The following is a 56,547-nucleotide window of genomic DNA, read 5'->3' as shown; positions in this document are numbered from 1 at the left end:
GATGCCACGCAGCTTCATCGCCGCCGCATAGACCCCGGCGCCGGAGCTGTTGGCACCCCAGGAGCCGCCGGAACCCGAGGCCTGCGGGAAGCGGGTATCGCCCAGCTTCACCGTCACCGCGCCGACCTCGAGGCCCAGCATCTCCGCCGCCACCTGCGCCAGGATGGTGTAGCTGCCGGTGCCGATATCGGTCATCTGCGTCTCCACCGTCAACCGGCCCTGGCCATCCAGGTGCAGCCGCGCGCCGGAATCCATCACCGGGTTGGGCCGTACCGCGGCGGCGACGCCGAGGCCGACCAGCCAGCGCCCATCCCGCACCTGGGCCGGGCGCGGGTTGCGGGCGTCCCAGCCGAAGCGGCGAGCGCCCTCACGCAGGCATTCCACCAGCTTGCGGGTGGAGTAGGGCTTGGAGGGCCCTTCCTCCGGATTATAGGCGACGTCGTTGCGGATGCGCAGTTCCACCGGGTCCATGCCCAGTTTCTCCGCCAGCTCGTCCATGGCGCATTCCAGCGCCAGCAGGCCCACCGCCTCGCCCGGGGCACGCATGGCGCCGGCGAAGGGCAGGTCCAGCGTCGCCAGGCGGTGCCGGGTCAGCCGGTCCTTGCCGGCATAGAGCAGGCGGGTCTGGCTGGCGGCGCCTTCCGCAGTGCCGCCGCTCTCCTGGTCCCCGGACCAGCTTTCATGCGCGATGGCGGCGATGCGCCCCTCAGCATCGGCGCCGATGCGCAGGCGCTGGATGGTCGCCGGGCGATGGGTGGTGTGGTTGAAGATCTGCTGCCGCGTCAGGGCCACCTTCACCGGGCGGCGCAGTTGCCTGGCCGCCAGCGCGCTGAGCACCGCATCGCCATACACCACCAGCTTGGAGCCGAAGCCGCCGCCGATATAGCGGCTGACGACGCGCAGCTTCTCCGGCGGCATCTGCAACGTCGCCGCCACGCCCTCCGCCGCCCAGTGCAGGATCTGGTGGGAGGTGTAGAGCGTCAGCTCGTCACCCTCCCACACCGCCGTGCTGGCGTGCGGCTCCATCATCGCGTGGGACTGGTCGGGCGTGGTGTAGGTCACGTCCAACTGCACCGGCGCGGCGGCGAAGCCGGCGTCGAAGTCGCCGGCCCTGGTCTCGGGCTTCACCATGCCAGGCTCCGGCGCCACGGCGCGGCTGCGCTCCTGCGCCAGGTCGTAACGGCCCGGCTCGGCGGCGTAGTCCACCTTTACCAGCCGGGCGGCGGCGCGCGCCTGTTCCAGGCTTTCGGCCACCACGAAGGCCACGGCCTGGCCGTGGTGCAGCACCTCGGTCCCCTGCAGTTGTGGCGCGGCATAGTCGCTGTCCTTGCCCTGGGCCGGGGCGTTGCGGTGCGTCAGCACCAGCAGCACGCCGGGCGCGGCCTCCGCCGCCGCGGTGTCGATGCCGGCGATCTTGCCTTTGCCGATCTCGGCGCCGACCAGCCAGCCATAGGCGGCGTTGGGCGCCTCCTCGTGATACTCGTAGGAATAGTGGGCGCGGCCACTGACCTTCAGCGGGCCGTCCACCCGGTCCAGCGGCTGGCCGATGACGCGCATGCGGTCGGAGGGATTGGCGGTGGCGGGTGCGTTGAAATCCATCGTCCGGTCCCCTTAGCCCTGCATCGCCTGCGCCAGCGTGCCAGCCAGCACCCGGCGCGTCAGCGGCAGCTTGAAAGCGTTCTGCTCGGTTGGGCGGGCGCCCTGCAGCACGGCATCCGCCACGGCGTTGGCGGCATCGGCGCCCTGGCCGCGCAGGCGGTCCTCCGCCTCCGTCACCCGCCAGGGCTGGTGCGCCAGGCCGCCGAAGGCCAGGCGCGCCTGCGCCACCTTGCCGCCTTCCGGCACCAGCACGGCAGCGACCGAGATGGTGGCGAAGGCGTAGGAAGCCCGGTCCCGCACCTTGCGGTACAGGTGCACGCCGCCCACCGGCGGCGGCAGCGTCACGGCGGTGACGAACTCGCCATGGCGCAGCGCCGTCTCCACCTCCGGCGTATCGCCGGGCAGGCGGTGGAATTCAGCGATGGGGATCTGCCGGGTGGCGCCATCCGCATGCACCGTCTCCACCACCGCATCCAGCGCCCGCATGGCCACCGCCATGTCGGACGGGTGCGTGGCGATGCAGTGCTCGCTGGTGCCCAGCACGGCCAGGTTGCGGCTGAAGCCGCCCAGCGCGGCGCAGCCGGACCCCGGATTGCGTTTGTTGCAGGCCTGCGCGGGGTCATAGAAATACGGGCAGCGCGTCCGCTGCAACAGGTTGCCAGCGGTGGTGGCCTTGTTGCGCAGCTGGCCTGAGGCACCGGCCAGCAGGGCGCGGGAGAGCACGGCGTAATCCCGCTTCACCCGCGCATCGGCGGCGAGGTCGGTATTCCGCACCAGCGCGCCGATGCGCAGGCCGCCTTCCGCCGTTGGCTCGATCCGGTCCAGGCCCAGGCGGTTCACATCTACCAGATGCGTCGGCACCTCGATCTGTAGCTTCATCAGGTCGAGGAGATTGGTGCCGCCGGCGAGAAACTTGGCGCCCGGGTTGGCGGCGACGGCGGCGGCGGCCTCGGCGGGGGTCGAGACCCGCTGGTAGGTGAAGGACTTCATGCGCCGCGCTCCTGCACTTCGCGAATGGCTTCGACGATGTTGGGGTAGGCGGCGCAACGGCAGAGATTGCCGCTCATCCGCTCCCGCACCTCGTCCTCGCTGAAGGAGACGGCGTTCAGGTCGGCGGTGACGTGGCTGGGGATACCGGCCTTGATCTCTTCCAGCACTGCGACGGAGGAGCAGATCTGCCCGGGCGTGCAGTAGCCGCACTGGAAGCCGTCATGCTTGACGAAGGCGGCCTGCATCGGGTGCAGCGCATCCGGCTGGCCCAGGCCCTCAATGGTGACGACCTCGTCGCCATCATGCATCACGGCCAGCGTCAGGCAGGCATTGATGCGGCGGCCGTTCACCAACACGGTGCAGGCGCCGCACTGGCCGTGGTCGCACCCCTTCTTGCTGCCGGTCAGGTGCAGATGCTCACGCAGCGCGTCCAGCAACGTCACGCGCGGGTCCAGCGCCAGGCTGCGCTCCTGCCCGTTCACGCGCAGAACAACGGCTTCCGTGCCACCCGGCGTCGTGGCGCCCGGTGTCGCGCCGGGCGTGGCGTTCGGGCCGGCACTCTGCGCTTCCGCCTTGCCGTTCAGGGCGGCGAGGCCGGCGCCACCGGCCGCCAGGACCGTCCGGCGGCAGACGCCCGGGGGTGCGTCATCGTTCATCAATCTGTTCCTGACAAGCGTTGTGGCCGGCTGTCCCGGCCCATTTCCTTGGCGCCGCTGCGGGCACCGCCCGGGCAGGGGCGTGTGTCAGCAAGGTGCGGCATGCCATATCGTCTGGCGGAAGCGGTGCGGGCTTTCCGCCCCGCTTCCGCCCTGCCCGCTATAATCGAGCCAGGGCGGCCCCGGTTGCAGCGCGCCGCTGAAGGTTCCGCGGACGAATCGCCAAAAGCCCTGCTCCAGCTTGGAACGTTGCAGGGCCATTGCGTCGGGATCGGGCCATGCGGAACGGCACCGCTCGTGGTCGCCGCCGCATAACGTGAAGCCTGTGCCGCAACGAACGGCCAAGCCAGACATTCTTCCCATTCATGGAAAAAATTCCCGGAGAGCAGGCATGGCCAGCTTGAGTGCAAGCGTCGCCTCCCTGCCGCGTCCCCTGCGGTCCGCGGCGCTGCTGGGTCGCCTGCGCGCGATCGCGCCCGAGATCGAGGCCCGTGCCGCTGAGCTGGACAGCCAGGCTGGCGCCCTCCCCGCCGAGGACATCGCCCGCCTGGGCGATGAAGGCCTGCTCATGGCCCCCCTGCCGACATCCTTCGGCGGCTGCGGCTGGGGTGTGGAGCCCGGCACGGCCCGGCCGCTGTTCCAGGCCCTGCGCCTGGTGGGTCGCGCCAGCCTGCCGCTGGGCCGGTTGTTCGAAGGCCACGTGAACGCGCTGCGGCTGGCCTTCCACCATGGCACCGCCACCCAGCAGGCCAGCGCCGCCGCCGCCGCGCGGGCCGGGCAGCTCTTCGGCGTCTGGAACGCCGAGGACCCGCAGCACGGCCTGTGGCTGGAGCCGGATGCCAGCGGCGGCGGCATCCTGCATGAGGGCAAGATCCTCTGCTCCGGCGCCGGCCTCGTCGGCCAGGCGCTGGTGACGGCGCGTAGCGGGGCCGATGGACCTTCTCTGATGCTGATCCTGCCGCTGGAAGGCCAGCAGCAGCGCGCCGACCTCTCCCGCTGGACACCGAGCGGCATGCGCGCCTCCGCCACCGGCAGCTTCGATTTCGAGGGGATGCAGGTCGCGCGGGACGAGATCCATGGCGGGGCGGATGCGTACTTCACCCAGCCGGGCTTCTCCGGCGGCGCCTGGCGCTTCCTGGCCGTGCAGCTGGGCGGCATGGAGGCCCTGGCCGAGGCGTTGCGGCAACACTTCCTGCGCACCGGCCGGGGTGCCGACCCGCACCAGGCCGCGCGCTTCGGCCAAGTGGCCACGGCGGTGGAGACGGCGCGGCTGTGGGTGCAGCGCGCCGCCGTGATGGCCGAGGATACCGAAAGCCCGCCGGAGCAACTGCTACCCTATGTCGACCTTGCCCGTGGCGCGGTGGAGAGCGCGGCGCTGGAGGTGCTGGAACATACCCAGCGCTCCGTCGGCCTGCAGGCCTTCATGCGCCCGGCGCCGGTGGAACGCATCGCGCGCGACCTGATGACCTATCTGCGCCAGCCGGGCCCGGACCGGGCGCTGGCCTCCGGCGCGGCGGCGTGGCTGCACGCGCCACTGCCGATGGGCGATGCCTGGGACGAAACCCTGCCGTGAAGGCTGATGCGTATCTACGGGCGGTAGAGGCGTTGCCCCTGGGTGGGCTGGATGCCCTGCTGCCGGATGGCAGCGGCATCACCGTGTTGGCGCCGCATCCGGACGACGAATCCCTCGGCTGCGGCGGGCTGCTGGCACTCGCGGCGGCGGCGGGGCGGCCGGCGCGCATCCTGGTGCTGTCGGATGGCGCCGGGTCGCATCCCCATTCCCGCCTGTTCCCGGCGCCGCGCCTGCGGGACCTTCGCCGGCAGGAAGCATTGGATGCGGCCGCCGCGCTGGGCGTGGCCCCCGATGATGTCGGTTTCCTGGACTGGCCCGATGGCGACGTGCCCGCCGGGGGTCAACGGCTGGAGGACGCCTCCCGTGCCGTGCTGGATGCCGCCGGGCAGACCACGCTGGTGGCCACGCTGGGGCTGGACCCGCACAAGGACCATGAGGCCTGCTGGGCCATCGGCCGCCGCGCGGCGGCACTGGGCGGCCTGCGGCTGCTGGGCTACCCGGTCTGGAGCTGGCGCTACCTGTACCCGGAGATGAACGAGGGGCTGGGGCCGCTGCCCGCCGCCGAATGGGCCGGCCCGCCCCAGGGCATGCGGCTGGACGTCGCCGCCATGCTGCCGCGCAAGCAGCGCGCCGTCGCGTCCCACCGCAGCCAGCTGGGGCAGGTGATCGGCGACGCCCCGTCCGCCTTCGCCCTCTCCCCCGCCGTGCTGGCGGTGCTGCAACGGCCCTTCGAGGCCTATGTGGAAGCCGCCGCATGACCTCCCTCCCCAGCGCCCATTTCGATGCGATCTATGCGGAGGACCCGGACCCGTGGCGCTTCCGCAGCAGCGCGTATGAGCAGGGCAAGTACGCCGCCACCCTGGCCGCCCTGCCCCGAGACCGCTACCGGCGTGGTTTCGAAGCTGCATGCTCGGTCGGCGTACTGACGCAGATGCTGGCGGGGCGGTGCGACAACCTGCTGGCCACCGATGCCGCCGCCGCACCCTTGCAGACGGCGCAAGAGCTATGTGGGCATGCCCCGCATGTCCGCTTCCGCCAGGGGCGCATTCCGGAGGACTGGCCGGACGGGCCGCACGACCTGATCGTGCTGTCGGAAGTGCTGTACTACCTGGATGCCGCCGACGTGCAGCGCGTGGCTCGGCAGGCGGCGGCTTGCCTGGAACCGGGTGGGCATGTGGTGCTGGTGCACTGGCTGGCCGCGGCGGAGCCCCCCTTCCCGTTGCGCGGCGATGCGGCTTCCACGCTGTTCATCACCGCCGCCGCGCCGCAGCTGCGCGTGCTGGCCGGGCACCGCACGCCGCAATACCGCTTGGATCTCCTGCAAAGAATCGAAGACAGCGTATTGCCGCGGTAACGAATCACCCATCTCCGCCGTTATCCATGGCGGCCCGAGATCGCCGCGCTTCGCATCTTCCCTGGAAGGACCACGCGGCATGCGGATCGCTGTACTGGCACATCTGAAGTACCCGATTGCCGAGCCCTTTTCGGGGGGGCTGGAAATGCACACCCACATGCTGGTGCGCAAGCTGCGCGCCATGGGCCACGACGTGCGGCTCTATGCAGCCGAGGGCACGGACCCGGCGCTGGAGCCCGTCATCATCTGCCCACCGACCGGCACGCCGACCGAGCCGCGCGAGATCGAGGCCGTGGCATTGCGCGAGCACGAGGCCTACACCCGTATCATCGGCATGCTGGCGGCGGAACGCTTCGATATCATCCACAACAACGCGCTGCATTACCTGCCGCTGACCCTGGCCCATACCCTGCCGGTGCCGATGGTGACGGTGCTGCACACGCCGCCTTTCCCCGACTTGGCCAACGCGGTGGCGGAGATGGCGGCGCCGGGCCCGTTCATCGCGGTGTCCGAGACGGTGCGGCAGGCCTGGGCCGCGCTGGTGCCCGCCCGCGTCGTGCCCAACGGCATCGACCTGCTGCAATTCCGCGATGGCGCCTCTGCCGTGCCGCCGCATGCCTTGTGGTCCGGCCGCATCGTGCCGGAGAAGGGGCTGCACCTGGCGATGGATGCCGCAAGGCTGGCCGGCATGCCGCTCCGCATCGCCGGCCCGCGCAGCAATGCCGCGTACTGGGAGGAGATGATCGTGCCGCGCCTGCATGACGGTGCCACCTATCTCGGCCACCTGACGCATGATGCGCTGGCGGCGGCGATGGGCGAGGCGACGGTGGCGCTGTGCACGCCGCGCTGGGAGGAACCCTACGGGCTGGTTGTGGCCGAGGCTTTGGCCTGCGGCACCCCGGTTGCCGGTTTCGCTCGCGGTGCCTTGCCGCAGTTGCTGGATGCCACGTGCGGCCGGCTGGCCGCCGCGGACGACATTGTCGGCCTCGCCGGCTGCATCGCCGCTGCTGCCCGCCTCTCCCGCCACGATTGCCGCGCCCGGGCGGAAGCGCTCGGCGATGCGACCGGCATGGTGCGCGCCTATGAAGCGATCTACCGCGCACAGGTTGCCGCCCCCGCGCCCCGGATACTCGACATCACGCCGGAAGCCGGATGAGCCGCGACGCCGTCATCTGCGTACCGGCCCGCGACGAGCGCGACTGCCTGCCTGCCCTGCTGCGTTCGGTGGCGGCGCTTGAGGGACCGGTGCGGCCGCGCTTGCTGATCCTGGCCAATAACTGCGCCGACGATACCGCCGCGCTGGCCCGCGCCGGCCAGGGCGGGCGCATCGACCTACGCGTGCTGGAGGCCCGCTTCGCCCCCGCCGAGGCCCATGCCGGCAGCGCCCGCCGCGCCGCCATGGCGGCCGGCGCCGATTGGCTGCGGGAACTGGGTGCCATGGACGGCGTCCTGCTGAGCACCGACGCGGACGCGACGCCGCCGCCTTGCTGGCTGCAGGCGAACCTCGCGGCGATCGAAGCCGGGGCCGATGCCGTCGGCGGCCGCATCCTGCCGGAGGATACCGACCACCACCCGCTGCCGCCCACCCTGCGCTGGCGCTACCAGCAGGTGGAACGCTACTGGGCCGCTGTCCGCGCCGTCGCTGACCGGATCGACCCGCTGCCGCACGACCCACCGCCCCGGCATGGCAGTCACACCGGCGGCAGCCTGGCCGTGACGCTGGCGGCCTTCCTGGCTGTGGGAGGCATCCCCGCCCTGCGCAGCGGGGAGGATAACGCCTTCATCGCGGCGCTGGAGCAACAGGGCCTGCGGCTGCGCCACGACCCCGCTGTCTGGAACACCGTCTCCGCTCGCCGCGAAGGCCGGGCCGAGGGCGGCATGGCCGCCGAGATGCAGCGTTGGGACCAGGCCGGGGAAGCGCCGATGCTGCTGCCCTCCGCCGCCTTCTGGTGGCGGCAGGCGCAACGCCGGCGGCAGATCCGCCAGGCCTGGCGTGGCGATACGCGTGCGCTGGCCACCCTGCTGGGCGGCACGGCGGCGGAACTGGCCGCCCTGGCCGCGGCCAGCCCCAACGACATCGCCTTCCTCGCCCGGGCCGAAGCGCTATTGCCCGCCAGCCCCGCCGCCCCGTGCCAGGAGATCGAGGCCGCGACACGGGAGATGGAAACCATGGCCGCACGGGATATCCTGGCCGCATGAGGCCGATCGGATACTACGTGCATCACCACGGCATCGGGCATTGGCAACGCGCACGCGCCATCGCCGCGAAGCTGCACCATCCGTGCACTCTGATCGGCACCTTCGATGCCGCGCAGCAGTCACAGGCCGGCATCCCGCTGCTGCCCCTGCCGGACGACAAGCTGGACGCACCGCCCGCCCGCCCCGGCGCGCACCCCGCCACCGCCGCGCTGCATTACGCACCGCCCGGCGCCGATGTGCTGCGGCAACGCGCCGCGCTGCTCTCTGGCTGGATCCGCGACCATCGGCCAGCGCTGATGGTGGTCGATGTCTCGGTGGAGATCGTGCTGCTGGCCCGGTTGTGCGGCACGCCCGTCGTCTCCTTCCGCCTCGCCGGCCGGCGGGACGACCCACCCCACCTCGCCGCCTTCGAGGCCAGCGAGGCGCTGATCGCCCCCTTCCCGGCCGAGCTGGACGAGCGCGATCTGCCCGCCTGGATTCGCGAGCGCACGGTCCATGCCGGATTGCTAGCCCCTGCTTCCCCTAACCAGGCACCGGGCAAGCCGCGGCGCATCGCCGTCGTCCTCGGCCGCGGCGGCAGCGCGTTGGACCCGGCCGCCCTGCTGGCCGCCGCCGCAGCCACCCCGGGCTACCATTGGCAGGTCGCCGGCCTGGCCCGGCCCGCCGGGCCAATCCCCGCCAATATCGAGATGCTGGGCTGGGTGGATGACCCCGCCCCGCTACTGCGGCAGGCCAGCCTCGTCATCGGCGGCTGTGGCGACGGGCTGCTGGCCGAAGTGGCCGCGCTGGGCCGGCGCTTCATCTGCATCCCCGAGCCACGCCCCTTCGCCGAGCAAGCCGTCAAAGCTGACCGCCTGGCCGCCCTGGGCTGCGCCATCACCCTGCCCACCTGGCCCGATGCCCCCGCCTGGCCCAGCCTGTTGCAGGAAGCCGAGGCGCTGGACCCGGCCCGCATCGCCGCCCTGCACGACGCCAGTGCCATCACCCGCACGGCCGGCTTCATCGATGGTTGCGCGGAGGCGGTGACGGTACGCTACGGGTGATCGGGTCTTAGCAAGCCAGCTTCACTTTGCTGTTCAGGACTCGAGGTTTGCGAAATGAAGGCTGGGGACGGAATTCCCCAGACCCCTTCTTTTACGTTTTCAAGCTTCTCCGGGCGTGGCCGCTGAGAGCGCGGTCTTGGAAAACGGCTGGGTGCGCCAGAGGTCCTGGGCCTCCCGTGACTGAAGGTTCAGCCAGCGTGGCCCATGATTAAAATCATCAAAAAGCGTCCGCTCTCAGTCCCGAAGCGCCACGCTAAACTCGCGGAAAAAAGAAGGGGTCTGGGGAATTCTTTCCCCAGCCTTCCCCCACTTCCCCAAACGCGCAGCCCACTCAAAAAGCGCGCCCTGGCGGGCAGGCAGCCGCCGCGACTTCTTCCGCGCTTGGCTGGCGCAACAGCCGAAGGTCCCCCTCGGGTGACCAGTCGATCAGTCCCATCCGGGCGAAGTCCCGCAGCCATCCATCCATGGGCCACAGGCCGTGGCGTTCGCGAAAGCGCCTTGCGTTGAGCAGGATGTCGTCGAAATGCTGCAGGGGCGGGTCGAAGACCGGGTGGTATTGGTGGAAGGCGCGGGTGTCGGCGGTCAGGAGCAGGGGCAGGCCATGGTCACGGGCGCGGAAGCCGAAATCGGTGTCTTCGGCGCCGTAGCCGGTGAAGCCGGTGTCGAAGCCGCCCAGCGCCGCGAAGCTGCTGGCGCGGATGCCGAAGGCCAGGGACCAGAACAGCCCGGCATTCGGCTCCGCCCGGCTGCCCTGCTCGGGGAAGGGCCGGTGCGGGTGGCGATGGCCGAGGCGGGCAAGCTCGTCCGCACTGGCAGGCGCGGCGGAGGCAGCGGCGTCGAGATAGAGGATCTCGCAGCAGACCAGCGCATCCTGCCGACCGAGCGCGGCGCCGAGCGTGCCGACCATGTCAGGCGCGGGAATGCAGTCCACGTCGAGGAAGACCAGCTTCGGCGCCTCCGCCAGCCTGGCGGCGGCGTTGCGCGCGGCGGCCAGCGGCAGGCCGGTGGCGGGGGCGTGGTGGTGCAGCAGGGGAAAGGGCATCGGCGGCAGGCTGGCCGGCTGCGCGTTCAGGTCCACCACCACGCAGCGGGAAGGCGCCACCAGGCTGCGGGAGAGGCCGTCCAGCAGGCGCAGCAGGTGCTCCTGCCGGCCTTTGGCGATGGTCAGTACCGCGACATCCGCCTGGCCATCCGTCACGCCGCATTCCTTGTCTTCACACGGGCTTCCTCTTTACGCAGGTTTGGTGCGTGGCCGGTTTGAAACGGGCGCGGGCGTGATAAGTTCCCTTTCCATGGGGCAGGAACGGTTCTCCGGTTGGGCGCAGGCGCTGCACTGGATCACGGCGGCGGCGCTGTGCTTTTTGCTACCCTTTGTCTGGGTGGCGGAGAACTTCCCGCCCGGGCCGGTCCGTACCTTCTGGTACATGGCCCATGAGTCGATGGGCATCTCGGTCTTCCTGCTGGTGCTGATGCGGCTGACGTGGCGCTGGCGGCACCGGGCGCCGTCCTATCCGCCCGGCATCGCGGCGGTGCAGCGTGCGGCGGCCTGGGCGAACCATGCGCTGCTCTACGCCGTGCTGCTGGTCATGCCGGTCACCGGCTACATGATGGCGGGGAATGGCCAGGGCGTTCCGTATTTCCGGCTGTTGACCCTGCCGGGCTTCGCGCAGAACCAGGCGCTCGGCGTGGCGGCGAACACCGTGCATGTATGGGGGCAGTTCGCCCTCTACGCCCTGGTGGCGATGCACGTGGCGGCCACGGTCTACCACGTCGCCATCCGGCGGGACGGGTTGCTGGAGCGGATGCTGCCGCCCCAGCGCGGCCCCTGATCAGGCACGCTTGCGCTTGGCGGCGGGCTTGGCCTCCTCCTTCTTGCTGCCGGACTTGCTCTTGGATTTTCCGCCGGCGGATTTCGGGCTGTCATCCGCCTTCTTGCCGGACGCGCGGCCACCCTGCTTCAGGCTGTCCCGCAGCGCCGCCATCAGGTCGATGACGTTGCCGCGCGGCGCGGGGTCTTCCTCCGGCTCCGCGGAGATGGTCTTGCCCTGGCGGCGTTCCTCGATCACCTCGCGCAGCCGGGCCTCGTAGCGGTCCTCGGTATCCGTGGGGTCGTAGGTGCCGGTCTGGCGGGAGATGAGTTGCTGCGCCAGCTTCACCATCTCTGGCTCCGGCGCCGTGCCTGGCACTTCGGCGAAGACATCGCCGGCATCGCGGAGGTCGCCTTCCTCGTGCAGGGTGTGCAGCACCAGCCCCTGGCCCAGCGGCAGGATGCCCACCGGCCGTTCCCGCCGGAACAGCACGAGGCGGGAGAGCGCCATCATGCCGCTCTTGCGCAGGGCATCGCGCAGCACGGCATAGACGTCGATCGCCTCGTCCTCCTGCGGCACGACATAGTAAGCGTTCTCGAAATACAGCGGGCTGATGGAGCCGAGCTTGACGAACTTGGCGATGGAGAGGGTGCTGCTGCTCTCCACCCGCGCGCTGTCGAAATCCTCGTCGGTCAGCAGGACGTACTCGCCCTTCTCCACCTCGTAGCCACGCACCAGCTTGCCGCGCTCCACCTCCCGCCCCGTCTCGGCATCGACGGTGCGGTTGCGGATGCGGTTGCCGGTCTTGGGGTTGATCATGTTGAAGTGCAGGTTGTTGCGGTCCTGCCGCGCCGGCACCAGGGAGATGCGGCAGGACACCAGGGCCAGGCGCAGGGTGCCGCGCCAGATGGGGCGTTCGCTCATCGGGATGTCTCCTGGGCCTTGGCCCGCTTGCGGGAGGTGGCGCGCTTTTGGGCGCCGAGGGCCGGCAGTTCCCGCGCCGCCTTGGCATAGCCTTCCCACGGGTCCGGCTGCGCCAGGCGGTCCGGCACGGTGGCGATGGTGAAGGCCTTCGGGTCCAGCCCTTCCGCCACTTCCTCCCATGCCAGGGGGACGGAGACGGTAGCACCCGGCCGCGCGCGGGGCGACCAGGCGGAGACCGCGGTGGCGGTACGGTCGTTGCGCAGATAGTCCAGGAAGATGCGGCCCTTGCGGGCCTTCTTGGCGAGCGTGGTGGTGTACCGGGCGGGTTCTTCCTGCGCCATCAGCGCGCACAGCGCCTGGCAGAAATCCTTGGCTTCCGGCCATTCGGCGCGCGGGCGCAGCGGCACCACCACATGCAGCCCCTTGCCCCCCGTGGTCTTGACGAAGGCGCCGAGGCCGAGGCCTTCCAACCGTTCCCGCAGCGCCCGGGCGGCGTGGAGGACGGCGGCGAAATCCAGCCCCTCATCCGGGTCGATATCGAAGACCAGCCGGTCCGGCCGCTCGGCATCCTTGGCAAGGGCGCCGCCGGGGTGCACTTCCAGCACGCCGGCCTGGGCCAGGGCCACCAGCGCCTGCGGGCTTTCCACCGCCAGGAACGGGTCATCCTCCCCCGCCAGCATCACCCGGCGCAGCAGGGCGGAGGTGCCGGTGCCGGGATGGCGTTGCAGGAAGCGCTGGCCCTTGATGCCGTCCGGCGCCCGCAGCAGCGCCACCATGCGACCGCCGGCGTAATCCAGCAGGCGCGGCGCCACGGTGGCGTAATAGCGGGCCAGGTCCCGCTTGGTGACGCCTTCCTCCGGCCACAGCAGTTTGTCCGGGTGACTGAGTCGGATGCCGCCGATGGTGTTCTGCGTATCCGTGCCGGCCTTGGCGGGGGTGGGTTTTCCGGCGCCCGCGCCAGGGTCCTTAGTGGCAGAATGTCCGCTGGCCGCCTTCCCGGTATCCGCCTTCCCGGCGTCGCTCGTGCCGGAAGCCGCCTTGCCGCGTGCGGCCTTGGGCGCCTCCGGGATCGGCGGCGGGTCCTGCCCGGCGATCGGGCCGGGCGGGGTCACGCTCTCCGCCGGCTTGTCCTCCCGCACGCCTTTGAAGGAGGCCTGGCGGATGCGGCCGTCGCCGGTCCAGCCAGCATAGTCCACCTCGGCCACCAGTTGCGGCTCCACCCAATGGGCGCGGCGGCGGTCCGCCGCGTCCAGGGCCGTGGCGAAGGGGGAAGTCTTGCGCGCCAGCTTCTTCAATTGCCTGGTCAGCGAAGCCGCCCGGCTGCCCGAAATGCCCGAGCCGACGCGGCCGAGATAGACCAGCGCCCCATCCCGCCACGCGCCCAGCAGCAGCGTCATGCTGCCCTTGGGGCCAGTGCCATGGCCGCCGACGATGAACTCGTCATTGCCCCGGCACTTCGTCTTCACCCAGCTCTCGCCCCGGCCGGACTGGTACGGCGCGTCGATCCGCTTGGAGACGACGCCCTCCAGCCCCATGCGGCAGGCCGAGAGCAGGATGGCATCGCCGGCCGCCTCGAAATGCTCGACATAGCCGATGGCATCGGGCGCCTTGGCCAGCCATTCGCGCAACGCCGCCTTCCGTTCCCCCAAGGGCTGCGGGCGCCAGTCCTGCCCACCGGCGGCCAGCAGGTCGAAGGCCATGAAGCGCAGCTCCCCGGTGCGCTTGCGCTCCAGCGACGCCTGCAGCGCGGCGAAATCCGGGTGGCCTTCCGCATCGGTGGCGATCACCTCGCCATCCAGGATGCTGTCCTGCAACTGGCCGAGAGCGGCGGCGGTCTCGGGGAAGCGGGCGGTCCAGTCCAGGCCACTGCGGGTCAGCAGCCGGGCCTCGCCCCCGCTGATATGCGCCTGCAACCGGTAGCCATCCAGCTTCACCTCATGCACCCAGCCGGGTCCCATCGGCGCCTCGGCGGCCGAGGCGCAGAGCTGGGGCGGGACGAACTGCCCCGGTGCCAGGCTGGCGCCACGTGCCTTGCGGCTGCCCTTCGTGGCCTTGGCGGCAGACTTCCCGGCTTTCTCAGCCGCCTTCGGGGCTGTCTTTGGGGCTGTCTTCTGGGCCGGCGCCGGGCGTGCCGCGCCGCCACGCTTCGCCTTACCCGTCGTCCAGACCTCCCCCTGCTCCCCAGCGGAAGCGGCGATCTCCTCCATCGAGCGGCCGGAGGCAACCGAGCTGGTCTCGGCCTGCAGCAGGCTCTCGCCCTCGCCTGGACGAGCCTCGTCGTCATGCTCCTTGATCAGCAGCCATTGGGGCGTCTTCTCGCCACGCCTCGGGCGCATCCGCACCAGCGTCCAGCCACCCTGCATCCGCGCGCCATCCAGGTGGAACTTCATCTTGCCGGCGGCCAACGCGGCTACCGGGTCCGCATCGTCGCTGTGCCAGGTGCCACGGTCCCACAGCATCACCGTGCCGCCGCCATATTGGCCGGGCGGGATCGTGCCTTCGAAGCCGCCATATTCCAGCGGGTGATCCTCGACCTGCACGGCCAGTCGCTTGTCCGCCGGGTCCAGGCTGGGGCCGCGGGTTACCGCCCAGCTCTTCAGCGTGCCCTCCAACTCCAACCGGAAGTCGTAATGCAGGCGGGTGGCATCGTGTTTCTGCACGACAAAGGACAGCGCCTTCGCCGCCCGGCGGCGGGCGGGCTGGCCCGCCGGTTCCCGCGTGCGCGTGAAATCGCGGCGGGCCCGGTAGGGCCGCAGGGATTCATCGGCGGCTTTGGCGGGCATGGCGACCAACCCCCTTCGGCAGGATGCATGAACGAACGTCGCAACGATAAAAAACCCCGGGTCGTCCGGGGTTGCCGCGCCATGTGCCGCCCCGCGAGAAGCCGCCTGGAAATACCGGTTGGCACGGAGGCGGGCAGCCTGCACGGACGGGTCCACAGCCCTCGGAAGAACGGCGAGGGCGGCCTGCCCTGCCGGGCCGCATGGCTCCCACCGTTGCTGTCGGCCTGTCCGGCCTGCCGCCAGCACCGGGCCGACGGAGGCATGCGCATCGTGGCTGAAGCGGATGCCGGCAGGCGCCTCGCCATTCCGTCAGCGGCGCGTATCGCCCTGTCCACCCGCCGCAGCCGATCCGGGTTTTGGAGCAGGCGAGTCGCTGGAAGCCGCGTCCTTGGTTTGGGGGCACTGTTCTGCCACGACGGGATGCGCAAGCTACGGGAGGAAGGCCGGGGAAAGAATTCCCCGGACCCCATCTTCTTTCTTCGAGTTTTGCCGGGGGAAGGTTGGTTCGAGACAGGGCCGGTTTGCGACGGCAGGGCAAATGACCGTTTTGACGCTCTAGCTACTGAGGCGTGCGGCTGGGGCTTTCTGTGCGGCCAACAAAGCAGGCGCAGGAAATACCTGCTCTTAACACAGGAATTTTCAAATGGATTGTCGGAAGCCAGCTTTGAGTGGATAGCAGCCAGTTGTTTCTAATGTGCCGGCTGTCTGTGGCCACTGGCGTCCTGGCCACGCCGCTCACTCCTGCACCCACAGCATCATCTGCCGGCGCGCCCAGACAGCCATTCGGATGCATGGCAACCAAGCACTCAGCCCACCTGTCCCTCAGAGCCGCACCACCCGGCCCCGCAGCCTCAACGCCAAACTCGCAGAAAAAAAGAAGGGGTCCGGGGAATTCCTTCCCCGGCCTTCCTCCCCCTCATCAGGCTCCCGGCGGATGCACCCGACGCCAGTGCAGGGCGATCTCCTCCCGCGTGGCGACCCACACATCCGGGCAGGATGCCACGTGGTCCAGGAAGCGCTTCAGCGCGGCGGCGCGGGCGGGGCGGCCGACCAGGCGGCAGTGCAGGCCGATGCTCATCATCTTCGGCGCGGTCTGGCCTTCTTCCCGCAGCAGGTCGAACGCATCGCGCAGGTGCTGCTCGAACCCATCGTTCGAGGCGAAGCCGGGCGGCACGGCGAACTTCATGTCGTTGTTGTCGAGCGTGTAGGGAATGATCAGCAGGGGCCGGCCGGCGACGGTGACGTAATAGGGCAGGTCGTCGTCATAGGCGTCGCTGTCGTAGAGGAAGCCACCGTGTTCGGCGACCAGGCGGCGCGTCTGCTCGCTGATGCGACCGGTGTACCAGCCGACGGGCGGCTTGCCGACGGTGCGGGTGATGGTCTCCACCGTCTGCGCGATGTGCTGCCGCTCGGTCGCTTCATCGACGTTCTGGTAGTTGATCCAACGCCAGCCATGGCTGGCGACCTCGTGCCCCGCGCTGGCGAAGGCGGCGCCGATGGCGGGGTTCAGTTCCAGCGCCCGGCCGACGCCATAGACGGTCAGCTTCATGTCGCGCTCGGCGAACAGCCGCAGCACGCGCCAGACGCCGGCGCGGGCGCCGTAGTCGAACTGGCTTTCCTTGCCGATGTCGCGCTGGCCCAGCACCGGGTTCCCGCCCGGCGTCTCGTTCAGATAGATCTCGCCGCCGGCATCGCCGTTCAGCACGGTGTTCTCGCCGCCTTCCTCGTAGTTGAGCACGAAGGAGACGGCGAGCTTCGCCCCGCCCGGCCATTGCGGGTCCGGCGGATTGGGGCCGTAGCCAACGAAGTCGCGGGGGTAGCAGCTGTCGGGGGCGAGGATCGTCATGGAATGAAGAGTGCTGGGGACGGGCGGGCGGCGTCAACGGTCCGGGCATGGCGGCAGCGTGTGGCGTGGCCAGGGAAAGATCGAGGGGTGAGCGTCGTCGGGCCTCCTCCCAAGCTGCGGTGCGTGATGAGGCGATGACGTGGGCCTCAGGCACCGGCCGGCATGCGGGCGGATAGCTGATGCCGCCAGGATGGGACTGGTATCTTCGCCCGCCCTGTGCCATCCGCCGCACATGCAACAGGCCCCCGCACACCCGGCCCCCGCAGACCCGGCCGCCGAACACTGGCAGCGCTACGAGGCCGTGGCGCAGACGCGCCCCTGGGCCGCCACCGCCCCCATCCGCATGCCGGATGGGCGCTGGCTGTGGCTGCCGCTGCGCGACTATGGCGAGGTCGCCGTCACCGGCTTCGTTGCCAACCAGGCATCCTTCGCCGTGCTGCGGCCGATCGTCGGCTGGATGGCCGAGGCGGTGCGGGATTGGGGGGCGGACATCGTGGTCGGGCTGCCGACTCTGGGCCATGTCTTTGGCGGCCCGGTGGCCGAGGCGCTGGGGCATGCCAACTGGGTGGCCCCCGGCTATTCCCGCAAGAACTGGTACGAGGAAACCTGGTCGGTCCCGACCTCCTCCTCCACCGCGCCAGACGCGCGGCGCATGTGGCTGGACCCGCGCCTGCTGGCCCGGCTGCGTGGCAAGCGCGTGCTGCTGGTGGATGACGTGATCAGCACCGGCAGCTCCGCGCTGGCCGGGCTAGCGCTGCTAGGAACGGCAGGGGTACGCCCGGTGGGTCTGTGCGTCGGTATGGCGCAGGGCGACCGCTGGCTGCCCACTTGGCCTACCGACGTGCCCGTGGCTGCCGCCTTCGCCACGCCGCTGTTCCGCCGCGCGGCAGATGGCTGGGCGCCCGATGAGGCAACCCGCCCCGAAGTGCGGCTTCCCGTGCAGGAGAGTGTGTGATGGCCCGCCTCTGGCTTGTTCTCGGCGCGCTGTCCGGCTGCGTCGCGGTGGGGCTGTCCGCCTGGGCAGCGCATGGGCTGGACGCGGCCCAGGCCGCACTGGCCGCCAGTGCCCTGACCATGCAGGGCTGGCACGCCCTGGCGCTGCTGGCCACCGGCCTGCTGGCCGAACGCCGCCGCGGCGCGTTGCCGCACATCGCCGGGGCCGGCTTCGCCCTGGGCTCCCTGGCCTTCTGCGGCGCGGTGTGGTGGCGGGCGCTGGCCGGCACCTCGCTCGGCAGCGTCGCGCCGCTGGGCGGCACCGTGCTGATGCTGGCCTGGCTGGTGCTGGCCCTCGCCGCCGCCCGCCGCCCTGCCCCGCCGGCCCTTAACCCCCCCTCCGCGGAGCGGCACCCATGAGTATCCGCAGCGCCTACCTGGCCGCCGAGGGCTTCGAGCCCGAACTGGAAGAGGAACTGCGCCGGGCCGGCGTGGCCATCGACCGCTGGCATGGCCGCCTGGCCCTTTCCGCCGCGCCGCCCGCCACCGCCGCCTGGGCGCTGGAAACCTGGACCGACGTGCGGGAGATCCCCGTCGCTTCCATCAAGAGCGCGGCCTCCGCCCTGCGCGGCATCCAGCGCAACTGGGCACTCTACGCCGCCGTGCACCACCGCCGCGCCGCGCTGATCGAGGCCGCGCTGCCGCCAGTAAAGGCCCGTGCCCTTACCTTCCCCGAAGCGGCGCCGACCGGCCATCTCGGCGCCTGGACGCTGCTGGCGCCGGATCTGATGCTGGCCAGCCCGACCAAGACCAGCCCCTTCGTCAACGGCGCCGTGCGCTTCGAGGAAGACCGCGAGGGCCCGCCTTCCCGCGCCTATCTGAAGCTGTGGGAAGCCCTCACCCGCCTCGGCCGCTGGCCTGGCCCGGGCGAGACGGCGCTCGACCTCGGCGCCGCGCCTGGGGGCTGGACCTGGGCGCTGGCGCAACTCGGCTGCGACGTCGTGGCGGTGGACAAGGCCCAGATGGACCCCGCCGTCGCCGCGCTGCCCAACGTGACCATCCGCACCGAAAGCGCCTTCGGGCTGGAGCCGGAGAAGCAGGACGCGGTCGACTGGCTGTTCAGCGACATCATCTGCTACCCGTCCCGCCTGCTGGGGCTGGTGCAACGCTGGCAGGCCGCCGGGCGCGCCCGGAACTTCGTCTGCACCCTGAAGTTCCAGGGCGAGACGGACCACGACACCGCCGCCGCCTTCGCCGCCATTCCGGGGGCGGTGGTGTTCCATGGCGCGCACAACAAGCATGAGTTGATGTTCTGCCTGTTGGGGGAGTGAGGAAGACTGGGGGAAGGAATGCCCCCAGGCCCCATCTTTTTTCTGCGGTGTTTTTACTGGCGGGCTTTTGTGAGGTCTGGCTGTTTGAGGGTTCCCTCGGGGGCCGCGCCGGTAGTCTATGACCTCTGGCGACTGACGGTTCAGCCCTTGTGAGCATTTTAAAATTCTAGAGATTTTTACTGCCTCATCCCGGCGCATCGGATAAGGCAAGCCTCCCGAATGCAGGCGGAGTTCTGTTCCACCCTTGCTTCCGCCGTAGCGCCGACAGGCGCTTACTAAGCCCTCCCCGCCACACAAAAAAGGCCAGGGCCCCAACAGCCCCAGCCCCTTTAAACTCACAGAAAAAAGATGGAGGTCTGGGGGAATTCCTTCCCCCAGACCTCCCCCCGCGATCAGTCCCGCTTCACCGCGCCATGGGCCGCGAAGCAGGCCATGTCGAGGATCTGGTTCACGCTGGCGTCCATGCTGACGATCTGCACCGGGTGTTCCAGCCCGACCAGCACGGGGCCCAGCGTGGTCGCGCTGGTCAGGTTCGGCACGGCCTTGGTCAGAATGTGCGCGGCGTGCAGGCCGGGCATCACCAGCACGTTGGCGGGCCCGGTCAGGCGGCAGAAGGGGTAGAGGGCGCGCAGGCGGGGGTCGAGCGCCACGTCCGCCGTCATCTCCCCATCGTATTCGAAGTCCACGCCGCGGCCGTCCAGCAGCTTCACCGCGTCCTGCACGGGCCCGGTGATGGTGCCGCCGGGTGCGCCGAAATTGGAGAAGGAGAGGAAGGCCACGCGCGGCTCCAGTCCCATCCGGCGGGCGGCGGCGGCGGCACCGATGGCGATTTCCGCCAGGGTGGTGGCGTCGGGGCGCTCATGGATGGCGGTATCGGCGATCAGGGTGCTGCCGGAGGAGCGGCCGAGCAGCATGGTCAGGCCGAAGAGCACGGTGCCGGGAGCGGTGTCGATCGCCTTGGTGACGCCTTCCAGCGTGACGCCGGTGGAGCGGGTGACGCCGCTGACCATGGCGTCCGCATCGCCCAGCGCCACCATGCAGGCGGCGAAGACGTTGCGGTCCAGGTTCACCAGCCGCTGGCAGTCGCGGAACAGCAGGCCGTTGCGCTGCTGGCGCTCGTACAGCCACTCGGCATAGCGCAGGTTGCTGCCGGAGAGGCGGGCGTTGTGGATCTCCACCCCGTCCGGCAGCGGGATGCCGAGCGCGGCCACGGTGGCCTTGATGCGCTCTTCCCGCCCGATCAGCACGGGGGTGCCGTAGCCGGCGTTGCGGAAGGCGATGGCGGCGCGGATGACCTTCTCTTCCTCGCCCTCGGCGAAGACCACCTTCTGCGGGTTGGCGCGCACCCGTTCGGTAATGGCTTCCAGGGCCGAGATGCCGGCATCCAGGCGGCCCGCCAGCTCACGCGCGTAGCGCTGCAGGTCCATCAACGGCTTGCGGGCCACGCCGCTCTCCATCGCCGCCTTGGCAACGGCGGGGGAGACGCGGGCGATCAGCCGGGGGTCGAACGCATGCGGGATGATGTATTGCGGGCCGAAGCGCAGGCCCTTGCCACCGCCGGCACCAGCCACTTCCTCCGGCACATCCTCCCGCGCCAGCATGGCCAGCGCCTCGGCGGCGGCGACCTTCATGGCGTCGTTGATGGTGCTGGCGCGCACGTCCAGCGCACCGCGGAAGATGTAGGGGAAGCCGAGGACGTTGTTGACCTGGTTCGGGTAGTCGCTGCGGCCGGTGGCGATGATGACGTCCGGGCGCACCGCGTGGGCGTCATCCGGCGTGATCTCGGGGTCCGGGTTGGCCATGGCGAAGATGATCGGGTTGGGCGCCATGGAGCGCACCATATCCGCCGTGACCGCACCCTTTACGGAGAGGCCGAAGAACGCATCCGCGCCATCCAGCGCCTGGGAGAGGGTGCGGCGGTCCGTGGTGACGGTGTGGGCGGACTTCCACTGGTTCATCCCTTCCGTGCGGCCGCGCCAGAGCACGCCCTTGGTATCGCACATCAGGATGTTTTCGGGCCGGATACCCATGGCCTTTACCAGCTCGGCGCAGGCGATGGCGGCGGAGCCGGCGCCGTTGATGACCAGCTTGGTCTCCGCCAGCTCACGCCCCGTCAGGTGGCAGGCATTGATCAGGCCGGCGGCGGCGACGATGGCGGTGCCATGCTGGTCGTCATGGAAGACCGGGATATCCATCAGCTCGCGCAGCCGCTGCTCGATGACGAAGCACTCGGGCGCCTTGATGTCTTCCAGGTTGATGCCGCCGAAGGACGGGCTGAGGTAGCGCACCGCGTTGACGAAGGCGTCCGCGTCTTCGGTATCGATGCAGAGGTCGATGGAGTCGACGTCGGCGAAGCGCTTGAACAGCGCCGCTTTGCCTTCCATCACCGGCTTGGAGGCCAGGGCGCCGAGATTACCCAGCCCCAGCACCGCCGTGCCGTTGGAGATGACGGCGACCATGTTGCCCTTGGCCGTGTAATCGTAGGCCAGCGACGGGTCCCGGTGGATATGCAGGCAGGGCTCCGCCACGCCGGGGGAGTAGGCCAGGCTCAGGTCACGCGCGGTGGTCAGCGGCTTGGTGAGCCGGATTTCCAGCTTGCCGGGCTTGCCTTCGGCGTGGAGGGCGAGGGCCTCCTCGGCGGTAATGCGAGTGGTGCGGGTATCAGCCGCCTTAACGTCATCCATGGAGATCGTACTTCCGGCAGAAAGGAAAAACGGAACGTGATGCAACCTCCATCATGACGGCCCAACCCCGACCCGACTAGGGAGCCGCTTCGCACCTGCGGGATGCCGTGTTTGACGCGTTCGCAAAGGGTGATGTCGAACCGCTGCGGTCCCATAGCGAGACGCGGCACTGAAGGGGCCGAGGGACCCTTCCGCCACGGTCTGCTTGCCTGCTCAGGCGCTGAGCCCAGCGACTCAGGCAGCATGCATGCGACCGCTGTTCAGTCTGGCAGCCTGCGCCGAAGTTCGGGTGAGGGCTTTTCCCTGATCCGCCACTGGCGGCTGGGCCAACCACAGTCAGGCTGAAGCCGGAAGGCAAGGTCAGGGGAATGATTTCCCCCGAAACCCCATCTTTTTCCTGCGAGTTTGGCGTGGGGCTTTAGGACTGCGAAGAGGATGAAGCCACCCGACTGAGCTGTAAGCTGCCGCAGGTCATGGACCGCCGACATCCCCCGCCCGGTCGTAAATAGCTGACGCCTCCGCACCAGCACCCGAAGACTCCCGGAAAAATAAGGGGTCTGGGGAATTCCTTCCCCAGCCTTCTCCTCACCCCCACGGCAAAAATGGAAACGGGGTTGAGGAGCTTCCTCCCCAACCCCGCAGAAGCTTCAGCGACGCCAGAAATCAGGGCAGCAGCAGGTTATCGATGCCCTGGACGATGCCGTTGCTGGCCATCAAGTCCGCCAGGACAATGCGCGCCGGCGGCTGGATGTTCTGGCCGCCCGCGCCCGTGCCGAAGTTGCTGGACGGGCCGCCGGAGGGGCGGGCCACGGCTACCGTCGGCACCGCGCCGGTGCCATCGATCCGCACCAGGCCACCGTTCAGGGACGGCACGTCGCGGATCGCACCGCGCATGCTGGTCGTGGTCGCCACGCCAGCAATGAAGTGGTGCGTCACCAGCGCCGTCAGGCGGAACTGGTCGGGAGAGCCGCTCTGGCTGCCGCCGGTCTGGCCCAGCAGGTCCTGCAACAGACCCACGGGCGCGCGATCGAACGCCGCGTTGGTGGGGGCGAACACCGTCAGGGCCTGCGTGCCCTGCAGCCGGCCGATCTCGCCCGAACGCTGTGCCAGCTCAACGAAGCGGGAGAATTCGGAGGTGCCGGCGAGGATCCGGGCGATATCGCCGCTGACGGCGACCTGCGCGCGGAGGATGGCGGGGGCCGCCAGGGCGGAACTCAGGGTAGCGCCGAACAGGATGCGGCGGGTGAGCATGATCGATGGCTCCTTGTCTGGATGCGGGAAAACCGTAAGCGCAGGCGAATTGGGTGTTCCGGCCCGGTCAGCGTCCGCCCTTCACTCAGCCGGCCATTCTGGCGCTGCGGGACAGGGACGTTCGCGGATAGCCGTTGCGAGGCTGGAACGCGGCTTCTGACGCAACGGTTGCGCGGCGACGCTGGCGTTTCCGCGATGGGCCCGCACGCCGCGAATTTCCCCACGAAGTAAATTGGAACCGAAAGCCGGGCAGGACGTTCTCGGCCTGTGACGGTCTGAAACAGGCCGATTTTAACGGGAGCTATCCAGCATGCTGCGCCAGCGCGAGATCTTGTCCGCCATTGCCGTGTCCGCCCTGATGCTGGGCCTCGCGGCCTGCGACAACACCAACACTGCCGCAACCCGCGCGGCGGACCGTGCGGCCGGTACCAATACCTCCGGCGCCTACCCCGCCCAGTCGGACGGCACCCGCGCCAACCCGGCCGGCACCGAAGCCACCCGCGCCCTGGACCGTGCCGCCGGCACCAACACCTCCGGCGCCTACCCGATGCAGTCCAACGGCATGCCGGGCAACCCGCCGGGCACCGAGGCGACCCGCGCCCTGGACCGTGCCGCCGGCACCAACACCTCCGGCGCCTACCCCACCCAGGCGGACGGCACGCCCGGCAACCCGCCCGGCACCGCCGCCGACCGCGCGGTCAACCGCGCGCGCTGATCACGGAGGGGGGGCACCCCCTTCGATGGGAAAGGGCTGCCCGCCAACGCGGGCGGCCCTTTTCTTTTGAGGTGCCCTCCGTGGCAGGAAGCAAGGATAGGGAAAGAATTCCCCAGGCCCCTTCTTTTTTCTTCGCGTTTTGGGTTTGGCTGCTGAGCGGTCGGGCATGAACATCGATTGGGTCTGCCAGAGGCCCTGGATCTCCGGCGACCGGCGTTCAGCCTGTGTGGCCGATTATAATATCATCAAGCAGCGCTCACTCTGTGCCCTGAAGCGCCAAGCCAAACTTGCAGAAAAAAGAAGGGGCCTGGGGAATTCTTTCCCCAGCCTTCTTCTTCCCCTGCTCCTTCATCCAAAAGAATGGCCATCTCCCTCCTCCCCCGGTAAGCCGCCCGGCGAGGCCTGCGGATGGAGCTCCCCCAATGACCGATACCATTTTCGCTCTCGCATCCGGCTCCGGCCGTGCGGCCATTGCGGTGCTGCGGCTTTCGGGCGGGCCCTGTGGGGAGGTGGTGCGGCGCCTGGCGGGGGGCTTGCCGCAGCCGCGGATGGCCAGCCTGCGCCGCTTGCGCGACCCGGGGACGGACGAGGTGCTGGATGATGCGCTGGTGCTATGGTTCCCCGGCCCGCGCAGCTACACCGGCGAGGATTCGGCCGAGTTGCACCTGCATGGCGGCAGGGCGGTGCGGGAGGGTGTCAGCGCCGCCCTGGTGGCCTGCGGCGCCCGCCCAGCCGAGCCTGGGGAGTTCACCCGCCGCGCCTTCCTGAACGGCCGCCTGGACTTGACGGCGGCGGAAGGCATCGCGGACCTGATTGATGCGGAGACGGCAGCCCAACGCCGCCAGGCGCTGCGGCAAGCGGGTGGCGCCCTGGCCATACGCTACGCCGGCTGGGCGGGTCGGCTGACCCGCCTGCTGGCGCACCAAGAGGCCGCGATCGAGTTCGCCGAGGACGGCCTACCGAACGACCTGGAAGCGCAGATGCGAGCCGGCGCCGCCAGCTTGGCCGCCGAGATCCGCGCACATCTGGACGATGGCGGACGGGGAGAACGGCTGCGGCAGGGGCTGTGGGTCGCCATCCTCGGCGCACCGAATGCCGGCAAGAGCTCGCTGCTGAATGCCCTGGCGGGGCGGGAGGCGGCCATCGTCTCCGCCCAGGCGGGTACGACGCGGGACGTGGTGGAAGTGCGGTTGGAGCTGGGCGGCATTCCGGTGCTGCTAGCCGACACCGCCGGGCTACGGGACGCACCGGACGAGATCGAGGCCGAGGGCGTGCGCCGCGCCCGCAGGCGGGCGGAAGAGGCGGACATCGTCCTGGCCGTCTTCGCCGCCGACAACCCGCCGGATGCGGAGACTTTGGCGCTGATCGCACCCGGGGTGCTGCCGGTCGTCAACAAGACGGATCTGGCACCGCCGCCGGCGCTGATAGGCAGCCAGGCGCCGCTGGCGATCTCGGCCCGGACCGGTGTGGGACTGGAAGGCTTGCAGGCGGCGCTGACCGAGGCCGCCGTCGCCCGCGCCGGCCTCTCCGAGGAAGCGAGCCTGACGCGCCCGCGACACCGCGCGGCGCTGCAGGAGGCAGCATCCTGGTTGGATGAGGCCGTGACGGCGCCCTTGCCAGAGCTTGCCGCCGAATCCCTGCGCGCGGCCGTGCGTGCACTGGGGCGGCTGACAGGGCATGTCGGCGTCGAGGATGTGCTGGACGTCGTATTCGGGGATTTCTGCATCGGAAAATGACGCGCGGGGCGGTATACCCGCCGGCATGCGCGACATGAATTTCGATGTGGTGGTGGTGGGCGGTGGCCATGCCGGCACCGAGGCCGCCGCCGCTGCCGCCCGCTGCGGGGCCCGGACCCTGCTGCTGACACACAAGCTAGAGACCCTGGGCGAGATGTCCTGCAACCCCGCCATCGGCGGCGTGGGCAAAGGGCATCTGGTGCGGGAGATCGACGCACTGGACGGGCTGATGGGGCGCGCCGCCGACGCGGCGGGCATCCACTTCAAGCTGCTGAACCGCAGCAAGGGCCCGGCCGTGCGTGGCCCCCGCGCCCAGGCGGACCGCAAGCTGTACCGCCAGGCCGTGCAGGCGCTGCTGGCGGCGCAGAAGAACCTGACCATCCTGGCCGTGGCGGCGGAAGGGATCGAACGCGATGCCGCCGGCCGCATCGCTGCTGTGCTGACGGCGGAGGGCACGCGCATCAGTTGCGGCGCGCTGGTCATCACCACCGGCACCTTCCTACGCGGCGAGATCCATATCGGCGAGACGCGCCGCCCGGCGGGCCGGGTGGGCGATGCGCCCGCCATCGGCCTGGCCCTGGCCATTGAGGCGATGGGCCTACCGATGCGGCGGCTGAAGACCGGCACGCCGCCCCGGCTGGATGGCCGTACCATCGACTGGGCCAGCCTGGAGATGCAGCCGGGCGACGCGGTGCCGGAACCGCTGTCCTGGATGACCGACCGCATCACCAACCCGCAGGTGGAATGCGGCATCACCGCCACCACCCCGGCCGGGCACGCGCTGATCCGCGCGAATCTGCACCGCGCGCCCATCCATTCTGGCCAGATCCAGGGCGTGGGCCCGCGCTACTGCCCATCGATCGAGGACAAGGTGGTGCGCTTCGCGGAGCGGGAACGGCACCAGATCTTCCTGGAGCCGGAGGGGCTGGACGATCCGACCATCTACCCGAACGGCATTTCCACCAGCCTGCCGGAGGACGTGCAGGCCGCCTTCATCGCCTCCATTCCCGGGCTGGAGAAGGCGGCGATCCTCCGCCCCGGCTATGCCATCGAGTACGATCACGTTGACCCGCGAGCCCTGTGGCCGACGCTGGAAGTGCGCGAGGTGCCGGGGCTGTTCCTGGCCGGGCAGATCAATGGCACCACAGGGTACGAGGAAGCCGGCGCCCAGGGGCTGCTGGCCGGGCTGAACGCCGCAGCCTTGGCTGGTGGCGGTGAGGCGCGCACCCTGCCCCGCACCGCCGCCTATCTGGGTGTCATGGTGGACGACCTGACTCTGCAAGGCGTCAGTGAGCCCTACCGCATGTTGACCGCCCGGGCTGAGCATCGCCTGGCCCTGCGCGCTGATAATGCTGGCATGCGGCTGACCGAGACCGGGATCGCCTGGGGCTGCGTCGGCACGGAGCGCGCCGCGAAGCACCGCAGCTTCGCCGCCGCCGTGTCGGAGGCGCTGGAGCGGGCCCGGGCGGAAGGCGGCACCCCGGCGGCCCTGAATGCCGCCGGCATCCCCATCAACCAGGATGGCCGCTGGCGGAACCTGCTGGAGGTCCTGGCACTGCCGGAGACCGACGCCCAGGTGGTGCAGCGCGCCTTCCCCTGGCTGGCCGAACTCCCTACCGGCGTCCGCACTCAACTGGAAGCCGAGGCGCTCTACGCCCCGTATCTGCACCGCCAGGCCGCGGAGCTTCGGATGATCGAGCGGGAGGAGCGCACCCCCATCCCCAACGAGATCGACTTCGCCGCCATTGCCGGCCTTTCCAACGAGATGCGACAGAGACTGTCTACCGCCCGCCCCGCCACGCTGGGCAGCGCCGGCCGCATCCCCGGCATAACCCCCGCCGCCCTGGCCGCCCTGGCCGTCCACCTGCGCAAGACGGAGCGTTTCACGTGAAACACCCACCGGCCCTCGACCTCCCCTCGGCCGATGTTTCACGTGAAACAGCCGCGCGGATTGATGCCTTCATACCGCTGCTGCTGCGCTGGAACGCCAGCATCAATCTGATCGGCCCCACGACGGAGCAGGCGCTGCGGCAACGCCACATTGTCGATTCGATCCAGCTGCTGGGTCTGGTACCGCCCGGCGATGCGCCGATGGGCGATATCGGCACCGGGGGCGGTTTTCCAGGCCTGATCCTGGCCATGGCACTGGACCGGCCCATGCATCTGGTGGAATCCGACCGTCGCAAGGCCGCCTTCCTGCAGACAGTGGTCGGCGAACTCGGCCTCACCCATGTCCGTGTCCATGCGGAGCGGATCGACGCCGCGGCGCTACCGCCGCTCGCCGTGCTGACCGCACGCGCCCTCGGTCCGCTGGAGAAGATGCTGCCCTGGGCCGAACGCCTGCTGGCGCCCGACGGTGTCGCCATCTTCCCCAAGGGCCGCACGGCGCTGGAGGAGCTGGAGGCCACCGCCGCAGGCTGGACTTTGTCGGCCGAGCGGTTCAAGAGCACCACCGAACCCGACGCTTCCATCTTCCGCCTTTCGAGGATTCGCCGTGCCGGGGCCTGACCGCACAACCCGCCGTATCGCTCTCGCCAACCAGAAGGGTGGCGTGGGCAAGACCACCACCGCCATCAACCTGGCCACCGCCCTGGCAACGAAGAAGCGTGTCCTGGTCATCGACCTGGACCCGCAGGGCAATGCCTCCACCGGCCTCGGCCTGCCACGGGCCGAGCGTGGCAAGGGCAGCTACTCCCTGCTGATTGGCGAGCGCCCGCTGGGCGAGCTGATGCAGCAGACCAAGGTGCCCAACCTGTTCCTGCTGCCCGCCGATAACGACCTGGCCGGCGCCGAGATCGAGCTGGTCGGCATGGACAACCGCGAGCACCGCCTGCGGGAAGCCCTGGATGCCGGTGCCGAGGCACTGAAGGGCTTCGACTTCATCCTGATCGACTGCCCCCCTTCCCTCGGTCTGCTGACGCTGAACGCGCTGGTGGCCGTGGAATCGGTGATGATCCCGCTGCAGACCGAGTTCTTCGCGTTGGAGGGCGTCTCCCAGATCACCCGCACGATCGAGCGGGTGAAGCGGGCGCTGAACCCTGCCCTGCGGCTGGACGGCATCGTTCTGACCATGTTCGACCGCCGCAACAACCTGTCCGAACTGGTGGCGGCGGATGTGCGGGCGTTCTTCCGGGACAAGGTGTTCGACACTGTCATCCCCCGCAATATCCGCGTCAGCGAGGCGCCGTCCCACGGCCTGCCCGTGCTGCTCTACGATATGAGATCGACCGGCGCCCAGGCTTACATCAAGCTGGCTGCCGAACTCCTGCGGCGCGAGCGCGCGGCCGCGAAACTTGCCGGAGCGCACACCGCATGAGCGGACGCAAGCCAAACCGCCTGGGCATGGGCCTGTCCGCCCTGCTGGGAGACCAGCCCAACCCCGCCGCCGCCAATCAGGCGCCCCGCAGCCTGCCGATCGAGGCGCTGGAGCCGGGGCCCTTCCAGCCACGTGGGCCGATCGACCAATCCGGCCTGGCCGAGCTTGCGGCCTCCATCCGCGAGCATGGGGTGCTGCAGCCCATCCTGGTGCGGCCCAAGCCCGGCCATGCCGGCACCTACCAGATCATTGGCGGTGAACGCCGCTGGCGCGCTTCCCAACTGGCACAGCGGCACGACGTGCCCGTGGTCATCCATGACATGGACGACCGCGCCGCCATGGCGGCCTCCTTGGTCGAAAACCTGCAGCGCGAGGACCTGAACGCGCTGGAGGAAGCCCAGGGCTACCGCCGCCTGACCGACGAGTTCGGCCTGACCCAGGACCATCTGGGCCGCGCCGTCGGCAAGAGCCGCAGCCACGTCGCCAACACGCTACGCCTGCTTGGCCTGCCGCCCAAGGTACGGGAGATGCTGGGCCGTGGCAGCCTGTCCGCCGGCCACGCCCGCGCGCTGCTGACCGCCCCCGACCCCGCCAAGCTGGCCGAGCTGGTGGTGACCCGCGGCCTGAATGTGCGGCAGACCGAAGCCCTCGCCGCCTCCGCCGAACGCCCCCGCCCCGCGGCTGCACCGGAAGACAAGGATACCCGCGCCCTGGAGCGCGACCTGACCGAGAAGCTGGGCCTGAAAGTCGCCATCCGCCACGGAGGCCGTGGCGGCCAGATCAGCATCGCCTACAAGGATCTGGACCAGCTCGATGGCCTGATCCGCCTCCTGACGCCGGGACGCTGATACCTTCTCACCTGCGTGGGGTGTTTCGAAGCCGCAGAGAGGACAAAGGCCGGGGAAGAATTCCCCGGACCCTTCTTTTCTTCTTCGAGTTTGGGTGTGGCCGATGAAGGGGCATTTCTAAAGACGGTTAGGTGCGCCGGAGGTCCTGGGGCTGATGGACATTCGATTCTGTGGAGGGAAAGGTCAGGGGAAGGAATTCCCCTGAAACCCCATCTTTTTTTGTCAGCTGGCGTGGGGCTTAGCAGCAGGTGCGGCCGTGACAAAGATCACGGACCATCTGGACTGAACCAGCAGCGTCCGGCGACACCCCGGTCTGGGCCCGCCGCCACACGCCTGAACAGACTCGCCGGAAAGATGGCGTACGGGGAATTCCTTCCCCCGGCCTTCCCGTCCCAGTCCGAATGCCGATCCGCCCAATACCTCCGGCAACTGACAGTTCAGCCCTGATGGCCATTTAAATATCATCAAGAAGCGCCCGCTTGCAGCCCTAGGCGCAGCGCCAAACTCGAAGAAAAAAAGAAGGGGCCTGGGGAATTCATTCCCCAGCCTTCCTGCCCTTCAGCTCCTGCGAGCCCCCACCATCCCGAACCACGTCGTGGCAGGACAGGCCCCTTCCCAGCCGATGTTTCATGCCCCCAGGAGAAACCCACGGGGCACGTCTCCATCACCCCCGCCGGCGGGCCGCGAAGGCCTGGCGAGCCAGGGTCAGGACAGCGGCACGGGCGATGGCCTGGTCCGGGATCGGCCGGGCGGCGGAGCTGGATTTGGTGCGCTTTTCAGCTTCCAGCAACGCATCGCCGGCGGCGGCCAGGGAACTGGGGTTCCAGCAGCGCAGGGCGCGTTCGAAACCCGGCTTGTGGCGGAAGAATACGGGCGGCCGCAGGCCTTCCAGAGCCGCGCCTGGGGGAGCACCGGCGGCCATGGCGAGGGAGGCGAGGTGGAGGCGCTGGATGTGCCGGAGCGCGGCACGCACGACCATGACGGGGTGGGCCCCCTCGCCCAGTGCCACGTCCAAAGCGCGGTCGGCCACCGAGATCTCGCCGGCCGTGGCGGCGATCAAGGCCTCGTCCAGGTCGAGGGTGGAGCCGTCGCCGATGCAGGCCAGCACGTCTTCCTCGCCCAGCGTGCCGCCTTCGCCGACATAAAGGGCGAGCTTCTCGACCTCGCGCCGCAGCAGCATGCGGTCTTCGCCCAGGCGGCCGGCCAGCCATTCCAGCGCGGACGGCTCGGCGCTGACGCCTTGCTCCCGCAGCAGGCTGGCAATGGTCCCCGCCAGCTCCGCGCCACGCTCGCGGTAGCAGGCGATCACGGCGGCCTGTGGGTGGCTCTCCAGCAACGCGCGCAGCTTGGCGCGAGATGGTAGTTCACCGGCCTCCAGCACCAGCAGCGTGTCTCCTGGGGCATTCAGGGCGTCCTTGACCCCGGCGGTCAGGCCGTCCGTGGCATCGCGGACGCGAACCATGCGGCGGCCGCCCGTCAGTGCCAGGGCGGACATCTCGCCGGAGAGGGCGCCGGGCTTGGAGGCGGCGTCCCGTGGCAGATCGGCGTAGCGGAAGGGGTCGTCGCCGCCGACCACAGCCTGTTGCAGGGCGTCCGCGCGCTCGCGGATCAGCCCGGCATCCTCGCCATGCAGCAGGACGGCACGGGTCGGGCCGGGGTCCTTCAGGAAGGCAGCGACCCGGCGGGCATCCAGCTTGGCCACTGGTTCAGCCCGTAGGCTGTTCCTGCAGGCGCACCGCCAGCCGGGTGACGATGTCCTCGGCCAGCTGGTCGATGAGGCGGGAGATCATCGCCTCGCGCGAGGCGTCGCCGGCGAAGAACTGGTTGTCCGGGATGTTGGAGGCGTCCATCGCCCGCTCGGACCCCGTCAGCACCATGCGGGGGGGCGCCTCCTTGGTGGCGAGGTACCAGTTGGCCGTGGCGTTGTAGCGGATGCGCGTCGGCAGGCCGTCGGTGCGGTAGCCCTCCGGCTCGGCCGCCAACTGCAGGCCAAGCGTCAGGGTGTAGCGGGGCGAGGACTGCCCGCCGGCCCACAGCCGTTCCCGCAGCGCCCGGCGCAGTAGCTGGCCGCTGCGCTCGGGGATGATGGCGACGTCGATGGCGCCCAGTTCGGCCGCGACCGAGCTATTGGCGCCGAGGGCACCGCGCTGCCCGTAGAGCGGGCGGAACCCGCAGCCGGACAGGCCGAGCAGCCCCAGCGTGCCAAGCCCGAGCAGGCCACGGCGGCGGGTCATGGCGCGATCAGACGACAAAGTTGACGATACGTCCCGGGACATGGATGCGCTTCCTGATCGGGCGCCCGGCGATGGCGCGCTGCACATTCTCATCCGCTTCCGCCAGGGCGAATACGGTGGCTTCATCGGTGCCGATGGGCACGGCCAGGGTGGACCGCAGCTTGCCCAGCACCTGCACCGCCAGCGTCACGCTGTCGGCGGCGGCGAGGGAGGCGTCGGATTCCGGCCAGGCCAACTGTGCCACCAGGGTCTTCTCGTCCGGCCGCAGCAGGGACCACATTTCCTCCGCCAGATGCGGCATCATGGGGCCGACCAGCCGCGCCATGGTCTCCAGCGCCTCCCGCCGCGCCGCGCCGTCCTCGGCGCCGGCGGCCTCGATGGCATTGGCGAACTCATGGATGCGCGCGACGGCGACGTTGAAGGCGAACGTCTCCAGAGCCTCGGTCACCGCCGCGATGGTGCGGTGGGTGACGCGGCGCAGGTCCCGCCCCACACCCTCCGCCGGCATGGTGCCAGGCACCGGCAGGCTGCCGACGGCACCCGCCGTGGTGCGGTACAGGCGCTGGGAGAAGCGGGCGGCACCGGATGCGCCGGCCTCGGTCCACTCCATGTCCCGGTCGGGCGGGTTGTCGGAGAGGATGAACCAGCGGGCGGTATCCGCGCCGTAGCGGTCGATGATGCTGCCGGGGTCGATCGTGTTGCGCTTCGACTTGGACATCTTGTCGTTGCGGGAGATGGTCACGGAGAGGCCCGTAGCCGTCTCCACGGCGCCGCCATCGGCGGTCGGCTCCACCTCGTCCGGTGCCAGCCAGCGGCCGTCCTGGGACTTGTAGGAGGCGTGCTGGACCATGCCCTGGGTGAACAGCCCGGCGAAGGGTTCCGGCGTCTTCAGGTGGCCCATGGAAGCGAGGCCGCGGGTGAAGAAGCGGGAATACAGCAGGTGCAGGATCGCGTGCTCGATACCGCCGATATACTGGTCCACCGGCAGCCAGGCATTGGCGGCGGCGGGCACCACCGGCGTCTCGGCCTTGGGCGAGGTGAAGCGGGCGAAGTACCAGGACGAATCGACGAAGGTGTCGAAGGTATCGGTCTCGCGGCGGGCCGGCTTGCCGCAGCCGGGGCAGGCCACGTGCTTCCAGGTCGGGTGGTTGTCCAGCGGGTTGCCGGGCTTGGAGAAGTCCACGTCCTCCGGCAGCACCACCGGCAACTGGTCCTGCGGCACCGGCACGGCGCCGCAATCGTCGCAGTGGATGACCGGGATCGGGCAGCCCCAGTAGCGCTGGCGGGAGACGCCCCAGTCGCGCAGGCGCCAGTTCACCACGCCCTGGCCGGCCCCCTGGGCCTCCAGCGCATCGATGGCGGCGCGCTTGCCGTCGGCCGTGCCCTTGCCGTCCAGGAAATCGGAGTTGAACAGCGTACCGTCATCGGTGAAGGCGGTGTCGCCGATGGCGAAGCTGGCCGGGTCGGCGCCGGGCGGCAGCACCACGGGCGGCACCGGCAGGTCGTATTTGCGGGCGAAATCCAGGTCGCGCTGGTCACCGCTCGGGCAGCCGAAGATGGCGCCGGTGCCGTATTCCATCAGTACGAAATTGGCGATCCAGACCGGGTAGGTCTGGCCGTTGAACGGGTGCTTCACCCGGATGCCGGTGTCGATGCCGCGCTTCTCGGCCTGCTCGATCGCGGCCTCGGACGTGCCGAGGCTGCGGACCTCGGTGATGAACTCGGCGATCCTGGGGTTGCGCGCAGCCGCGGCGGCGGCCAGCGGATGCTCGGCGGCCACGGCCAGGAAGGACATGCCGAACAGCGTGTCCGGCCGGGTGGTGAACACCTCCACCTGCGTCAGGCCATCGACCGGGGTTTCCAGGTCGAAGCGCACGCGCGCGCCCTCGCTGCGGCCGATCCAGTTGGCCTGCATCAGGCGCACGCGTTCCGGCCAGCGGTCCAGCGTGTCCAGCCCGGCCAGCAGCTCCGGCGCGAACTTGGTGATGCTCAGGAACCACTGGGAGAGCTTCTTCTTCTCCACCAGCGCACCGGAGCGCCAGCCGCGGCCATCGATCACCTGCTCATTGGCCAGCACGGTATTGTCCACCGGGTCCCAGTTGACCCAGCTTTCCTTACGTTCGGCCAGCCCGGCCTTCATGAACTCCAGGAACAGCTTCTGCTGCTGGCCGTAATAGGAGGGGTCGCAGGTCGCGAATTCCCGCTCCCATTCCAGGGAGAGGCCCATGCGCTGAAGCTCGGCCCGCATGGTGGCGATGTTCTGGTAGGTCCACTTCGCCGGGTGCACGCCGCGCTCGCGCGCCGCGTTTTCCGCCGGCAGGCCGAAGGCGTCCCACCCCATCGGGTGCATCACCTGGTGGCCGCGTGCCCGCTTGTACCGGGCCACCACGTCGCCCAACGTGTAGTTCCGCACATGCCCCATATGGATCTTGCCAGACGGGTACGGGAACATTTCAAGAACATAGTATTTTGGCTTGCTGCCATCCGGCACGTCCGGCGCGCGGAAGCAGCCCTGGGTGTTCCAGGCGGACTGCCAACGCGGCTCGGCCTGCGCGAAGTCGTAGCGCGCAGGCTCTGGGCGCGCAGGCTCGGGGCGGGTGTTCTCGGAGCGGTTGGCGGTCACGGCGTCGTTCATGAAAGCGGGCGATCGATCTGTTCGGGGGACGTCGATAAGTGGCGTCCGTGCTGGGCGGATGCCAGATATGGCATAGGATTTCAGCGCGGCTAAGGGAAGGGCCAGACGTCGCGCCCCTGCCCCGCTTGATGGGGCGGAAGGGGCCTGCGGCCGGGGTTCCTGGCCTGCCTGTGCCCCCGGAAGCGGGTGGCCGGGGCCATGAAGGCCCCGGCTGTCGCCTCAGCGGCCGGCGGACTGGCTGCGCAGCTCCCGCGCGCGGGAGAGGACCTGGTTCTCCAGCTCCGTCGCCGTGCCCGGCGCCGCCGCGGCATCGACCCAGGCGCCGCCCTGGCGGACCTGGCGGAACACCGTGACGCGCACGCCGTCCGAACGCAGCTGGCGGCCCAGGATGTAGGCCGTGGCGCGGAAGCGCTCATCCGGTGCGGAGGGAGGCGCGTACCAGTCGGTGATGATGACGCCGCCGAACGGATCGGCCGACGACAGCGGCAGGAAGGACAGCGTGTCCAGCGTGGCGCGCCAGAGATAGGCGTTGACGCCCAGCCCGCCTTCCTGATTCCCACCGCCTTGCGGGGTGGTGCGGTCGGTACCGAATATCAGGATGCCGTCGCTGTTACCCAACCGCCCCGAGACGCGGGAGCGGCGGCTATCATCGCCGTATTCATCGTTACCGACCGGACGGCTGTTGCCGCAGGCGGCGAGCAGAGGGAGGAGCAGCCCGAAGGCGAGGATTTTGCGCATGGCGGGCGCACGATAGGCGGGCCACTGATCCAATCAAGCGCAAAAAAAGAAAGGGCGGCAGGTTCCCCTGCCGCCCTTGTCGTTTTCAGACCCGGAAGGGATCAGAAAGCGATGCGCACGCCCGTCAGGAACACGTCGGAGCCGACGTTGTTGTTCGCGCGGCCGGCGGCACCGTTGATGAAGTCGAAGCCGGCTTCCTTGCGGTCGATGTTGATGTACTCGGCCACAACCTGCAGGCCCGGGGCCAGGGTGTAGTTCGCACCAACCGACCAGACGCGGTCACGACGGCCGGCACCGACAGTCTGGTTACCAGCGCTGTTGATGATGAAGCCGTTGGCACCGACGGTCAGGGCCTGCCAGGTGTAGGACAGACCGAGGGTGTACTGCTCCATGTCACGATCGTCGACGATGGCGCCGCCGCTGCGGGCGATCGGCGCGTAGCCGCCGTTGGACGAACCGCGGGTGTAGTTGGCACCCAGCAGGAAGCCGTAGGCGCTCAGGTTCACGCCGGCCTGGCCAGCGCTGACCTGCTTGCCGGACTGGCCGGTGCTGTTGGTGACGACGTCGGAACCGACATAGCCAACCATCGCCTGGACGCCGACGCCGCCGAAGGAACCGCGGTAACGCAGGGCGACCTGACGCTCATTGCGCATGCGCAGGACGCCACCGGGGGTGGAGCCGGTGCGGTCGCAGGCAGCGCTGACGCTTTCGCAGCCGGAGTCTTCACCTTCGCCGTTGTTGAAGGCGAAGCTGGCGCCGAAGTCGAAGCCGAAGAACTGCGGGGAGGTGTAGATGACCTTGGAGCTGTCGGCCAGCGCGCCACCGGCCACATAACCCGGACGCTGGTTGGCGCCGATGATGTAGTCGTACACGTCGCCGTCGAAGCCGCCGGTGCCGAAGGAGGTGTTGAAGCCGGTCACCATGGCGCCGAGCACCACGCCGTCTTCGTCACCCATGCGCAGCTGGCCGAGGGTCGGGTAGGCAACCCAGACATACTGCTCATCGATGTCCAGGCTGGTCTTGGTGGCCGTCGTCGCCGTCGCCTGGCGGTTCTGGTCTTCCTGGATTTCGATGGTCGCGCCGTAGGTCAGGCCGTTCGCGGCCTTGCCGGTCACGATCACGTGCACTTCGGCGTCGGACGCGAAGTCAGACTTGCCCGTGCTGGTGCCGGCAGCGGCGCCAACGCCGTTGGCGCCGGACTGGTCGACGAACGCATAGTTGAAACGGAAATAACCGCCAACGCGAACCGTCGGAGCTTCCTGAGCGGAAGCCACACCCGGACCGAACAGGGCAGCAGCGGCGACCGCAGTGGTCGCCAGCAGAATCTTGCGCATCCCAATAACCTCCTCACGCGCCGGCGCGTACCGGCTGTTCCCGCGGCCCCGTCTGCCCCCCTCGGCAGACTTGATCCCGTTACCCGAAGGCATCGAGCAGGGCCCGGGGCGGACTATGGTTCAGTGATGAGATTTTGAGCAATGGTTCGTAAGCCTCTAACGCGACTTCAACGAGACACTGTGGCGCCAGAGACACAGCGCCCCCCTGGCCACGATGTCACACCCACCCAGCTTGAGCCGGAGCAGCGCCGCGCCTACCGTCCGCAGGCCATGACCTCCATCCTCGAATCCCTGCGCCGCATCCAGGACCGGATCGCCAGCGCCTGTGCCGTCGCCGGGCGAGACCCGGCCAGCGTCACCCTCGTCGCCGTCTCCAAGACCCATCCGGTCGAGTCGGTCGCCGAAGCCTTGGCCGCCGGTCACCATGTCTTCGGTGAAAACCGGGTGCAGGAGGCGGAAGAGAAGTTCCCCCTCCTGCGCCCGTCCCACCCCGATCTGCGCCTGCACCTGATCGGCGCGTTACAGACCAACAAGGCGCGGCAGGCCGTGCGGGTGGCCGATATCATCGAAAGCCTGGACCGCCCCAAGTTGGCCGCCGCCCTGGCCGAGGCCAGCCAGAAGGAAGGCCGCCGCCCCCGGCTGCTCATCCAGGTGAATATCGGCCGCGAACCGCAGAAAGCCGGCATCGACCCCGACGCGGTGGACGACTTCCTCGGCCTCTGCCGCGAGACCCATGGCCTGGATGTGCAAGGCCTGATGTGCATCCCACCGGCCGAGGGCGACCCCGCCCCCCACTTCCGCGCCATGGCCGCCATGGCCGCCCGACTCGGGCTGGACACCCTGTCCATGGGCATGAGCGGGGATTTCGAGACCGCGATCGCCGAGGGCGCCACCCATGTGCGGGTCGGCACCGCGATCTTCGGGCACAGGCCCTATCCGGCCGGGTGACGGAGGCGCGGGCGTTTCTGGCCTGAAGGCTGGGGGCGCCGCCCCCAGGCCCCCGCCGGGGTTGGAAAGTCCACCCCGGACCCCGCCGTCAGTTTTCGAGGTGCGGGGTTTGGCTTGGGCGGCACTTATGAATGTCTGTGCGGCTTGATGGACGAGGCGTTCGCGGTCGGATTATTGGCTTCGGCTCATTTCGAGACCCAGGACACTCTTTAGAAGCGCCGCTTGGTCGCGATGCTCTTCTTCCGCCACGCGTATCGCCAGCTTTCTCATGTCACCGCATGGGGGCGCTAGTGCCAAACTAGTGGCCACGCCGTAGGACAGATCGACATTCGGCTGGACAGGCAGGCCGGGGAAGGAATTCCCCGGACCCCATCTTTTTTCTGCGAGTCTTTCTGGCGTGGATGTGGCGGCGTCAGCTTTTCCGGGGCCCGGACCCGCCGGAGGCTATTGGTTCAGTTCGGATGGTCCGTGTTCTTTGTCACGGCCGCACCTGAGGCTGAGTCCCACGCCAACTGACAGAAAAAAGATGGGGTCTCAGGGGAATTCCTTCCCCTGACCTTCCCCTTCCACACTGAACCGAACGTCGATCAGCCCTTGCACCAGAGTGACCGAGACGCATCCGTGAGATGAGGTTTATGACATCCAAAACCGGCTTCGCCGGCTAAGCCCGCAGCCACCGCCCCGGCCCGAGGCCAAACCCCACCTGACAACAGCCACCCGGCAAAACTCGCAAAAGAGGATGGGGTCCGGGGGAGTCCCTTCCCGGCTTCACCCCACCCGTCCCGCTCACGGCAGCCCTTGCAGTTCCCGCTCCAGCAGCGCGCGCCACGGTGCATCCGCCGGCGAATCCGCCAGCAGGGCCTGCCAGACGGAGCGGGCATTCTGCGGCCGCCCGGCGCGGGCTTCCAGCAGGCCGGAAAGGTAGCGCAGGCGCGGGTCTGCGGGCGCCTGCCGCAGGGCTTCCACCAGAAGGCCGGAAGCGGCGTTGGTATCGCCGCGCTGGATGTGCAGTTCCACCAGCTCGGCGGCGATGCCGGGGTCCGGGCGGATGACCAGGACGCGGGCGAACGCCTCGACGGCGGCGTCCAGCCGGCCACGGGCGCGCTCGGCATTGCCCAGCAGCAGCCAGCCCTGCCGGGCGCCCTCACTCTGCGGCGGAGTCATGGCCAGGCGGGCCCGCAGCTGATCCAGTAGCGCGTCGTCCCGCGCGGCGGCGGCGGCGCGCTCCACATAGGGGGCGGCCGGCACGTCCGGCGCGCCGTGCCATATATAAAGGCCGAGGCCGAGGGCCGGGATCAGGAAAAGCCCGGCCGCCAGTGTCGCCGCACCCCGCCCGGCGCGCGGGCTGGCTTCCTGGGTGGGCGCGGCCAGCAGGCGGCGCTGTACCTCGGTGCGGGCTGCGGCGAAGGCGGGCTCGTCCAGCCGGCCGGCCTCGCGCTCACGCTCCAGCTCCGCCAACTGGGCGCGGTACAGGGCGAGGTCGGCATCGTGGCGGCCTTTGGCGCGCGGCGGGCGCAGCAGAGTCAGCCCGAGCGGCGCCAGGGCCAGCGCCGCCAGCGCCAGGAACAACAGCCAGATCATCGGGCGGAATCATCCTCCAGCGCGGCGAGGCGCGCCTGTTCCGCCGGGGTCAGCGGGGCGGGGGCGGCGGCCGGCAGGGCACGGCGGCGGCGCAGCAGCAGGAAGATGGCGGCCAGCCCGCCGCCGAGCGCGATGAAGGGCGCCCCCCACAGCGCGGCCGTGGCCAGGGTGAAGGGCGGCCGCAGCAGCACGAAGTCGCCGTAGCGGTCATGCACGTAAGCGACGACCTGGGCGTTGCTCTCACCGGCGGCCACGCGTTCCCGCACGATGCGGCGCAGGTCCCGCGCCAGGTCGGCCTCGCTCTCCTCGATCGACTGGTTCTGGCAGACCATGCAGCGCAGCTCGTGGCCGATGTCGCGCGCGCGCTGCTCCTGCACCGGGTCCCGCAACATTTCGGACGGCAGGCCCACGGCCAGGGCCCCGCCACCCAGGATGGGGCCTGCCAGCAGGCACAGCGTCAAAGCAAGGCGGCGCATCAGGCGTGGCGCTTCAGCAGCGGGCGGATGTCCTGTTCCAGCACCTCCGGCGTCACCGGCCCGGCCCAGCGCCAGCGGATGATGCCGCCGCGATCCAGCAGGTAGGTTTCCGGCACGCCGTAGACGCCCCAGTCGATCGCCACGCGGCCCGGCTCATCCCGGCCCAGCCGGGCGAACGGGTTACCATGGCGGGTCAGGAAGGTGGCGGCGTCGGCCGGCTTGTCCTTGTAGTTGATGCCCAGCACCTTCACGCCTTCGCGGGAGAGCTGCATCAGTTGGGGGTGCTCGATGATGCAGGGCACGCACCAGCTGGCCCAGAAATTCACCAGCACCGGGCCGGGCAGGGCCGCCAGGTCAGTGTTGGCGAAGGCGGGCAGGCCGGCGGCTTCCAGCGGCGGCAGCGCGAAGGGCGGCGCGGCGCGGCCGACCAGGGCGGAGGGCACGCCGCGCGGGTCGTAGGTGCCGGTGCCCATGCCGCGCAGCATGGCGTAGAAGCCGGCGCCACCCGCCACGGCCAGGCCCAGCGGCGCCAGCATCAGCGCACGGCGGCGGCCAAGTCCGGGCGCGGAAGCCGGCCCGGGCTCAGGCGTCCCGGCCTTGGGCGTGGTGTCGGGGATATCGCTCATGCCGGGGCTCCCGCCGCGCCGGTGGCCCGCTTGGCGCCGGGGGCGGAAACCCGCACGCGCCGGTCGCTCAAGGAGATGCCGCCGCCCAGCGCCATGAAGGCGGCGCCCAGCCAGATCCAGGGCGCCATCGGGTTGTGGTGGATGCGCAGCACGGCGCGGCCGCCCTCCTCCTCCCCCAGCACCAGGTACAGGTCGGAGAGCCAGGTGGTGTGGATGGCGGCCTCGGTGGTGGTCATGCGCGCTAGGGCGAAGAAGCGGCGCTCCGGGTGCATGATGGTGACGGTGGCGCCATCGCGCCGCACCGTCACGGTGGCGCGGCGCGCGGTCCAGTTGGGGCCAACCACGTCGCCCACCTGGTCCAGCCGCCATTCATAGCCGGCCAGGGTGGTGGAGCCGCCTGGGGCCAACGCCACCAGCTTGTCGGTCGCCAGGCCCATGCCGGCCATGCCGGCGATGGAGACGCCCAGCCCGGCATGCGCCATGGCCGCGCCCCAGGCCGCACGCGGCAACCCGCGGGCGCGGGAGAGCGCGGCGGAGGGCCGGCGGAACAGCGCGATCCGGTCGATGATATCGGCGGCGGCACCGGCGATCAGCCAGGCGGCGGCGCCGAAGCCCAGTGCCGGGCCGATACGCGCCCCGGCCAGGAAGAAGCACAGCGCCAGCGCGGCACCGGCGAGCAGTGCCGCCCACCACAGCCGCTGCAGCACCGGCCACAGCTTCGCGCGTTTCCACGGCAGCAGGGGGCCGGCGGCCATGGCCAGCACCAGCGGCACGGCCAGCGGCAGGATGGCGGTGTTGAAGAAGGGCGGGCCGACGGAGATCTTCTGCTGGAACAGCAGGTCGGCGAACATCGGCCACAGCGTGCCGGTCAGCACCACCGCCGCCATCGAGCACAGCAGCAGGTTGTTCAGCACCAGCCCGCCCTCACGGGAGAGCGGGGCGAACACGCCGGTCGGCGCCATGGACGGCGCCCGCCACGCGAACAGCGCGAAGGCGCCGCCGATATAGATGGCCAGCAGCACCAGGATGAAGACGCCCCGCTCCGGGTCATTGGCAAAGGCGTGCACCGAATTCAGCACGCCCGAGCGCACGAGGAAGGTGCCGAGCAGAGAAAGAGCAAAAGCCAGCAGCGCCAGCAGCACCGTCCAGACCTTCAGCGCCTCCCGCTTCTCCACCACGATGGCGGAGTGCAGCAGCGCCGTGCCAGCCAGCCAGGGGAGCAGAGACGCGTTCTCCACCGGGTCCCAGAACCAGTAGCCACCCCAGCCCAGCTCGTAATAGGCCCACCAGGAACCGAGGGCGATGCCGAGGGTCAGGAAGGCCCAGGCCGCCAGCGCCCACGGGCGCACCCAGCGGCCCCAGGCGGCATCTACGCGGCCTTCCAGCAGCGCCGCCACGGCGAAGGCGAAGGTGACGGCAAAGCCGACATAGCCGAGGTAGAGCAGCGGAGGATGGAAGGCGAGGCCGGGGTCCTGCAACACCGGGTTCAGCCCGTTGCCGTCGGCCGGCGGCGGCCAGACGCGGTTGAAGGGGTTGGACGTGGCCAGGATGAAGGCCAGGAACCCCACCGCCACCAGCCCCAGCACGCCCAGCACCCGCGCCTGCAATGCGCTGGGCAGCCGGCGGCCGAACGCCGCCACCGCCCCGCCGCACAGCGCCAGGATCAGCACCCACAGGACCATCGAGCCCTCGTGGTTCCCCCAGGAGCCCGCCAGCTTGTAGAGCATCGGCTTGGCCGAATGGCTGTTCTGCACCACCCCGGCCACCGAGGTGTCGTTCACCGCGAAAACGTAGAGCAGCGCCCCGAAGGCCGCCAGGCAGGCCAGCAGCATGCCGAGCGCCAGCGGTGCGCCGGACGCCATCAGCCGCGCGTCACCGCGCGCGGCGCCCCACAGCGGCAACACGGATTGCGCCAGCGCCAGCGCCATGGCTAGCGCCAGCGCGAAATGCCCGAGTTCCGCGATCATCCGCCTTGCCCTGTACTGGCCGCCGGGTTTCCCCCGGTGCTCATCGTGTTCCAGGAGCCCGCCGGCGGCGGCGCGCCGCGCTCCGGCTCCCAATGGCCGGTGCGCTTCAGCGCGGCGGCCACTTCCGGCGGCATGTAGGTCTCGTCATGCCGGGCCAGCACCTCGCTGGCGCGGAACATGCCGTCGGTACCCAGCTTGCCGAGCGTCACCACCCCCTGCCCCTCGCGGAACAGGTCCGGCAACACGCCCACATAGGTCACCGGCACCGTGGCCGGGCCGTCGGTCACGCGGAAGCGGGCTTCCGGGCGGCCATCGGCATTGACGCTCTTCTCCACGCTGCCGGCCTCGACCAGCCCGCCCAGGCGGAAGGCGCGCTCCGGCCCCGGGTGCTGGGCGGCGATCTCGCTGGGCGCCAGGAAGAACACCAGGTTGTCCTGGAACGCTGTCATCACCAGCGCCGTGGCACTGCCGAGGCCGATCAGCCCCAGCGCCAGCGCCCACATGCGGCGCTTCTTGCGGGAGAGGCTCATCCTTGCAGTTCCTTGGCTCTCGGCAATCCGTCCCCTGCGGGGAGCCCCCTGGCCGTGGCATCCCGGCCTCCGGCACGCGGGTCCAGCAGCGCCAGCCGGCGTTTGGCCGCTGCAAGACGCTGCAGGGACAGCAGCAGCATCGCGCCGAAGCCCAGCCCGGCCAGGCCCCAGGCGGCCGTCACATACCACCAGTGCAGGGTCATGCCGCCACCGCGTCCTGCCGCCGTGCCTGGGCAAGCTGCAGCTGGCGGATGCGCTTCTCCATCACCGCCGCGCGGGTGCGCGTCAGCACCAGCGCCGCGAAGAGCAGGCTGAATCCCACCGCGCAGACCAGCAGCGGGTAGAGGATATCCACATGCAGGCTCGGCCCGCCCAGCCGCGCCACCGAGGCCGGCTGATGCAGCGTATTGAAGAAATCGACCGAGAACTTCACCACCGGCACATTGATGGCGCCGATGACGGCCAGGATGGCGCCGGCACGCGCACCGCGTTCCTCATCATCGAAGGCGCGCACCAGGGCGGCGTGGCCGACCCACAGGAAGAACAGCACCAGCACGCTGGTCAGCCGCGCATCCCACACCCACCAGGTGCCCCACATCGGCCGCCCCCACAGGCTGCCGGTGGCCAGGCACAGCGCCGTCACCGCGGCGCCGACCGGGGAAATCTCCCGCGCGAAAAGGTCCGCCAGCGGGTGGCGCCAGATCAGCGCGGTGGCGGAAGCGGCGGCCAGCGCCACGTACCCAGCCATGGAGAGCCAGGCCATCGGCACATGGACGTACATGATCCGCACCGTCTCCCCCTGCTGCCAGTCAGGTGGGGAGAACACCAGTGCCCAGGGCACGCCCACCGCCAGCAGCAGCGCCGCCGCCGCCCATAGCCAGGGCGAGACGCGGGCCGAGAGGCGCAGGAACCGGCCGGGATTGGCGAAGCGGTGCAGGCCGCCCCCGGAAGGGCGCCCCCCCACGGGACGATTCTCCGGCGGGCGATTCGCGGCCGGAACCGTCTGGGGCGCCACGGGGCGGGTGGCGGGGGAGGCTGGGGGCGTGCTCACGCGCGGAAACTAGTCCAGTTCGGGGTGGGGCGGGAACCGGCCACCTCGTAACCCCGTGTTGCACCGGGCGCGCCACACCATTGAAGGGCGCCCGAATGAGAGGTAGGTCGGAACCACCCACAAGGGAAGGAACGCGGCCCCATGATCTTCTCCGTCACCTCGCTCGACAAGCCCAACGCCCTGGAACTGCGCCTGGCCACCCGGCCCAGCCATATCGAGTACCTGGACAGCCAGGTCGAGGCGATCATCATCGGTGGCCCGCTGCTGGATGCCGACGGCAAGCCCTGCGGCAGCCAACTGCTGATCGAGGCCGCGGACGAGGCCGCCGCCGCCGCCTTCGCCGCCGCCGACCCCTATGCCAAGGCCGGGCTGTTCGCCAGCGTCACCATCAAGCCCTTCCGCATGGTGTTCAAGGACGGCGCGCGGGTCGGCTGAACCTCCATGGCCGTCTCCCACTGGCTGGTGAAGTCCGAGCCCGACGCCTTCTCCTGGCAACAACAGGTGGAGAACAAGGTCGAGCCCTGGACCGGCGTGCGCAACGCCCAGGCGGCGAAGTTCCTCCGCACCATGGCGGTGGGGGACCTGGCCTTCTTCTACCACTCCAATATCGGCAAGGAGATCGTCGGCGTGGTGGAGGTGGCGCGCGCCGCCTACCCCGACCCGACCGATGAGAGCGGCCGCTGGGTGTGCGTGGACATGCGCGCCGTCAGTCCCGTGCCGCAGCCGGTGACGCTGGCCACCATCAAGGCGACGCCGGAGCTGGCGGAGATCGGGCTGATCCGTCAGTCGCGCCTCTCCGTCATGCCGATCGCGCCCGAGCACTGGAAGCTGCTGTGCAAGATGGGCGGCTGGCGCAAGCCTTGAGCCGCCGCCCGCTCTGCCGGCTGGAGGATATCCCGGATGGGCAGGCGAAGGGGTTTTCCCCCGCCGCCGGCTTCGTCGGGCTGTTCGCCGTGCGGCAGGGCGGGCGGGTCTTCGCCTATGTGAACGCCTGCCCGCATATCGGCGTGGCGCTGGACATCATGCCGGACCGCTTCCTCAACCACCGCGGCACCGCCATCATCTGCGCCCTGCACGGCGCCAGCTTCCGCATCGAGGACGGCTTCTGCACCCAGGGCCCCTGCGCCGGCGACACCCTGGAAGCCGTGCCCGCCGAGGTGGACGAGGACGGCACGGTCTGGGTGCCGGAGGATGCGGGGGCGTGATGGCCCGCGGATGCGTGGGCAGTTGCTCGGGGCCAGAAAGGTCGGGGCCAGAAAGGTCGGGGCCAGAAAGGTCGGGGCCAGAAAGGTCGGGGCCAGAAAGGTCGGGGCCAGAAAGGTCGGGGCCAGAAAGGTCGGGGCCAGAAAGGTCGGGGCCAGAAAGGTCGGGGCCAGAAAGGTCGGGGCCAGAAAGGTCGGGGCCAGAAAGGTCGGGGGAATGAATTCCCCCGAACCCCCTTCTTTTTTCTGTCGGTTTTCTCGCTGGTGGCAGGCGCCAGCCTGCCTACGGCATTAGGAGACTGTTTTAGAAATCTGCCGGCTGAGGGCGCGGGCCGAATTCCGCGTGCCCGCACACAGTCGGCTTGCCGCCGACAAGGCTGGCTCATACAGGGCCGCCGCACCCACCTCAGCAGGCCTTTGAAACGGTCTCTGGTGGCGGGACATCCGGCGTGGCTGCTCATGCGGCGGCGTAAGGCCAATGACGACCGCGGGACGCCCGCGATGCCACCGCAGGCCATCACGTCTCCGCGCTGGCGGCCCTCCATGGCCAGCCGCGAAACGCCCGCCCCAAGGCCAAACCCGCAGAAAAAGATGGGGGCCCTGGGGGAATTCCTTCCCCCCAGCCTTCGCCTACCGCACCGGCAGATCCCAGATCTCATCCGCGTATTCCCGGATGGTGCGGTCGGAGGAGAACCACGCCACCCGGGCCGTGTTCATCACCGCGCTGCGCCACCACTCGGACGGCCGCTCCCACTTGCGGGCGACCAGGTGCTGGGCGGCGACGTAGCTGTCGAAATCGGCGGTGACGAGGAAGCTGTCATGCGCCAGCAGCCCCTCCACCAGCCCACGGTAGCGGTCCGGCTCCTCCGGCGAGAACACGCCGTCCGAGATCGCCCGCAGCACCTCCTGCAGGTCGTCCGAGCCCGCGACGGTGACGCGGGCATCGTAGCCATCCTGCCGCATGGCGACGGCCTGCGCCGCCTTCAGCCCGAAGATGAAGATGTTGTCGAGGCCGACCCGCTCGCTGATCTCGACATTGGCGCCATCCAGCGTGCCGATGGTCAGCGCACCGTTCAGGGCGAACTTCATGTTGCCGGTACCGGACGCCTCCAGCCCGGCGGTCGAGATCTGCTCGGACAGGTCGGCGGCCGGGATGATGCTCTCAGCCAGGGTGACGTTGTAGTTGGGCAGGAAGGCCACTTTCAGCAGCCCGCGCACCGTCGGGTCGCTGTTGATGACCTTGGAGACGTCGTTGGCCAGCCGGATGATCAGCTTGGCCTGGTGGTAGCTGGGCGCGGCCTTGCCGGCGAAGATCTTCACCCGGGGCGCCCAGTTGCCCATCGGCTGCGCCCGCATGGCGTTGTACAGCGCCACGGTCTGCAGGATGTTCAGCAGCTGCCGCTTGTATTCGTGGATGCGCTTGATCTGTACGTCGAACAACGCGGCCGGGTCCACCACGATGCCGGTGCGGTCCTGCACCACCTTGGCCAGGGCTTCCTTCGCCACGCGGCGCTGCTGCGCGAAGGCGGCCTGGAAGGACGCATCGCGCGCATGCGGCGCCAGGTCCTCCAGCCGCTCCGCATCGTCCAGCACGCGGGGGCCGATCGTGTCCACGATCAGCCGCGTCAGGCCGGGATTGGCCCGCATCAGCCAGCGGCGGAAGGTGATGCCGTTGGTCTTGTTGACGATGCGGCCGGGGCAGGCGCGGTCCAGCTCGGCGAAGACGGTGGTCTTCATCAACCCGGTATGCAGCGCCGAGACGCCGTTAACCTTGTGGGAGCCGACGAAGGCCAAGTGCCCCATCCGCACCCGCCGCCCATGCTGCTCATCGATCAGCGAGACGCTGGACAGCTGGCCATCGATCAACCCCTCCGCACGCGCCTGCTCCAGGTGGCGGGCATTGATCAGGTAGATGATCTGCATGTTCCGCGGCAGCATCCGCTCCATCAGCGCGACGGGCCAGCTCTCCAGCGCCTCCGGCATCAGGGTATGGTTGGTGTAGCTGAAGGTGGCGCGGGCAATGTCCCACGCCCGCTCCCACTCCATCCCGTGCAGGTCCACCAGCAGGCGCATCAATTCCGCCACGCCGATCGCGGGGTGGGTGTCGTTCAGCTGCACGGCGTTCTTCGCCGCCAGGGTGGCGATGTCCCCATCCATGCGCAGGTGCCGGCGGATCATGTCCTGCAGGGAGGCAGAGGCGAAGAAATACTCCTGCCGCAGCCGCAGCTCCTGCCCCGCCGGCGTGTCGTCACCCGGGTAGAGCACGCGGGAAATCGCCTCCGCCCGCACGCGGTCGGCCTGGGCGCCGATATGGTCGCCCTTGTTGAAGGCCTCCAGCTGCAGCGGGTCGGTCGCGCGGGCGGACCACAGGCGCAGCGTGTTCACCCACTGGCCGCGCCAGCCCACCACCGGCGTGTCGTAGGCAATGGCGCGCACCACCTCGCCCGGGTGCCATTCCATGGCGCCATCCGGCCCCTGCGTCACATGCCCGCCGAAGCCGATGTCGTAGAAGATGCCGGAGCGCTGGAACTCCCACGGATTGCCGAGGGAGAGCCAGTCCTCCGGCACCTCCCGCTGGCGGCCATCCTGGATCAACTGCCGGAACAGCCCGTTCTCGTACCGGATGCCGTAGCCGATGGCGGGGATGCCGATGCTGGCCATGCTTTCCATGAAGCAGGCCGCCAGCCGGCCAAGGCCGCCATTGCCCAGCGCCGCATCCGGCTCCTGCGCGAACACGTCCTCCAGGTCGACGCCGAGGCCCGCCAGGGCCTGCCGCATCGTCTCCGTCAGCCCCAGATTGCCCAGCGCATCGGACAGCAGCCGGCCGATGAGGAATTCCATGGAGAGGTAGCAGACGCGCCGGTGGCCCTGCGCCGCCGTCTCGTCATTCGCGGCGCGCCAGCGGTCGACGATCCGGTCCCGCGTGGCCAGGGTGGCGGCCTGGAACCAGTCCCGCGCATTCGCACGCTCCTCCCGCCCCGCGACCTGATAGACCAACTTGGCACGGATGGCCTGCCGCAACGCCTCCACCTCCGCCACGCTGGGCGTCGCGAGGAAGTCCGGCACGGAAGCATCCGGTGTGGCGATGTCGTCGGTCACGTCGCTATCCTTCCGATCTGACCCCAGGGGCCCGTCGGCATCTAGGCCTTCCCGGACCCCGGCTGTCCAGGGCGTGTTGCACGCAATGTAAATCATCGGCGATGGCGGTTGTGTGGCAGGGCCACCAGGGCGGCTGCGGGCGGGATGCTGATGCCTGGGGGCTGCCAGGGGATGAGATGTGGTGAAGGCCGGGGAAAGAATTCCCCGGACCCCTTCTTTTCTTTCTGCGCGTTTTGGGCGGCATGGGTGGAGAGGGTGCGCTGCGAACCGGCCGGGGTTACGCCTGGGAGCTATGGCTCCAGCGACGACGGTTCAGGACAGGTTGCCTTGAAGCATCATCTTGGCTTCGCCTCCCGATCTCGTTCGTCCATTGCAATCCGCGGACGATCGGAAGAAGCATATTCGTGACATCCCTATGCGACTGACAAGGTGACCTTCCGCGGCAGCGGGATGCCTCCCCATCAGACAAACAGGCGGCCGCTTTCCCGCTGGGGCATCCCCGAAATGGATTCCCAAAGGCCTCAGGCCTTTGGCGGGGAGAGTTTGTGAGGGGCAGCGCCCCTCTCAACTCACGCAGAACCAACCTCCAAGCCCCGAAGCCCGACCGCAACACAACGGGAAATCCCCCGACACAGGGGCGCGCAGCCGTGGGTCAGGACGCCGCCATGACCGTCAGCGCCACGCATTCCCCCGCTACCGCGCCGGCCCCCAGTACATCCCCCGTATGGCCACCGATCTGCCGCCGCGCGAGGCGCGACAATGCCAGCAGGACCAGCGCGGCGAGCAGCACCGCCGGCAGTGCCATCGCCGGGGGCAGGAACAGCAGCGCGGGCAGCACGGAAAGCGCCATTCCTGCCAGCAAGGGCACCCCACGCGGCTGGCCGAGGCCGGACGCCATGCCATCCCGCCGCGCCGGCGGCAGGAGGCGCAGCAGGCCAAGGATGACGCCCCGCCCGAGCGCCGCCGCAGCGCCGCAGGCGGCCACCAGCCCAAGGCTGGCGCCCCAGGTGGCCGGCAGCGCGGCCAGGGCGGTAGCACGCAGGCCCAGGGCCAGCACCAAGGCCAGCACGCCGTAGCTGCCGATGCGGCTGTCGCGCATGATCTCCAGCTTGCGGGCGGTGTCGCGGCCGCCGCCGAAGCCATCCGCCGTATCGGCCAGGCCGTCCTCGTGGAAGCCGCCGGTCAGCAGCAGCGTGCCGGCCAGGGACCACAGCGCCGCCAGCAGCGGCGGCAGGCCCAACCATAGCCCGGCGGCCAGGATGGCGCCGCCAAAGGCGCCGATGCCGAAGCCGACCAGCGGATAGGCCCAGACGGCCCCGGCGAAGCCGGCGGCATCCTGGTGCTGCGGCAGCCAGGCGGTGGGCAGGCGCGTCAGCAGGCCAAGGGCGGCGGCGACATCCGCCAGCAGGCTACGCATCCCGCCCCGCGACGCCGGCCTCGGCAAAGGTGGCCATGCCGGCGTGGCAGGCCAGTGCGGCGCGCAGGATCGGCACGGCCAGCGCGGCGCCCGAGGCCTCGCCCAGCCGCAGGCCGAGATCCAGCAACGGCACCATGCCCAAGCGGCCCGCCAGCGCCTTATGGCCATGCTCGGCCGAGGCATGGGCGATGAGGGCATGGTCCAGCCCCCCCTTGGCCAGCCGCGCCAGCGGTGCGGCGGCGGCGGTGCAGACAAAGCCATCCAGCAGCACCGGCACGCGGTGGCGCCGCGCGGCCAGGGTTGCGCCGAGGATGGCCGCCATCTCCCGCCCCCCCAGGCGACGGATGGCTTCCAGCGGGTCGCCCAGCGCGGCGCCGTGGAAGGCGATGGCGGCGTCGATCGCCTCCCGCTTGCGGCGCAGGCCGGCATCGTCGATGCCGGTGCCACGCCCGGCCCAGAAGGCGCCCAGGCTGGCGGCGCCATCGGCACCGAACAGCGCGGCGGCCAGGGCGGCGCCGGCCGTGGTGTTGCCGATGCCCATCTCCCCCAGGCACAGCAGGTCCAGCTCCGGCGCCACCGCATCGTGCCCGGCGTTGAAGGCGGCCATGAACTCCGCCTCGGTCATGGCGGGGCCGGTGCAGAGATCCGCGGTGGGGCGATCCAGCTCCAGCGGCACCACCCGCAGCGTGGCGCCCGCCACGGCGGCCAACTGGTTGATGGCCGCACCGCCCCGGGCGAAGTTCTCCACCATCTGCGCCGTCACCGCCTGCGGAAACGGCGAGACCCCGCGCGCCACCACGCCGTGGTTCCCGGCGAAGACCAGCACCGCCACCGTATCCAGCCGCGGAATCTCCCGCCCCTGCCAGCGGCCGAGCCAGCCCACCAGTGTCTCCAGCCGCCCGAGACTGCCGGCCGGCTTGGTCAGCTGCGCCTGGCGGGCGGCGATGGCAGCCTCCGCCGCGTCATCGCCGGGCAGCAGCGCGGCGCACAGGGCGCGGATGCCGTCCAGGCCGATCGGGGTATTGGTCATGGCCTGCCTTGTCCTGCTCGCGTGATGGGCCCGTGCGGGGCCGATGGAAGTTCGGGGAGGGAAGTAAGGCCGGGGAAAGAATTCCCCGGACCCCTTCTTTTTTCTTCGAGTTTGGCGGGGCGCTTCCAGGATGAGGGTGACTTAATGGTTTCAATAACAGGCCACGCGGGCTGAACCCTCGGTCGCCGGAGGTCCTCGATCTCCTGCGCGAACCAGCCGGGTTTCAATCCGGACCAGCCCCCTCAACATTCTCTTCGCCAGAAACCCGAAAAAGAAAAGAAGGGGTCCGGGGAATTCCTTCCCCGGCCTTCCTCGCCTGAACGTCGTCCCAGCCATCCCAGGCTTCAACCATCCTGCCGCGCGATGGCGTGGAAGAAGCTGCCCGACACCCGCCCGCGCTGGCCGCCACCGGGGGGCAGCGCGGTGCCGTTGGCGTCGGTCAAGTCGGCCAGCGGCGCGTCGGTTCCGGGGTCGGTCACGCTGGCATAGTGGAATTCATGGCCGCGCAGCACGGTGCCGGCGGCGCCCAGCGCGCCATCCGCCCGCAGCACCGCCTGGCGGTAGCCCAGATTCATCTTCCGCTTCGCGAAGCTGGTGGAATGGCCGAGCAGCCCGGCCATGGCATGGCGGGCACCGCCGGCATCCACCAGCCCTTTGCCCAGCACCATGAAGCCACCGCACTCGCCATGGATGCGGCCCGGGAAGTCGCGCAACCCGGCGAGGAAATGGGTGGCTGCCGCCAGCCGGCCGGCATGCAGTTCCGGGTAGCCGCCCGGCAGCCAGCAGGCGTCGCAGCCGGGGGGTGGTGGCGCATCCTCAAGCGGGGAGAAAGGGAAAAGCTCGGCCCCGGCCCGTCGCCAGCCTTCCAGCACATGGGGATAGACGAAGCCGAAGGCGGCGTCCGATGCCAGCGCCACGCGCTGCCCGGGTGGCGGCAGTGGCGAGGGCGTGCCTGCCGCCGCTGCGCCGGTACCCGCCAGCGGTGCTGCCAGGGCCTGGATGGCGTCCAGGTCCAGATGCGCCTCGGCCAAGTTTGCCAGCCTTTCCAGCAGCACGGGCAGGTCCGGCAATTCGCGGGCCTGCACCAGGCCCAGATGCCGCTCCGGCAAGGCGATGGTGGCATCGCGCGGCACGGCGCCCAGCACGGCCATGCCCATCGCCGCCATGGCGCCGGCGGCGCCGGCCCGGTGCCGCTCGCTGGCCAGCTGGTTCAGCACCACCCCCGCCACCCGCACGCCGGGGTGATGCGTGGCGAAGCCCCGCGCCACCGCCGCCGCCGATTGCGAATGGCCGGAGACATCCAGCACCAGCACCACCGGCAGCCTGAAGCGCGCCGCCAGGTCCGCGGCGCTGCCTTGCCGACCCGCGGTTTCGCCCGCGCCGTCGAACAGGCCCATCGAGGCCTCGATCACCTTCAGGCCCTCACCCGCCACCAAGGTCTCCAGCAAGGCGGGCGGCATGGCCCAACTATCCAGGTTGACGCTGGGATGCCCGGTGGCGGCGGCATGGAAGGCGGGGTCGATGTAATCGGGGCCGGATTTCGCCGCCCGCACCGCCACGCCCCGCCGCCGCAACGCCGCCAGCAGGGCGAGCGTCACCGTGGTCTTGCCGGAGCCGGAGCGCGGGGCGGCGATAATAAGCGCGCGCTGGGCGGTCATGGGCGCGGGGTTCCTGCGAACATTCCACTGTGCGACTGCATGGTTCGCGACGTGGCGCCTGCTTTTGCGCGGCTGAAGGCCAGGGGAGAATGAATTCTCCCCTGGAACCCCTCTTCTTTTATTTTTGCTCGTTTGGCTGCGCGCGTGGGCAGCGCTCGCACCTGCCCTGAGCGTTGCGGCCACGCCAAACACCGCAGAAAAAAGGAGGGGGCTTGGGGGAGTTCACTCCCCCAACCTTCCTGCTCATCACGTCCGAAGGCACCCCCACGCATGTCCGGCCCATCATGCCGGGCGGCCCCCGCATCACGTTGCCCAGGCGCCGAACATGCAGCTGGCAATAACCCTGCCCTCATGGCGCCAGCATCTCCCGCAAGGCTACCACCTGCCCGATCACCACGATGGCGGGGGAGCAGACGCCTTCCGACCGCGCGCGGCTTTCCAGCGTGGCCAAGCTGGCTTCCACCACGCGCTGCCCTGGCAGCGTGCCGGATTCCACCGTGGCGGCGGGGGTGGCGGGGTCCATGCCTGCCGCCAGAAGCGCGGCGACGATCGGCCCCAGGCGGCGCAGCGCCATGTACAGCACGATGGGTTGCCCCAGCCGTGCCAGCGCCGCCCAGTCCAGCCCGCCCTCGTCCGAGGCGGCGTGGCCGGTGGCCAGCACCACGGCGTGGTTGATGCCGCGCATGGTGGCGGGAATGCCGGCTGCCGCCAGCCCCGCCAGCCCGGCGGTGACGCCGGAGATGACGCGGAAGGGGATGCCGGCCTCGGCCAGGGCCAGGGCTTCCTCGCCGCCACGGCCGAACACATAGGGGTCGCCGCCCTTCAGCCGCACCACGCGGCGGCCCTGGCGGGCTAGAGCGATCAGCAGGGCGGTGATATCCGCCTGGGCGGAGGAAGGCCGGCCGCCGCGCTTGCCGGCGAACAGGCGCTCCGCCCCAGCCGGGGCGGCGGCCAGGATGCGGGCATCGACCAGATCGTCATGCACCACGGCATCGGCCTGGGCCAGGGCGGCCAGCGCATCCAGCGTCAGTTGCCCGGGGTGGCCGGGCCCGGCGCCGGCCAGCCAGACATGGCCGGGCAGCAGGCGGGGCGCCGGGCCGCCGGTCAGGCGCTCGAGCAAGGCGAGGGATTGGCTGGCCAGGGAGCCGGTGGCCAGCGAGTCGGTGGCGGCGGTCATGGCGGGGGTGTATGACAGGCGGCGTGGAGCAGGCCGAGACAGAACCGAACAGGCCCCCCAGCCAGCCTCTTCGCACGGGCTGGACCACGGGCGCCTGTGCCACCGCCGCCGCCAAGGCCGCCTGGGCCGCGCTGCTGACCGGCGAATTCCCCGACCCCGTCGAGATTCTGCTGCCCCGCGGCCAGCGCCCGGCCTTCGCCCTGGCCGAAAGCGCCCTGGCGCCCGGGCAGGCCATGGCCGCCATCGTCAAGGATGCGGGAGACGACCCGGACGTGACGCATGGCGCCCTGGTGCGCGCCTGGGTGCGGCACGGCGCCCCGGGCAGCGGCGTCACCTTCGCGGCGGGGCCGGGGGTGGGCACCATCACCCTGCCCGGCCTGCCGCTGCCGCCCGGCGAGCCCGCCATCAACCCCACGCCGCGCCAGATGATCCAGGACGCGCTGGCGGAGCTGTCCGGCCACGTGCCGGACGTGGCGGTGACCATCGGCATCGATGATGGGGAGGCGCTGGCGAAGCGCACCATGAACCCGCGCCTGGGCATCCTGGGCGGGCTGTCCGTGCTGGGCACCACGGGCATCGTGGTGCCCTATTCCTGCTCGGCCTGGATTCACTCCATCCATCGCGGCGTGGACGTGGCGCGCGGCACCGGCCTGGCGCATGTGGCGGGGGCCACCGGCGATGCCTCCGAACGCGCTGTCGCCCGGCTGCACGGTCTGCCGGAGCAGGCGCTGATCGACATGGGCGATTTCGTCGGCGGCATGCTGAAATACCTGCGCGCCCACCCGGTGCCGCGCGTCACCGTGGCGGGCGGCATCGCCAAGCTCACCAAGCTGGCGCAGGGGCGGCTGGACCTGCATTCCCGGCGCGGCACGGTGGACATGGCGGCGCTGGCCGCCCTGGCGCGGGAGCTGGGCGGGGATGACGGCGTGGCCGCGCGCATCGCCGCCGCCAACACCACGCCGGAAGCCTTCGCACATGCCGCCGCCGCCGGGCTGGCGCTGGGAAACGTGGTGGCCGAGCGCGCGCGCCAGGTGGCCGCCGCCGTGGTAGAAGGCAGCGGCATCGCCCTGGATATCGCGATCTTCGACCGGGATGGTGGGCTGATCGGTCACGCCGGCCCCCCTGCCCTCGCCGGGCCTTCCCGGCCCGGGCCGCGACCGGCCATGCCAGAGCCGTCTGTACCAGAACCGTCTGCGCCGGGGCCGTCCTTTCCGGTGTCGCCGTTGCCAGGGGCGCCTTCGTCCGGCGCGCCCGTACCGGACTTGCCCGCGCCAGAATCGGCCACGGCAGGATTAGCTCCGGCCACATCGGCATCGACCGCACCAGTGCCCGGCCCGGCACCACGGAACCTGCGGCGGTAATCGGCGCTGTAGAGCGCGCTGTCCGTCGCGCCTGCCTCATCCAGGCCAGGGCCGACCAGGATCAGCGCGGTGCGCTCCGCTGGCTCGGCAGCCAGTTTCACGGCGATGTCGGCCAGGGTGCCGCGCAGGATGCGCTCCTCCGGCCAGCTGGCGCGCACGACGATGGCGACGGGGCAGCCCGCGCCATAGAACGGCAGCAGCCGCGCCACGACATCCGCCAGCGCATGGATGGCCAGGTGGATGGCCAGCGTCGCGCCGGTGGCGGCGAAGCCCTCCAGCGCCTCCCCCGCCGGCATGGCGCTGGCGCGGCCGGAGATGCGCGTCAGCACCAGGGACTGCGCCACGCGCGGCACCGTCAGTTCCTGCCCCAGCGCGGCGGCGGCGGCGGCGAAGGACGGCACGCCGGGCGTGACGGTGTAGGGAATGCCGTGGCGCTTCAGCCGCCGCAGTTGCTCCCCCATCGCGGACCAGACGGAGAGGTCGCCGGAATGCAGCCGCGCCACGTCCTGCCCCGCCTGGTGGGCGCGCAGGAACTCGGCCTCGATCGCATCCAGGTCCAGCGGCGCGGTGTCCAGGATGCGGGCGCCAGGCGGGCAATGCGCCAGCAGGGCGCGCGGCACCAGGGAGCCCGCGAACAGGCAGACCGGGCAGGCCGCCAGCAGGTCCCGCCCCCGCAGGGTGATGAGGTCGGCGGCACCGGGCCCGGCGCCGATGAAGTGCACGGTCATGCGCTGCTTCCTGCCGCGACGGCGCACGTCACGCCAGCCCCATCGATGCGCGGCAACAGCAGGGACGCGCCCATGCCAGCCCCCGCCAGCGCACAGGCCTCCGCCACCGAGGCTAATCCGGTGGCCCGCAACGCCGCCGCGGATCGCGTGGGGCAGAGCGGCTGTACCGCCTCCAGCGCCGGGGCCTCCAGCCACAGCAGCTCCAGGCCAAGCCGTGCCGCCGCCTCGGCCAGCGAGGTCTCCCCCACCCGAAAGGCCGGTGCGGCCAGGTGCGTGAAGGCCGGCAGCCCCTGCCCGGCCCGCTTCAGCAAGGCCAGCACGGCCTCCGGCGCCACCCCGGGGCGGCAGCCCATTCCGGCGACGATCATGCGCGGCAAGGGGTGTGGAAGGGGAAGGCCGGGGAAGGAATTCCCCGGGCCCCTTCTTTCTTTTTTTCGAGTTTGGAGGGTGATGACGTCCTGTCGGACGCCGGGCCACAGGCCGGCGATAAGAGTTCCCTTGCGGCTGAGAGCTTCGCGCTGGCTGTTCTGATGCGAGAAGCTGTCCGAGAAGTCCGCTGGCGGAGAGTGCGGCTCCAATGGGCTTGGCTGGCGTGAAGTCGGCCAGACGCGACCGCATCTGGATATTGTCCAAGAGTCCTGTTGGCTGCGGGCATGTCTCCGGTGCGCCACGCTGGCGCAAAGCCGGCGACATGCGACCGTACCTGGCCAGGCTGGCGTAAAACGCCGAATGGCCACCACGCTGCCAGCGCAGGGCCCCCAACCGCCAAACTCGCAGACGGAAGATGGGGGCCCGGGGGAATTCCTTCCCCCGGCCTTCTTCCCGCCCCGCTCACGGCTTGCACGCCACCAGTTGCGTCACCGTCATCGACGGCCGGAAAGCGTGCCGGGTGCCGACCGCATCCAGCCGTTCCACCCCCAGCCGGGCCAGACGGGCGCCGAGGCGGGCATGGCTGGCCAGCAGCAGCGCCTCGGTCTCCACCGTCACGGCATTGGCCACCAGGCGGCCGCCGGGCTTCAGCGCGTCCCAGGCGGCGTCCAGCACCGCGGCATCGCAGCCGCCGCCGATGAACACGGCATCCGGCGCCGGCAGCGCCGCCAGCCCATCCGGCGCGCGCGCCTGCACCACGCGCAGCCCCGGCACGCCCAGCGCCAGCGCGTTGCGCG

The 56,547-nt window shown here is 70.2% G+C and carries 47 protein-coding genes and 3 pseudogenes (1 of these 50 only partly in view); 21 read left to right on the top strand and 29 right to left on the bottom strand.

Annotation, left to right across the window (positions count from 1 at the left end; translation table 11 throughout):
• The 3 genes in view from IBL26_RS05380 to paoA are tightly spaced (at most 12 nt apart) and all read right to left on the bottom strand, a layout consistent with a single transcriptional unit that may run on beyond the window.
• On the bottom strand, positions 1 to 1,599 hold the 5' portion of the coding sequence (locus tag IBL26_RS05380; protein WP_187783439.1) for a xanthine dehydrogenase family protein molybdopterin-binding subunit. Its footprint begins 609 nt before the window's first position; the window shows 1,599 of its 2,208 coding nt (coding positions 1-1,599); its start codon is at positions 1,597 to 1,599; the stop codon falls past the left edge of the window.
• 12 nt (positions 1,600 to 1,611) lie between these two features.
• On the bottom strand, positions 1,612 to 2,589 hold the full coding sequence (locus IBL26_RS05375; protein WP_187783438.1) for an FAD binding domain-containing protein: 978 nt from the start codon (positions 2,587 to 2,589) through the stop codon (positions 1,612 to 1,614).
• The gene (gene paoA / locus IBL26_RS05370; RefSeq protein ID WP_187783437.1) at positions 2,586 to 3,245 is read right to left on the bottom strand and encodes an aldehyde dehydrogenase iron-sulfur subunit PaoA; all 660 of its coding nucleotides are present in this window, start codon (positions 3,243 to 3,245) and stop codon (positions 2,586 to 2,588) included. Before paoA ends, IBL26_RS05375 begins: the two co-directional genes overlap by 4 nt.
• 391 nt (positions 3,246 to 3,636) lie before the next feature.
• Between paoA and IBL26_RS05365 the strand changes: the two genes are divergently transcribed.
• The 6 genes from IBL26_RS05365 (at position 3,637) to IBL26_RS05340 (ending at position 9,414) form a co-directional block, all read left to right on the top strand.
• Entirely contained in the window at positions 3,637 to 4,818 is a 1,182-nt protein-coding gene (locus IBL26_RS05365; RefSeq protein ID WP_187783436.1) for an acyl-CoA dehydrogenase family protein, read from the top strand.
• Positions 4,815 to 5,576 carry a PIG-L deacetylase family protein gene (locus IBL26_RS05360; protein ID WP_187783435.1) on the top strand — a complete coding sequence of 254 codons (762 nt, stop codon included), beginning with the start codon at positions 4,815 to 4,817 and terminating at the stop codon, positions 5,574 to 5,576. The genes IBL26_RS05365 and IBL26_RS05360 overlap by 4 nt, the downstream gene beginning before the upstream one ends.
• Positions 5,573 to 6,172 (top strand): class I SAM-dependent DNA methyltransferase, encoded by a 600-nt coding sequence (locus IBL26_RS05355; protein WP_187783434.1) that lies wholly within the window; start codon positions 5,573 to 5,575, stop codon positions 6,170 to 6,172. The genes IBL26_RS05360 and IBL26_RS05355 overlap by 4 nt, the downstream gene beginning before the upstream one ends.
• A 79-nt stretch (positions 6,173 to 6,251) precedes the next feature.
• The gene (locus IBL26_RS05350; protein WP_187783433.1) at positions 6,252 to 7,328 is read left to right on the top strand and encodes a glycosyltransferase; all 1,077 of its coding nucleotides are present in this window, start codon (positions 6,252 to 6,254) and stop codon (positions 7,326 to 7,328) included.
• The gene (locus IBL26_RS05345) at positions 7,325 to 8,371 is read left to right on the top strand and encodes a glycosyltransferase (protein WP_187783432.1); all 1,047 of its coding nucleotides are present in this window, start codon (positions 7,325 to 7,327) and stop codon (positions 8,369 to 8,371) included. Before IBL26_RS05350 ends, IBL26_RS05345 begins: the two co-directional genes overlap by 4 nt.
• Positions 8,368 to 9,414: a glycosyltransferase gene (locus IBL26_RS05340; protein WP_187783431.1), complete on the top strand. Its 1,047-nt coding sequence runs from the start codon at positions 8,368 to 8,370 to the stop codon at positions 9,412 to 9,414. Before IBL26_RS05345 ends, IBL26_RS05340 begins: the two co-directional genes overlap by 4 nt.
• A gap of 331 nt (positions 9,415 to 9,745) precedes the next feature.
• Here IBL26_RS05340 and IBL26_RS05335 read toward each other — a convergent pair whose 3' ends face one another.
• Complete coding sequence (locus IBL26_RS05335) at positions 9,746 to 10,612, bottom strand: glycosyltransferase family 2 protein (RefSeq protein ID WP_187783430.1); 867 nt, start codon at positions 10,610 to 10,612, stop codon at positions 9,746 to 9,748.
• Between the two features lie 76 nt (positions 10,613 to 10,688).
• Here IBL26_RS05335 and IBL26_RS05330 point away from each other — a divergent pair, with 76 nt between their 5' ends.
• Positions 10,689 to 11,243, top strand: a complete 555-nt coding sequence (locus IBL26_RS05330; RefSeq protein WP_187783429.1) for a cytochrome b — start codon at positions 10,689 to 10,691, stop codon at positions 11,241 to 11,243.
• Here the strand turns inward: IBL26_RS05330 and ku are convergent, their stop codons facing one another.
• From ku to puuE, 3 genes are all read right to left on the bottom strand, one after another.
• On the bottom strand, positions 11,244 to 12,146 hold the full coding sequence (gene ku / locus IBL26_RS05325; protein WP_187783428.1) for a non-homologous end joining protein Ku: 903 nt from the start codon (positions 12,144 to 12,146) through the stop codon (positions 11,244 to 11,246).
• Entirely contained in the window at positions 12,143 to 14,929 is a 2,787-nt protein-coding gene (ligD, locus tag IBL26_RS05320; protein ID WP_187783427.1) for a DNA ligase D, read from the bottom strand. Before ligD ends, ku begins: the two co-directional genes overlap by 4 nt.
• 919 nt (positions 14,930 to 15,848) lie before the next feature.
• Positions 15,849 to 16,775: an allantoinase PuuE gene (gene puuE, locus IBL26_RS05315; RefSeq protein WP_187783426.1), complete on the bottom strand. Its 927-nt coding sequence runs from the start codon at positions 16,773 to 16,775 to the stop codon at positions 15,849 to 15,851.
• Positions 16,776 to 17,007: 232 nt separating this feature from the next.
• On the opposite strand from puuE, the gene IBL26_RS05310 reads away from it, so the two are divergent.
• The 3 genes from IBL26_RS05310 to IBL26_RS05300 are packed head-to-tail and all read left to right on the top strand — an operon-like array spanning position 17,008 to position 19,039.
• Positions 17,008 to 17,730, top strand: a complete 723-nt coding sequence (locus tag IBL26_RS05310) for a phosphoribosyltransferase (protein WP_187783425.1) — start codon at positions 17,008 to 17,010, stop codon at positions 17,728 to 17,730.
• Positions 17,730 to 18,128, top strand: a complete 399-nt coding sequence (locus IBL26_RS05305) for a DUF423 domain-containing protein (RefSeq protein ID WP_187783424.1) — start codon at positions 17,730 to 17,732, stop codon at positions 18,126 to 18,128. Before IBL26_RS05310 ends, IBL26_RS05305 begins: the two co-directional genes overlap by 1 nt.
• A complete protein-coding gene (locus tag IBL26_RS05300; protein ID WP_187783423.1) occupies positions 18,125 to 19,039 on the top strand; it encodes an SAM-dependent methyltransferase in 915 nt (304 codons plus the stop codon). Before IBL26_RS05305 ends, IBL26_RS05300 begins: the two co-directional genes overlap by 4 nt.
• A gap of 392 nt (positions 19,040 to 19,431) precedes the next feature.
• On the opposite strand, the gene IBL26_RS05295 is transcribed toward IBL26_RS05300, so the two are convergent.
• Both IBL26_RS05295 and IBL26_RS05290 read right to left on the bottom strand, forming a co-directional pair.
• Positions 19,432 to 21,723 carry an NADP-dependent malic enzyme gene (locus tag IBL26_RS05295; protein WP_187783422.1) on the bottom strand — a complete coding sequence of 764 codons (2,292 nt, stop codon included), beginning with the start codon at positions 21,721 to 21,723 and terminating at the stop codon, positions 19,432 to 19,434.
• 663 nt (positions 21,724 to 22,386) lie between these two features.
• Positions 22,387 to 22,974, bottom strand: coding sequence for a fasciclin domain-containing protein (locus IBL26_RS05290; protein WP_187783421.1), 588 nt, complete (start codon positions 22,972 to 22,974; stop codon positions 22,387 to 22,389).
• 310 nt (positions 22,975 to 23,284) lie between these two features.
• Here IBL26_RS05290 and IBL26_RS25870 point away from each other — a divergent pair, with 310 nt between their 5' ends.
• The 6 genes from IBL26_RS25870 (at position 23,285) to IBL26_RS05260 (ending at position 29,589) form a co-directional block, all read left to right on the top strand.
• Positions 23,285 to 23,689: a hypothetical protein gene (locus IBL26_RS25870; protein WP_187783420.1), complete on the top strand. Its 405-nt coding sequence runs from the start codon at positions 23,285 to 23,287 to the stop codon at positions 23,687 to 23,689.
• A 422-nt stretch (positions 23,690 to 24,111) separates the two neighbouring features.
• Entirely contained in the window at positions 24,112 to 25,425 is a 1,314-nt protein-coding gene (gene mnmE, locus IBL26_RS05280) for a tRNA uridine-5-carboxymethylaminomethyl(34) synthesis GTPase MnmE (RefSeq protein ID WP_187783419.1), read from the top strand.
• 25 nt (positions 25,426 to 25,450) lie between these two features.
• A complete protein-coding gene (gene mnmG / locus IBL26_RS05275) occupies positions 25,451 to 27,316 on the top strand; it encodes a tRNA uridine-5-carboxymethylaminomethyl(34) synthesis enzyme MnmG (RefSeq protein ID WP_187783418.1) in 1,866 nt (621 codons plus the stop codon).
• Positions 27,313 to 27,933: a 16S rRNA (guanine(527)-N(7))-methyltransferase RsmG gene (gene rsmG, locus IBL26_RS05270; RefSeq protein ID WP_187783417.1), complete on the top strand. Its 621-nt coding sequence runs from the start codon at positions 27,313 to 27,315 to the stop codon at positions 27,931 to 27,933. Before mnmG ends, rsmG begins: the two co-directional genes overlap by 4 nt.
• Positions 27,920 to 28,741 (top strand): ParA family protein, encoded by an 822-nt coding sequence (locus tag IBL26_RS05265; protein ID WP_187783416.1) that lies wholly within the window; start codon positions 27,920 to 27,922, stop codon positions 28,739 to 28,741. The genes rsmG and IBL26_RS05265 overlap by 14 nt, the downstream gene beginning before the upstream one ends.
• Positions 28,738 to 29,589, top strand: coding sequence for a ParB/RepB/Spo0J family partition protein (locus tag IBL26_RS05260; RefSeq protein WP_187783415.1), 852 nt, complete (start codon positions 28,738 to 28,740; stop codon positions 29,587 to 29,589). Before IBL26_RS05265 ends, IBL26_RS05260 begins: the two co-directional genes overlap by 4 nt.
• Before the next feature lie 664 nt (positions 29,590 to 30,253).
• Here the strand turns inward: IBL26_RS05260 and holA are convergent.
• The 5 genes from holA to IBL26_RS05235 all read right to left on the bottom strand — a co-directional run bounded on the left by holA (position 30,254) and on the right by IBL26_RS05235 (position 36,530).
• Positions 30,254 to 31,291 carry a DNA polymerase III subunit delta gene (holA, locus tag IBL26_RS05255; protein ID WP_187783414.1) on the bottom strand — a complete coding sequence of 346 codons (1,038 nt, stop codon included), beginning with the start codon at positions 31,289 to 31,291 and terminating at the stop codon, positions 30,254 to 30,256.
• A 4-nt stretch (positions 31,292 to 31,295) separates the two neighbouring features.
• A complete protein-coding gene (gene lptE, locus IBL26_RS05250; RefSeq protein ID WP_187783413.1) occupies positions 31,296 to 31,823 on the bottom strand; it encodes an LPS assembly lipoprotein LptE in 528 nt (175 codons plus the stop codon).
• 7 nt (positions 31,824 to 31,830) lie between these two features.
• On the bottom strand, positions 31,831 to 34,458 hold the full coding sequence (gene leuS, locus IBL26_RS05245; protein ID WP_194443510.1) for a leucine--tRNA ligase: 2,628 nt from the start codon (positions 34,456 to 34,458) through the stop codon (positions 31,831 to 31,833).
• Between the two features lie 219 nt (positions 34,459 to 34,677).
• A complete protein-coding gene (locus IBL26_RS05240; protein ID WP_187783411.1) occupies positions 34,678 to 35,196 on the bottom strand; it encodes a DUF3576 domain-containing protein in 519 nt (172 codons plus the stop codon).
• A gap of 101 nt (positions 35,197 to 35,297) precedes the next feature.
• Positions 35,298 to 36,530 carry a porin gene (locus tag IBL26_RS05235; protein WP_187783410.1) on the bottom strand — a complete coding sequence of 411 codons (1,233 nt, stop codon included), beginning with the start codon at positions 36,528 to 36,530 and terminating at the stop codon, positions 35,298 to 35,300.
• A gap of 270 nt (positions 36,531 to 36,800) precedes the next feature.
• Here IBL26_RS05235 and IBL26_RS05230 point away from each other — a divergent pair, with 270 nt between their 5' ends.
• Positions 36,801 to 37,478: a YggS family pyridoxal phosphate-dependent enzyme gene (locus IBL26_RS05230; protein WP_187783512.1), complete on the top strand. Its 678-nt coding sequence runs from the start codon at positions 36,801 to 36,803 to the stop codon at positions 37,476 to 37,478.
• 786 nt (positions 37,479 to 38,264) lie between these two features.
• Here the strand turns inward: IBL26_RS05230 and ccmI are convergent.
• From ccmI to IBL26_RS05195, 7 genes are read right to left on the bottom strand one after another with little or no spacing between them, the layout of a single operon-like run.
• Entirely contained in the window at positions 38,265 to 39,059 is a 795-nt protein-coding gene (gene ccmI, locus IBL26_RS05225) for a c-type cytochrome biogenesis protein CcmI (protein ID WP_187783409.1), read from the bottom strand.
• A complete protein-coding gene (locus IBL26_RS05220; RefSeq protein ID WP_187783408.1) occupies positions 39,056 to 39,535 on the bottom strand; it encodes a cytochrome c-type biogenesis protein in 480 nt (159 codons plus the stop codon). The genes ccmI and IBL26_RS05220 overlap by 4 nt, the downstream gene beginning before the upstream one ends.
• Positions 39,535 to 40,161, bottom strand: a complete 627-nt coding sequence (locus tag IBL26_RS05215) for a DsbE family thiol:disulfide interchange protein (RefSeq protein WP_241749039.1) — start codon at positions 40,159 to 40,161, stop codon at positions 39,535 to 39,537. Before IBL26_RS05215 ends, IBL26_RS05220 begins: the two co-directional genes overlap by 1 nt.
• Positions 40,158 to 42,128 (bottom strand): heme lyase CcmF/NrfE family subunit, encoded by a 1,971-nt coding sequence (locus IBL26_RS05210; protein ID WP_187783407.1) that lies wholly within the window; start codon positions 42,126 to 42,128, stop codon positions 40,158 to 40,160. The genes IBL26_RS05215 and IBL26_RS05210 overlap by 4 nt, the downstream gene beginning before the upstream one ends.
• Positions 42,125 to 42,658, bottom strand: a complete 534-nt coding sequence (gene ccmE, locus IBL26_RS05205) for a cytochrome c maturation protein CcmE (RefSeq protein ID WP_187783406.1) — start codon at positions 42,656 to 42,658, stop codon at positions 42,125 to 42,127. The genes IBL26_RS05210 and ccmE overlap by 4 nt, the downstream gene beginning before the upstream one ends.
• Positions 42,655 to 42,861: a hypothetical protein gene (locus tag IBL26_RS05200; RefSeq protein ID WP_187783405.1), complete on the bottom strand. Its 207-nt coding sequence runs from the start codon at positions 42,859 to 42,861 to the stop codon at positions 42,655 to 42,657. Before IBL26_RS05200 ends, ccmE begins: the two co-directional genes overlap by 4 nt.
• On the bottom strand, positions 42,858 to 43,622 hold the full coding sequence (locus tag IBL26_RS05195; RefSeq protein ID WP_367615372.1) for a heme ABC transporter permease: 765 nt from the start codon (positions 43,620 to 43,622) through the stop codon (positions 42,858 to 42,860). The genes IBL26_RS05200 and IBL26_RS05195 overlap by 4 nt, the downstream gene beginning before the upstream one ends.
• Before the next feature lie 228 nt (positions 43,623 to 43,850).
• On the opposite strand from IBL26_RS05195, the gene IBL26_RS05190 reads away from it, so the two are divergent.
• From IBL26_RS05190 to IBL26_RS05180, 3 genes are read left to right on the top strand one after another with little or no spacing between them, the layout of a single operon-like run.
• Positions 43,851 to 44,144 (top strand): YciI family protein, encoded by a 294-nt coding sequence (locus tag IBL26_RS05190; RefSeq protein WP_187783403.1) that lies wholly within the window; start codon positions 43,851 to 43,853, stop codon positions 44,142 to 44,144.
• A 6-nt stretch (positions 44,145 to 44,150) separates the two neighbouring features.
• On the top strand, positions 44,151 to 44,573 hold the full coding sequence (locus tag IBL26_RS05185; protein ID WP_187783402.1) for an EVE domain-containing protein: 423 nt from the start codon (positions 44,151 to 44,153) through the stop codon (positions 44,571 to 44,573).
• The gene (locus IBL26_RS05180; RefSeq protein WP_187783401.1) at positions 44,570 to 44,914 is read left to right on the top strand and encodes a Rieske (2Fe-2S) protein; all 345 of its coding nucleotides are present in this window, start codon (positions 44,570 to 44,572) and stop codon (positions 44,912 to 44,914) included. The genes IBL26_RS05185 and IBL26_RS05180 overlap by 4 nt, the downstream gene beginning before the upstream one ends.
• 627 nt (positions 44,915 to 45,541) lie before the next feature.
• Here the strand turns inward: IBL26_RS05180 and IBL26_RS05175 are convergent.
• The 5 genes from IBL26_RS05175 to cobA form a co-directional block, all read right to left on the bottom strand.
• Positions 45,542 to 48,010, bottom strand: a complete 2,469-nt coding sequence (locus IBL26_RS05175; protein ID WP_408901894.1) for a glycogen/starch/alpha-glucan phosphorylase — start codon at positions 48,008 to 48,010, stop codon at positions 45,542 to 45,544.
• 652 nt (positions 48,011 to 48,662) lie between these two features.
• Complete coding sequence (cobS, locus tag IBL26_RS05170; RefSeq protein ID WP_187783399.1) at positions 48,663 to 49,427, bottom strand: adenosylcobinamide-GDP ribazoletransferase; 765 nt, start codon at positions 49,425 to 49,427, stop codon at positions 48,663 to 48,665.
• On the bottom strand, positions 49,420 to 50,457 hold the full coding sequence (gene cobT, locus IBL26_RS05165) for a nicotinate-nucleotide--dimethylbenzimidazole phosphoribosyltransferase (protein ID WP_187783398.1): 1,038 nt from the start codon (positions 50,455 to 50,457) through the stop codon (positions 49,420 to 49,422). Before cobT ends, cobS begins: the two co-directional genes overlap by 8 nt.
• Before the next feature lie 344 nt (positions 50,458 to 50,801).
• Complete coding sequence (locus IBL26_RS05160) at positions 50,802 to 52,115, bottom strand: cobyrinate a,c-diamide synthase (RefSeq protein ID WP_187783397.1); 1,314 nt, start codon at positions 52,113 to 52,115, stop codon at positions 50,802 to 50,804.
• A gap of 349 nt (positions 52,116 to 52,464) precedes the next feature.
• Positions 52,465 to 53,292, bottom strand: coding sequence for a uroporphyrinogen-III C-methyltransferase (cobA, locus tag IBL26_RS05155; RefSeq protein WP_187783396.1), 828 nt, complete (start codon positions 53,290 to 53,292; stop codon positions 52,465 to 52,467).
• Between the two features lie 11 nt (positions 53,293 to 53,303).
• Here cobA and IBL26_RS05150 point away from each other — a divergent pair.
• Positions 53,304 to 54,413 (top strand): annotated as a pseudogene (locus IBL26_RS05150) (cobalt-precorrin-5B (C(1))-methyltransferase); the annotation flags it as partial.
• A 218-nt stretch (positions 54,414 to 54,631) separates the two neighbouring features.
• Here IBL26_RS05150 and cobM read toward each other — a convergent pair.
• From cobM to IBL26_RS05135, 3 genes and pseudogenes are all read right to left on the bottom strand, one after another.
• A pseudogene (gene cobM / locus IBL26_RS05145) lies at positions 54,632 to 55,381 on the bottom strand (precorrin-4 C(11)-methyltransferase); the annotation flags it as partial.
• A complete protein-coding gene (locus IBL26_RS05140) occupies positions 55,378 to 55,734 on the bottom strand; it encodes a cobalamin biosynthesis protein (protein WP_241749038.1) in 357 nt (118 codons plus the stop codon). The gene IBL26_RS05140 and the pseudogene cobM, both read right to left, overlap by 4 nt.
• A gap of 478 nt (positions 55,735 to 56,212) precedes the next feature.
• Positions 56,213 to 56,547, bottom strand: a pseudogene (locus IBL26_RS05135) (bifunctional cobalt-precorrin-7 (C(5))-methyltransferase/cobalt-precorrin-6B (C(15))-methyltransferase); the annotation flags it as partial.

This window comes from Teichococcus aerophilus (assembly GCF_014490485.1).
Lineage (GTDB): Bacteria > Pseudomonadota > Alphaproteobacteria > Acetobacterales > Acetobacteraceae > Pseudoroseomonas > Pseudoroseomonas aerophila.
The sequence above is the reverse complement of the archived record's forward strand: the minus strand, read 5'-3'. Positions and strand labels throughout refer to the sequence as shown.

Bases quoted from the DNA above. Each gene is read 5' to 3' on its own strand.
- paoA (WP_187783437.1), bottom strand. From the start codon at position 3,245: ATGAACGATGACGCACCCCCGGGCGTCTGCCGCCGGACGGTCCTGGCG.
- IBL26_RS05260 (WP_187783415.1), top strand. From the start codon at position 28,738: ATGAGCGGACGCAAGCCAAACCGCCTGGGCATGGGCCTGTCCGCCCTG.
- IBL26_RS05340 (WP_187783431.1), top strand. From the start codon at position 8,368: ATGAGGCCGATCGGATACTACGTGCATCACCACGGCATCGGGCATTGG.
- lptE (WP_187783413.1), bottom strand. From the start codon at position 31,823: ATGACCCGCCGCCGTGGCCTGCTCGGGCTTGGCACGCTGGGGCTGCTC.
- IBL26_RS05355 (WP_187783434.1), top strand. From the start codon at position 5,573: ATGACCTCCCTCCCCAGCGCCCATTTCGATGCGATCTATGCGGAGGAC.
- IBL26_RS05350 (WP_187783433.1), top strand. From the start codon at position 6,252: ATGCGGATCGCTGTACTGGCACATCTGAAGTACCCGATTGCCGAGCCC.
- IBL26_RS05200 (WP_187783405.1), bottom strand. From the start codon at position 42,861: ATGACCCTGCACTGGTGGTATGTGACGGCCGCCTGGGGCCTGGCCGGG.
- ccmI (WP_187783409.1), bottom strand. From the start codon at position 39,059: ATGATCTGGCTGTTGTTCCTGGCGCTGGCGGCGCTGGCCCTGGCGCCG.
- IBL26_RS05290 (WP_187783421.1), bottom strand. From the start codon at position 22,974: ATGCTCACCCGCCGCATCCTGTTCGGCGCTACCCTGAGTTCCGCCCTG.
- IBL26_RS05375 (WP_187783438.1), bottom strand. From the start codon at position 2,589: ATGAAGTCCTTCACCTACCAGCGGGTCTCGACCCCCGCCGAGGCCGCC.
- ku (WP_187783428.1), bottom strand. From the start codon at position 12,146: ATGAGCGAACGCCCCATCTGGCGCGGCACCCTGCGCCTGGCCCTGGTG.
- mnmG (WP_187783418.1), top strand. From the start codon at position 25,451: ATGCGCGACATGAATTTCGATGTGGTGGTGGTGGGCGGTGGCCATGCC.
- puuE (WP_187783426.1), bottom strand. From the start codon at position 16,775: ATGACGATCCTCGCCCCCGACAGCTGCTACCCCCGCGACTTCGTTGGC.
- IBL26_RS05215 (WP_241749039.1), bottom strand. From the start codon at position 40,161: ATGAGCGATATCCCCGACACCACGCCCAAGGCCGGGACGCCTGAGCCC.
- IBL26_RS05240 (WP_187783411.1), bottom strand. From the start codon at position 35,196: ATGCGCAAAATCCTCGCCTTCGGGCTGCTCCTCCCTCTGCTCGCCGCC.
- IBL26_RS05160 (WP_187783397.1), bottom strand. From the start codon at position 52,115: ATGACCGCCCAGCGCGCGCTTATTATCGCCGCCCCGCGCTCCGGCTCC.
- cobT (WP_187783398.1), bottom strand. From the start codon at position 50,457: ATGACCAATACCCCGATCGGCCTGGACGGCATCCGCGCCCTGTGCGCC.
- IBL26_RS05140 (WP_241749038.1), bottom strand. From the start codon at position 55,734: ATGGGCTGCCGCCCCGGGGTGGCGCCGGAGGCCGTGCTGGCCTTGCTG.
- IBL26_RS05300 (WP_187783423.1), top strand. From the start codon at position 18,125: ATGAGTATCCGCAGCGCCTACCTGGCCGCCGAGGGCTTCGAGCCCGAA.
- IBL26_RS05310 (WP_187783425.1), top strand. From the start codon at position 17,008: ATGCAACAGGCCCCCGCACACCCGGCCCCCGCAGACCCGGCCGCCGAA.
- IBL26_RS05365 (WP_187783436.1), top strand. From the start codon at position 3,637: ATGGCCAGCTTGAGTGCAAGCGTCGCCTCCCTGCCGCGTCCCCTGCGG.
- IBL26_RS05190 (WP_187783403.1), top strand. From the start codon at position 43,851: ATGATCTTCTCCGTCACCTCGCTCGACAAGCCCAACGCCCTGGAACTG.
- IBL26_RS05305 (WP_187783424.1), top strand. From the start codon at position 17,730: ATGGCCCGCCTCTGGCTTGTTCTCGGCGCGCTGTCCGGCTGCGTCGCG.
- IBL26_RS05295 (WP_187783422.1), bottom strand. From the start codon at position 21,723: ATGGATGACGTTAAGGCGGCTGATACCCGCACCACTCGCATTACCGCC.
- cobA (WP_187783396.1), bottom strand. From the start codon at position 53,292: ATGACCGCCGCCACCGACTCGCTGGCCACCGGCTCCCTGGCCAGCCAA.
- ligD (WP_187783427.1), bottom strand. From the start codon at position 14,929: ATGCCCGCCAAAGCCGCCGATGAATCCCTGCGGCCCTACCGGGCCCGC.
- cobS (WP_187783399.1), bottom strand. From the start codon at position 49,427: ATGCGTAGCCTGCTGGCGGATGTCGCCGCCGCCCTTGGCCTGCTGACG.
- mnmE (WP_187783419.1), top strand. From the start codon at position 24,112: ATGACCGATACCATTTTCGCTCTCGCATCCGGCTCCGGCCGTGCGGCC.
- IBL26_RS05345 (WP_187783432.1), top strand. From the start codon at position 7,325: ATGAGCCGCGACGCCGTCATCTGCGTACCGGCCCGCGACGAGCGCGAC.
- ccmE (WP_187783406.1), bottom strand. From the start codon at position 42,658: ATGAGCCTCTCCCGCAAGAAGCGCCGCATGTGGGCGCTGGCGCTGGGG.
- IBL26_RS05235 (WP_187783410.1), bottom strand. From the start codon at position 36,530: ATGCGCAAGATTCTGCTGGCGACCACTGCGGTCGCCGCTGCTGCCCTG.
- IBL26_RS05185 (WP_187783402.1), top strand. From the start codon at position 44,151: ATGGCCGTCTCCCACTGGCTGGTGAAGTCCGAGCCCGACGCCTTCTCC.
- IBL26_RS05220 (WP_187783408.1), bottom strand. From the start codon at position 39,535: ATGCGCCGCCTTGCTTTGACGCTGTGCCTGCTGGCAGGCCCCATCCTG.
- IBL26_RS05210 (WP_187783407.1), bottom strand. From the start codon at position 42,128: ATGATCGCGGAACTCGGGCATTTCGCGCTGGCGCTAGCCATGGCGCTG.
- leuS (WP_194443510.1), bottom strand. From the start codon at position 34,458: ATGAACGACGCCGTGACCGCCAACCGCTCCGAGAACACCCGCCCCGAG.
- IBL26_RS05230 (WP_187783512.1), top strand. From the start codon at position 36,801: ATGACCTCCATCCTCGAATCCCTGCGCCGCATCCAGGACCGGATCGCC.
- IBL26_RS25870 (WP_187783420.1), top strand. From the start codon at position 23,285: ATGCTGCGCCAGCGCGAGATCTTGTCCGCCATTGCCGTGTCCGCCCTG.